50 protein-coding genes and 2 pseudogenes (1 of these 52 cut by a window edge) are annotated in these 56,475 nt (G+C 73.3%); 26 read left to right on the top strand and 26 right to left on the bottom strand.

Translation table 11 applies throughout. The features are described 5' to 3' along the window. From ACH4RG_RS32325 to ACH4RG_RS32315, 3 genes are all read left to right on the top strand, one after another. Nucleotides 1-519, top strand: partial view of an ABC transporter substrate-binding protein gene (locus ACH4RG_RS32325; protein WP_397923287.1) — the 3' end only. 1,062 nt of this gene lie to the left of the window's left edge; 519 of the gene's 1,581 nt are visible here — the last part of the coding sequence; its start codon lies off the left edge, out of view; the stop codon is at nt 517-519. A 91-nt stretch (nt 520-610) separates the two neighbouring features. After that, a complete protein-coding gene (locus ACH4RG_RS32320) occupies nt 611-1,294 on the top strand; it encodes a uracil-DNA glycosylase (protein WP_397923289.1) in 684 nt (227 codons plus the stop codon). Between the two features lie 124 nt (nt 1,295-1,418). After that, nucleotides 1,419-1,958, top strand: a complete 540-nt coding sequence (locus ACH4RG_RS32315; protein WP_397923291.1) for a hypothetical protein — start codon at nt 1,419-1,421, stop codon at nt 1,956-1,958. A gap of 21 nt (nt 1,959-1,979) precedes the next feature. Here ACH4RG_RS32315 and ACH4RG_RS32310 read toward each other — a convergent pair whose 3' ends face one another. Further along, nucleotides 1,980-2,456: a hypothetical protein gene (locus ACH4RG_RS32310; protein ID WP_397923293.1), complete on the bottom strand. Its 477-nt coding sequence runs from the start codon at nt 2,454-2,456 to the stop codon at nt 1,980-1,982. Between the two features lie 114 nt (nt 2,457-2,570). Continuing rightward, nucleotides 2,571-3,092: a DinB family protein gene (locus ACH4RG_RS32305; RefSeq protein WP_397923295.1), complete on the bottom strand. Its 522-nt coding sequence runs from the start codon at nt 3,090-3,092 to the stop codon at nt 2,571-2,573. A gap of 133 nt (nt 3,093-3,225) precedes the next feature. Between ACH4RG_RS32305 and ACH4RG_RS32300 the strand changes: the two genes are divergently transcribed. After that, nucleotides 3,226-4,131 carry a Gfo/Idh/MocA family protein gene (locus tag ACH4RG_RS32300; RefSeq protein ID WP_397923297.1) on the top strand — a complete coding sequence of 302 codons (906 nt, stop codon included), beginning with the start codon at nt 3,226-3,228 and terminating at the stop codon, nt 4,129-4,131. Here the strand turns inward: ACH4RG_RS32300 and lnt are convergent. The 4 genes from lnt to ACH4RG_RS32280 all read right to left on the bottom strand — a co-directional run bounded on the left by lnt (nt 4,055) and on the right by ACH4RG_RS32280 (nt 8,606). Continuing rightward, a complete protein-coding gene (gene lnt / locus ACH4RG_RS32295; protein WP_398540631.1) occupies nt 4,055-5,788 on the bottom strand; it encodes an apolipoprotein N-acyltransferase in 1,734 nt (577 codons plus the stop codon). The two genes, ACH4RG_RS32300 and lnt, sit on opposite strands and share 77 nt — an antisense overlap. 181 nt (nt 5,789-5,969) lie before the next feature. After that, a complete protein-coding gene (locus ACH4RG_RS32290) occupies nt 5,970-6,482 on the bottom strand; it encodes a nuclear transport factor 2 family protein (RefSeq protein WP_397923301.1) in 513 nt (170 codons plus the stop codon). Between the two features lie 106 nt (nt 6,483-6,588). Further along, entirely contained in the window at nt 6,589-7,458 is an 870-nt protein-coding gene (locus tag ACH4RG_RS32285) for a universal stress protein (RefSeq protein ID WP_397923303.1), read from the bottom strand. 80 nt (nt 7,459-7,538) lie between these two features. Beyond that, entirely contained in the window at nt 7,539-8,606 is a 1,068-nt protein-coding gene (locus ACH4RG_RS32280) for a hypothetical protein (protein ID WP_397932492.1), read from the bottom strand. A 235-nt stretch (nt 8,607-8,841) separates the two neighbouring features. On the opposite strand from ACH4RG_RS32280, the gene ACH4RG_RS32275 reads away from it, so the two are divergent. Together ACH4RG_RS32275 and ACH4RG_RS32270 are read left to right on the top strand one after the other, a co-directional pair. Beyond that, nucleotides 8,842-9,510, top strand: coding sequence for a hypothetical protein (locus ACH4RG_RS32275; RefSeq protein ID WP_397923307.1), 669 nt, complete (start codon nt 8,842-8,844; stop codon nt 9,508-9,510). Nucleotides 9,511-9,776: 266 nt separating this feature from the next. Next, entirely contained in the window at nt 9,777-10,400 is a 624-nt protein-coding gene (locus tag ACH4RG_RS32270; protein ID WP_397923308.1) for a sigma-70 family RNA polymerase sigma factor, read from the top strand. A gap of 24 nt (nt 10,401-10,424) precedes the next feature. On the opposite strand, the gene ACH4RG_RS32265 is transcribed toward ACH4RG_RS32270, so the two are convergent. Genes ACH4RG_RS32265 through ACH4RG_RS32250 form a run of 4 tightly spaced genes read right to left on the bottom strand, consistent with a single transcriptional unit; the run spans nt 10,425 to nt 14,818 of the window. Then, nucleotides 10,425-11,720 (bottom strand): MFS transporter, encoded by a 1,296-nt coding sequence (locus ACH4RG_RS32265; protein WP_397923310.1) that lies wholly within the window; start codon nt 11,718-11,720, stop codon nt 10,425-10,427. A gap of 10 nt (nt 11,721-11,730) precedes the next feature. Beyond that, nucleotides 11,731-12,954 carry an ATP-grasp domain-containing protein gene (locus ACH4RG_RS32260; RefSeq protein ID WP_398540630.1) on the bottom strand — a complete coding sequence of 408 codons (1,224 nt, stop codon included), beginning with the start codon at nt 12,952-12,954 and terminating at the stop codon, nt 11,731-11,733. After that, complete coding sequence (locus tag ACH4RG_RS32255) at nt 12,951-14,081, bottom strand: pyridoxal-phosphate dependent enzyme (protein WP_398540629.1); 1,131 nt, start codon at nt 14,079-14,081, stop codon at nt 12,951-12,953. Before ACH4RG_RS32255 ends, ACH4RG_RS32260 begins: the two co-directional genes overlap by 4 nt. Next, entirely contained in the window at nt 14,078-14,818 is a 741-nt protein-coding gene (locus tag ACH4RG_RS32250; protein ID WP_397923316.1) for a class I SAM-dependent methyltransferase, read from the bottom strand. The genes ACH4RG_RS32255 and ACH4RG_RS32250 overlap by 4 nt, the downstream gene beginning before the upstream one ends. A 352-nt stretch (nt 14,819-15,170) precedes the next feature. On the opposite strand from ACH4RG_RS32250, the gene ACH4RG_RS32245 reads away from it, so the two are divergent. From ACH4RG_RS32245 to ACH4RG_RS32215, 7 genes are all read left to right on the top strand, one after another. Beyond that, the gene (locus tag ACH4RG_RS32245; protein WP_398540628.1) at nt 15,171-19,538 is read left to right on the top strand and encodes a molybdopterin-dependent oxidoreductase; all 4,368 of its coding nucleotides are present in this window, start codon (nt 15,171-15,173) and stop codon (nt 19,536-19,538) included. Nucleotides 19,539-19,556: 18 nt separating this feature from the next. Beyond that, nucleotides 19,557-20,123, top strand: a complete 567-nt coding sequence (locus ACH4RG_RS32240) for an AAA family ATPase (protein WP_397923318.1) — start codon at nt 19,557-19,559, stop codon at nt 20,121-20,123. A 167-nt stretch (nt 20,124-20,290) separates the two neighbouring features. After that, nucleotides 20,291-21,463, top strand: a complete 1,173-nt coding sequence (locus tag ACH4RG_RS32235) for a PP2C family protein-serine/threonine phosphatase (protein WP_397932497.1) — start codon at nt 20,291-20,293, stop codon at nt 21,461-21,463. Nucleotides 21,464-21,802: 339 nt separating this feature from the next. After that, nucleotides 21,803-23,386, top strand: coding sequence for a PP2C family protein-serine/threonine phosphatase (locus ACH4RG_RS32230; RefSeq protein WP_398540627.1), 1,584 nt, complete (start codon nt 21,803-21,805; stop codon nt 23,384-23,386). Beyond that, nucleotides 23,383-24,477, top strand: coding sequence for a B12-binding domain-containing protein (locus ACH4RG_RS32225; RefSeq protein ID WP_397932501.1), 1,095 nt, complete (start codon nt 23,383-23,385; stop codon nt 24,475-24,477). Before ACH4RG_RS32230 ends, ACH4RG_RS32225 begins: the two co-directional genes overlap by 4 nt. After that, nucleotides 24,474-24,872 (top strand): STAS domain-containing protein, encoded by a 399-nt coding sequence (locus ACH4RG_RS32220; RefSeq protein ID WP_397923326.1) that lies wholly within the window; start codon nt 24,474-24,476, stop codon nt 24,870-24,872. Before ACH4RG_RS32225 ends, ACH4RG_RS32220 begins: the two co-directional genes overlap by 4 nt. Nucleotides 24,873-24,922: 50 nt before the next feature. After that, entirely contained in the window at nt 24,923-25,429 is a 507-nt protein-coding gene (locus ACH4RG_RS32215) for a MarR family winged helix-turn-helix transcriptional regulator (protein WP_397923328.1), read from the top strand. Nucleotides 25,430-25,621: 192 nt separating this feature from the next. On the opposite strand, the gene ACH4RG_RS32210 is transcribed toward ACH4RG_RS32215, so the two are convergent. Continuing rightward, a complete protein-coding gene (locus tag ACH4RG_RS32210) occupies nt 25,622-26,503 on the bottom strand; it encodes an undecaprenyl-diphosphate phosphatase (RefSeq protein WP_329153036.1) in 882 nt (293 codons plus the stop codon). 178 nt (nt 26,504-26,681) lie between these two features. Beyond that, nucleotides 26,682-27,404: a TVP38/TMEM64 family protein gene (locus tag ACH4RG_RS32205; RefSeq protein ID WP_397923332.1), complete on the bottom strand. Its 723-nt coding sequence runs from the start codon at nt 27,402-27,404 to the stop codon at nt 26,682-26,684. 40 nt (nt 27,405-27,444) lie between these two features. Here ACH4RG_RS32205 and ACH4RG_RS32200 point away from each other — a divergent pair, with 40 nt between their 5' ends. The 4 genes from ACH4RG_RS32200 to ACH4RG_RS32185 all read left to right on the top strand — a co-directional run bounded on the left by ACH4RG_RS32200 (nt 27,445) and on the right by ACH4RG_RS32185 (nt 30,580). Beyond that, on the top strand, nt 27,445-28,167 hold the full coding sequence (locus ACH4RG_RS32200) for a DNA alkylation repair protein (RefSeq protein ID WP_398540626.1): 723 nt from the start codon (nt 27,445-27,447) through the stop codon (nt 28,165-28,167). 67 nt (nt 28,168-28,234) lie between these two features. Then, entirely contained in the window at nt 28,235-28,390 is a 156-nt protein-coding gene (locus tag ACH4RG_RS32195) for a hypothetical protein (RefSeq protein ID WP_397932505.1), read from the top strand. Between the two features lie 97 nt (nt 28,391-28,487). Then, a complete protein-coding gene (tuf, locus tag ACH4RG_RS32190) occupies nt 28,488-29,663 on the top strand; it encodes an elongation factor Tu (protein WP_397932507.1) in 1,176 nt (391 codons plus the stop codon). 71 nt (nt 29,664-29,734) lie between these two features. Next, nucleotides 29,735-30,580, top strand: coding sequence for a spermidine synthase (locus ACH4RG_RS32185; protein ID WP_397932508.1), 846 nt, complete (start codon nt 29,735-29,737; stop codon nt 30,578-30,580). Between the two features lie 45 nt (nt 30,581-30,625). Here ACH4RG_RS32185 and ACH4RG_RS32180 read toward each other — a convergent pair whose 3' ends face one another. After that, the gene (locus ACH4RG_RS32180) at nt 30,626-31,717 is read right to left on the bottom strand and encodes a hypothetical protein (RefSeq protein WP_397923342.1); all 1,092 of its coding nucleotides are present in this window, start codon (nt 31,715-31,717) and stop codon (nt 30,626-30,628) included. Between the two features lie 121 nt (nt 31,718-31,838). On the opposite strand from ACH4RG_RS32180, the gene ACH4RG_RS32175 reads away from it, so the two are divergent. Next, complete coding sequence (locus ACH4RG_RS32175) at nt 31,839-32,276, top strand: DUF4442 domain-containing protein (RefSeq protein ID WP_397923783.1); 438 nt, start codon at nt 31,839-31,841, stop codon at nt 32,274-32,276. A gap of 84 nt (nt 32,277-32,360) precedes the next feature. Here ACH4RG_RS32175 and ACH4RG_RS32170 read toward each other — a convergent pair whose 3' ends face one another. Then, on the bottom strand, nt 32,361-32,891 hold the full coding sequence (locus ACH4RG_RS32170; protein ID WP_397923344.1) for a gamma carbonic anhydrase family protein: 531 nt from the start codon (nt 32,889-32,891) through the stop codon (nt 32,361-32,363). Nucleotides 32,892-33,069: 178 nt separating this feature from the next. Between ACH4RG_RS32170 and ACH4RG_RS32165 the strand changes: the two genes are divergently transcribed. The 3 genes from ACH4RG_RS32165 (at nt 33,070) to ACH4RG_RS32155 (ending at nt 35,137) form a co-directional block, all read left to right on the top strand. Then, nucleotides 33,070-33,819 (top strand): acyltransferase, encoded by a 750-nt coding sequence (locus ACH4RG_RS32165; protein ID WP_397923346.1) that lies wholly within the window; start codon nt 33,070-33,072, stop codon nt 33,817-33,819. A 146-nt stretch (nt 33,820-33,965) separates the two neighbouring features. Continuing rightward, nucleotides 33,966-34,538, top strand: a complete 573-nt coding sequence (locus ACH4RG_RS32160) for a helix-turn-helix domain-containing protein (RefSeq protein WP_397932512.1) — start codon at nt 33,966-33,968, stop codon at nt 34,536-34,538. A 44-nt stretch (nt 34,539-34,582) separates the two neighbouring features. Then, nucleotides 34,583-35,137: a YbaK/EbsC family protein gene (locus tag ACH4RG_RS32155; protein ID WP_397923350.1), complete on the top strand. Its 555-nt coding sequence runs from the start codon at nt 34,583-34,585 to the stop codon at nt 35,135-35,137. Nucleotides 35,138-35,156: 19 nt separating this feature from the next. Here ACH4RG_RS32155 and ACH4RG_RS32150 read toward each other — a convergent pair whose 3' ends face one another. Together ACH4RG_RS32150 and ACH4RG_RS32145 are read right to left on the bottom strand one after the other, a co-directional pair. Beyond that, nucleotides 35,157-35,987 (bottom strand): aminoglycoside N(3)-acetyltransferase, encoded by an 831-nt coding sequence (locus ACH4RG_RS32150; RefSeq protein WP_397923352.1) that lies wholly within the window; start codon nt 35,985-35,987, stop codon nt 35,157-35,159. Nucleotides 35,988-36,137: 150 nt separating this feature from the next. After that, nucleotides 36,138-36,584, bottom strand: a complete 447-nt coding sequence (locus ACH4RG_RS32145; RefSeq protein ID WP_398163329.1) for a CoA-binding protein — start codon at nt 36,582-36,584, stop codon at nt 36,138-36,140. A 75-nt stretch (nt 36,585-36,659) separates the two neighbouring features. Between ACH4RG_RS32145 and ACH4RG_RS32140 the strand changes: the two genes are divergently transcribed. Then, nucleotides 36,660-37,286, top strand: coding sequence for a YigZ family protein (locus ACH4RG_RS32140; RefSeq protein ID WP_397923356.1), 627 nt, complete (start codon nt 36,660-36,662; stop codon nt 37,284-37,286). A gap of 65 nt (nt 37,287-37,351) precedes the next feature. On the opposite strand, the gene ACH4RG_RS32135 is transcribed toward ACH4RG_RS32140, so the two are convergent. Continuing rightward, nucleotides 37,352-37,633, bottom strand: a complete 282-nt coding sequence (locus ACH4RG_RS32135; protein WP_397923358.1) for a hypothetical protein — start codon at nt 37,631-37,633, stop codon at nt 37,352-37,354. On the opposite strand from ACH4RG_RS32135, the gene ACH4RG_RS32130 reads away from it, so the two are divergent. Together ACH4RG_RS32130 and ACH4RG_RS32125 are read left to right on the top strand one after the other, a co-directional pair. Then, a complete protein-coding gene (locus ACH4RG_RS32130; protein ID WP_397923360.1) occupies nt 37,619-38,788 on the top strand; it encodes an exonuclease SbcCD subunit D in 1,170 nt (389 codons plus the stop codon). The two genes, ACH4RG_RS32135 and ACH4RG_RS32130, sit on opposite strands and share 15 nt — an antisense overlap. Next, complete coding sequence (locus tag ACH4RG_RS32125; protein WP_398540625.1) at nt 38,785-41,793, top strand: AAA family ATPase; 3,009 nt, start codon at nt 38,785-38,787, stop codon at nt 41,791-41,793. Before ACH4RG_RS32130 ends, ACH4RG_RS32125 begins: the two co-directional genes overlap by 4 nt. 72 nt (nt 41,794-41,865) lie before the next feature. Here the strand turns inward: ACH4RG_RS32125 and ACH4RG_RS32120 are convergent. The 3 genes and pseudogenes from ACH4RG_RS32120 to ACH4RG_RS32110 form a co-directional block, all read right to left on the bottom strand. Continuing rightward, nucleotides 41,866-41,937 (bottom strand): annotated as a pseudogene (locus tag ACH4RG_RS32120) (Lrp/AsnC family transcriptional regulator); the annotation flags it as partial. Between the two features lie 282 nt (nt 41,938-42,219). Then, complete coding sequence (locus tag ACH4RG_RS32115) at nt 42,220-43,908, bottom strand: DUF885 domain-containing protein (RefSeq protein WP_398540624.1); 1,689 nt, start codon at nt 43,906-43,908, stop codon at nt 42,220-42,222. A 102-nt stretch (nt 43,909-44,010) separates the two neighbouring features. Next, nucleotides 44,011-44,490 carry an Lrp/AsnC family transcriptional regulator gene (locus tag ACH4RG_RS32110; RefSeq protein WP_397923366.1) on the bottom strand — a complete coding sequence of 160 codons (480 nt, stop codon included), beginning with the start codon at nt 44,488-44,490 and terminating at the stop codon, nt 44,011-44,013. A gap of 59 nt (nt 44,491-44,549) precedes the next feature. On the opposite strand from ACH4RG_RS32110, the gene ACH4RG_RS32105 reads away from it, so the two are divergent. Beyond that, complete coding sequence (locus tag ACH4RG_RS32105; protein WP_397923368.1) at nt 44,550-45,779, top strand: trans-sulfuration enzyme family protein; 1,230 nt, start codon at nt 44,550-44,552, stop codon at nt 45,777-45,779. Here ACH4RG_RS32105 and ACH4RG_RS32100 read toward each other — a convergent pair. The 5 genes from ACH4RG_RS32100 to ACH4RG_RS32080 all read right to left on the bottom strand — a co-directional run bounded on the left by ACH4RG_RS32100 (nt 45,697) and on the right by ACH4RG_RS32080 (nt 54,585). Then, nucleotides 45,697-47,139 carry a GNAT family N-acetyltransferase gene (locus tag ACH4RG_RS32100; protein ID WP_398540649.1) on the bottom strand — a complete coding sequence of 481 codons (1,443 nt, stop codon included), beginning with the start codon at nt 47,137-47,139 and terminating at the stop codon, nt 45,697-45,699. The genes ACH4RG_RS32105 and ACH4RG_RS32100 overlap by 83 nt on opposite strands. A 107-nt stretch (nt 47,140-47,246) precedes the next feature. Continuing rightward, nucleotides 47,247-49,979: a DUF6493 family protein gene (locus ACH4RG_RS32095; protein WP_398540623.1), complete on the bottom strand. Its 2,733-nt coding sequence runs from the start codon at nt 49,977-49,979 to the stop codon at nt 47,247-47,249. Then, entirely contained in the window at nt 49,976-51,355 is a 1,380-nt protein-coding gene (locus ACH4RG_RS32090; protein WP_397923372.1) for an SWIM zinc finger family protein, read from the bottom strand. Before ACH4RG_RS32090 ends, ACH4RG_RS32095 begins: the two co-directional genes overlap by 4 nt. A gap of 51 nt (nt 51,356-51,406) precedes the next feature. Then, complete coding sequence (locus ACH4RG_RS32085) at nt 51,407-52,999, bottom strand: alkaline phosphatase D family protein (protein ID WP_397923374.1); 1,593 nt, start codon at nt 52,997-52,999, stop codon at nt 51,407-51,409. 128 nt (nt 53,000-53,127) lie between these two features. Continuing rightward, nucleotides 53,128-54,585: a PLP-dependent aminotransferase family protein gene (locus ACH4RG_RS32080; protein WP_398163334.1), complete on the bottom strand. Its 1,458-nt coding sequence runs from the start codon at nt 54,583-54,585 to the stop codon at nt 53,128-53,130. Nucleotides 54,586-54,632: 47 nt separating this feature from the next. On the opposite strand from ACH4RG_RS32080, the pseudogene ACH4RG_RS32075 reads away from it, so the two are divergent. Further along, nucleotides 54,633-55,475, top strand: a pseudogene (locus ACH4RG_RS32075) (DMT family transporter); the annotation flags it as partial. A 75-nt stretch (nt 55,476-55,550) separates the two neighbouring features. Here the strand turns inward: ACH4RG_RS32075 and ACH4RG_RS32070 are convergent. Continuing rightward, nucleotides 55,551-56,381 (bottom strand): alpha/beta fold hydrolase, encoded by an 831-nt coding sequence (locus ACH4RG_RS32070; protein ID WP_398163335.1) that lies wholly within the window; start codon nt 56,379-56,381, stop codon nt 55,551-55,553. Nucleotides 56,382-56,475 lie beyond the last annotated feature (94 nt).

Below are 56,475 nucleotides of genomic sequence, written 5' to 3'. Positions count from 1 at the left end.
AAGGCCGGTATCACCGAGCCCGTGAAGATGAAGTTCTGGTACACCACCGACCGGTACGGATCCTCCACGGAGCCCGAGTTCGAGGAGCTCAAGCGGCAGCTGGAGGCCTCCGGGCTGTTCGAGATCACGCTGCAGGGCGAGCCCTGGACGACCTTCCAGGAAGGCTTCAACAAGGGCGAGTACCCGGTCTTCGGCCGCGGCTGGTTCCCGGACTTCCCGGACCCCGACAACTTCGTCGCGCCCTTCGTGGGCAAGGAGAGCGTCACCGGCACCCCGTACATCAACAAGGAGATCACCCAGCAGCTGATCCCCGCCTCGCGGCAGGAGAGCGACCGGGGCGCGGTCAGCAAGCAGTTCGAGCGGGCCCAGGAGATCCTCGTCGAGGACGTCCGTCTGCTGCCCCTGTGGCAGGGCAAGCTGTACGTCGCCGCGGGCGAGGACATCGGCGGCGGCGAGCGCGCACTCGACCCGCAGACCGTGATGCAGCTGTGGGAGCTGTACCGCAAGGCCAGCTGGTAGACGCTGTACGGAGGGGCTTCCGGGACCCGCTGTCAGTGGTGACCGGTAGGTTCTGGGATCAAGAACCTGTTGCTCACCGGAGGTTGTGGACGTGACCGATATCGACCTGCTGCCCGAGTCCTGGCGCGCTGTCCTCGGCGAAGAACTCCAGAAGCCGTACGTCAAGGAACTGGCGGACTTCGTCGAGGAGGAGCGGGCCAGGGGCCCGGTGTACCCGCCGCGCGAGCAGGTCTTCGCCGCACTGGACGCCACTCCGTACGAGAAGGTGAAGGTCCTCGTCCTCGGCCAGGACCCGTATCACGGCGAGGGCCAGGGACACGGGCTCTGCTTCTCCGTGCGCCCCGGTGTCAGGACGCCGCCGTCCCTGCGCAACATCTACAAGGAGATGCAGCAGGAGCTCGGCCTGCCGATCCCGGACAACGGCTATCTGATGCCCTGGGCCGAGCAGGGCGTCCTCCTGCTCAACGCCGTGCTCACCGTCCGGGCCGGCGAGGCCAACTCCCACAAGAACAAGGGCTGGGAGAAGATCACCGACGCGGTGATCCGCGCCGTCGCCGACCGGCCCGACCCGGCGGTCTTCGTGCTCTGGGGCAACTACGCGCAGAAGAAGCTGCCCCTGATCGACGAGGAACGCCACGTGGTGGTGAAGGGAGCGCACCCCTCGCCGCTCTCCGCCAAGAAGTTCTTCGGCTCCCGCCCCTTCACGCGGATAAACGAGGCGGTGGCCGCCCAGGGGCACCAGCCGATCGACTGGCGGATCCCCGATCTCGGCTGACGGACCCTGGCTGACAGACCCCGACCGACGGGCCTTGACGCCCGTGTCTGACCGGTTGTGCGGAACCCCGGCGTTAGCGTCGGACCGACGGCAACCGGCTGGACCGGCGACGGAGGAGACCGCAGTGGTGGAGCAGCAGGAGGCGTCCGACGACGCCGTCATGACCAGGATCGGCCAGGCGATCATGCTGCTCCACGGAGGTGACCGGGAGGAGGCCCGCAACCGCTTCGGCGCGCTCTGGTCGGAGCTCGGAGCGGACGGCGACGCCCTGCACCGCTGCACCCTCGCGCACTACATGGCCGACACCCAGGACGACCCCGGCGACGAGCTGGCCTGGGATCTGCGCGCCCTGACGGCCGCCGAGGGACTGAGAACCGCCGAGGGGCCGGGCGACGGGACGGACGGCGGGGACGGACCGGGCGGCGGCGAGGGGTGTGGCGGGGCCCGGCCGGCGGAACACCGCGACACCCCGGCCGTCCGGGCGTTCTACCCGTCGCTGCACCTCAACCTCGCGGCGGACTACCTCAAGCTCCAGCGCCCCGACTCGGCGCGTATCCACCTCCAGCGGGCCCGCGCCGCGGCCGAGTCGCTCGCGGACGACGGGTACGGCGGCGGGGTCCGCGCCGCCATCGACCGCCTGGAGCTCCGCATGCGGGAGCAGTGACCCCGCGCGGAGGCGGGAGCGTCAGCGGCCGTACGTCTCCGAGCAGCTGCGGGACTCCGGACTGCCCGCGGGCCAGCCGCCGTACCCCCGGCCGAGCGCGCAGACGTCCACTCCACCGCCGGGGACGCGCGGCAGGGCGGGCACGTCGACGGACGGGGCGCCCGGGACCCGCCGCGGTGTCCGGGGCTCCGGCGGGTCCGGGCGCTCCCGAGGGCGGGAGCCCCCCGCCGGTGCGGTGCGCAGGGCCCGCGGTGGGGAGCCGGTGGCCGGGGTAGCGGGGGAGGACGGCAGGGCCGTCGAGGGGCTCGGATCCGGCACTGCCTCCAACGCCTCACGGGCGGGCGGCTGCACGATCTGCGGGGCCACGTCCTGGGCCGGCCCGGTGGTGGTGCCCGGATACGGCGGAGGAACGGCCCGGGGCTCCACCGAGACGCAGCCGGAGACGGCCGTGACCGTCAGCCCGACCAGGAGTTTCGCGGCGATACTGGTTCTCTGCACGGGACAACTCTGCGGTTCCCCGGGGGCATCCGGGGGCTCGGTGCACGGGGAATGGCCCGCACGAGTGACCCGGTCAGCACGGTGCCCGGACCGGGCTCGCCGGGGACGCGGCCGTCAGTCGCCGGTGGCGCCGTCCACACGCTCGCGCACCAGGTCGGCGTGGCCGTTGTGCCGCGCGTACTCCTCGATCATGTGGGTGTAGATCCAGCGCAGGTTGAAAGGCTTGCCCGCCGAGCCGACGCCCTGGGAGAAGTCGTCCAGGTCATACGCGGCGGCGTTCTTCCGGGCCGCCGCGACCTCCGCCCGCCAGGCGGCGTCCGCCTCGGCCCAGGTGTCCGAATCCGTCACATGCCACTCACCGTCGGGGTTTTCCTCGGTGCAGTAGAGGTCCGACAGCTCCTCGCCCGCCAGCACCACACGGAACCAGCCGCGCTCCACCTCGGCCATGTGCCGAAGGAGCCCGAGCAACGTGAAGGCGGACGGCGGCACCGAGGCCTCGCGCACCTGGGCGTCGGTCAGCCCCGCGCACTTCATGGCCATGGTGGCGCGGTGGTAGTCGAGCCAGCCCTCCAGCATGGGGCGTTCGGCGGCGTCGAGAGCGGGTTCGGAGCGTTCCGGAGAAGTCATGCGGGCCATAGTGGCTCATGATCATGGTCCTGGCCAGGGAATTCGCGAGCTTGCCGACAGGAGGGGAAAGGACGGCGGCGACGTATGCTGCCCGGGCGCGAACAGCCGCGCACCGCGGCGCGACACGGCTACAGGAGACCTTATGAAGATCGGTTGCATCGGGCTCGGCGACATCGCGCGGAAGGCGTACCTGCCGGTGCTCAGCGCCGTACCGGGGGTCGAACTGCATCTGCAGACCCGCACCCCCGCCACGCTCCACGCGGTCGGCGACACCCACCGCGTCCCGGCCGACGGACGTCACACGACCCTCGACTCCCTCCTCGCCGCCGGACTGGACGCGGCGTTCGTGCACGCCCCGACCGCCGTGCACCCGCAGATCGTGGAACGGCTCCTCGAAGCCGGTGTCGCCACCTATGTCGACAAGCCGATCGCCTATGAGTACGCCGACTCCGAGCGGCTGGTGACCCTCGCCGAGGAACGCGGCGTCAGCCTCGCCGTCGGCTTCAACCGCCGCCTCGCCCCGGGCTACGCGCAGTGCGCGGAGCACCCGCGCGAGCTGATCCTCATGCAGAAGAACCGGGTCGGACTGCCCGAGGACCCCCGGACGATGGTCCTCGACGACTTCATCCACGTCGTCGACACCCTGCGCTTCCTGGTCCCGGGCACCGTCGACCACACCACCGTGCGGGCCCGGATCGTGGACGGCCTGATGCATCACGTGGTGCTCCAGCTGTCCGGCGACGGGTTCACCGCGATCGGCATGATGAACCGGCTGAACGGGTCGACCGAGGAGATCCTCGAAGTCTCCGGCCAGGACTCCAAGCGACAGGTCCTCAACCTCGCCGACATCGTCGACCACAAGGGGCAGCCCAGCGTGCGGCGGCGCGGCGACTGGGTCCCCGTGGCCCGGCAGCGCGGCATCGAAGCCTGCGTGCACGCCTTCCTCGACGCCGTGCGCCGGGGCGAAACGCTCAGTGCCCGGGATGCCCTGGCGACCCATGAGCTGTGCGAGCGGGTGGTCCGGGAGGCCCTGGAGCAGGCCTCCTGAGCGCCCGCAGCCCTTCGACGGCGCACAGCACGGCCAGCGCCGCCAGCGCCCCGTACACCGGCCAGTCACCGAGCCGGCCGTAGAGCGTGCTCCCGCGCGCCAGCGGCAGGTCGAACACCTCCGCCGCGCTCGCGTCCGTGCCGAGTGAGCGGCCCACCCGCTCGCCCCGGGGCCCGAACGCCGCGCTGATCCCGGTGAGCGTCGCGTGGACCATCGGGCGGCCGTTCTCGGCGGCCCGCAGCGCCCCCAGCGAGGCGTGCTGGGCCGGGGCCCAGCTGTCCTGGAACGTCGAGGTGGCGGACTGGGCGACGATCACCCGCGCCCCGTCGCGCACCAGCCCGCGGCTCATGTCGGGGAACGCCGTCTCGAAGCAGACCAGGGGGCCGATCCGCAGCCCCCGCGCCCCGTCCGGCAGGGGCATCACCTCCTGGCGGTCGCCGCGCAGCCGGTCCTCGCCCGCCGCCTTGCCCACGGAGGTCGCCCATCCCAGCAGGGAGCGGGCCGGAACGTACTCGCCGAAAGGGACCAGACGCATCTTGTCGTAGCGGTCCCCGGTCGGACCGTCCGGGCCCACGAGCACCGCCGACTTGAAGATCCCCGACCGCCCCGAGCCGTTTGTCCGCCGGGCGTCCACATTGACCAGCAGATCCGCGCCGACCAGGCGGGACAGGTCGGCCAGCCGCCGCGCGGTCTCCGGACGCTCCCAGGCACCCGCCCCGATGCTGCTCTCGCCCCATACGACCAGGTCCACGTTCCGGCCCCGCAGCGAACGGGTCAGCTCCTCGCCCCGGTCGAAGCGGCGCGCGACGCTTCCCGGTCCCGCCACGACGCCCGGCTGCACGACGGCGATCCTGACCGTTCCGGTGTTCGTGGGCCGCGGCGCCCAGGCCCCCATCGCCGTGACGGACAGGGCGCACACCACCAGCAGGACCCCGGCGGCCGTACGGGCCGCGCGGTCGGCGACCAGCAGGGCCGCGCCGGTGTTCACCGCGAGCACCAGCAGACTCACCAGCCACACCCCGCCCACCGAGGCGACGCGCAGGGCGGGGGCGACCTCCCACTGACTCGCGCCGAGGAGCCCCCAGGGCCCGCCGAGCCCCTCCCAGGACCGGACCAACTCGATCATCAGCCACCCGGAGGGCACGACGACCACGGCGGCGACGGCACGCGACACGGAAGGGGACCCGCCGAGCAGCCGGCACACCAGCAGCCCCCAGGGCGCCCAGAGCAGCCCCAGCAGGGCGGCCAGCAGCACGATGAAGACGTGGAGGCTGGGGATCAGCCAGTGGTGCACCGCGATCACGAAGCCGATGCCGCCGATCCAGCCGTCCAACGCGGCCCTGCGGGGCGAGGGCGCGGTGCGGATCAGCAGAAGCCAGGGGACCAGCGCCCCATAGGCGAACCACCAGAGCCCGGGCGTGGGAAGGGCGAGCGCGGGCAGCGCACCGGCGAGCAGCGCCGCCGCGCCCCGGGCCCAGGGGGACGAGACCACCCCCGCCGGCGGAGCCCCGCCCGCCGGCCCCGGGCCGTCGCCCGAGGCGCCGGCACCGGAGGCACCGCCCGCGCCGGTACCGCCTTCGGCAACCGCGCCCGTACCGGACGTGTCTCCGGCGGCCGCGTCACGGCCGACCGGAAGACGCCCGCCCCGGATTCGCATGCCGTGCCCTCCTCGGTCGTGCGTGCGTGCGTGCGCGGGCGGTCGCCGTCGCCGCGTCAACCCCTGGATACCCAGTGTGGGGGAGGTGATCCCCGCCGGACACAGGACGCGGGCCGAGCGGGGCACGGCGGACGGTCCCGGCGCCCTTCGGGCGGCGGCGACAGCCGTGCGACGGCGGGGCCTACGCGCCAGGCGCCCGACGCCATTTCTCCTGGACGGTGACCGTACGGATCAGCCAGCCCGGTTCGGCGCGGTGCAGCTCGAAGGTGTAGCGGCCGCCGGTCACGAAGTCGGGCGTGGCGACCCCGGACTGCCCGGATTCCGCCCGGCCCGGCGCGGCCGCCTCCGGCCCGTCCGCCGTCTTCGGGGCCAGGCACATCGGATTGATGTAGTCGGCCCGTACCTCGGCCCGGTCGCCCGTGTAGCCGCCCAGGTCCTCCAGGTCGATCCGGCGGTTGACGATCAGGTGCTGGCGTACGGGGAAGAGGCGCATCGTCTCCTCCAGCCACCGGGCGATCTCGTCGGCCGGGCCCTCCAAGCCCCCGGCGCCCCGGTAGTCGGCGCGGCCGTCCGGGGTGAACAGGGCGCCGTAGTCCGACCAGGCCCCGTCGTCGACGGCCACCGCGTACCCGGTGATCACCGCATCGATGGCAAGCCGGTCCAGCACGGTCGCGAGTGCCACACGCTGTGTCATCGGGCAAGTCTCGGTCACGCCGCCCGCCAGGCCAAGGGGCCCGCGCCGACGGGCCGGGTCCGGCGACCCGTCGGGACCACGGAGAACGGCTCGGCCCGGAATCGTCTCAACAGGGCACGACGGCGACCGGTCCCAGCGCGTGCGTGACCGCCGTCTGCGCCACCGGGGACAGGCCGAGACCGAGCGACTCGCCGCCCTTGCGACGCCCGATCACCGTCAGGGCCGCCGTCGCCGACGCGGTGACCAGGGTGCGCGAGGCCGAACCGTTGACCGGCTCCCGGACGATCTCCACCTGCGGGTACTTCTCGTGCCATCCCGAAGTCAGCTCGGCCAGGGTCCTCGCGGCCGAGCCCGCCGCCTCCTCCCGGTCCAGGACGGGGCCGCCCGCGAGCATCGAGGAGAACATCGTCCAGCCGTGCACGATCCGCAGCCGGGCGCCCGGGCGGGAAGCCGCGGTGGCGAAGGCGAACTCCAGGACCGCCTCGCTGCTCTCGTCGGCTGCCACCCCCGCCACGATGTCGGTGAAGGGCCCCGCGTCCCCGGGACGGCTCTCGTCCCCCTCCGGGCGGTCCTCCTGCACGACCACGACGGGACAGCTCGCCATCGAAGCTGTGGCGAGACTGTTGGAACCGACCATCAGCGAGCGGAAGCCGCCGAGCCCGCGCGAGCCGACCACGATCATCGACGCGTCCCGGCCGAGCGAGATCAGGGCCGCCGACGGGAAGTCCAGCGGGGCCAGCGTCGAGGGCCGCAGCGCCGGAGCGATGAGCGCGCTTCGGCGCACGGACTCGGCCAGAAGAGCCTCCGCCTCGCGCCGTCCGGTCTCCTCGTCGACCTGCCGGGTGAGCGGGCGGACGTGGACGATCAGCAGGGGCAGCCCCCGCCGCACGGCTTCCTGGGTGGCCCAGTCGAGCGCCTGCCGACTGTGCGTGGAGCCGTCGACTGCGGCGATCACGGGAAGATCGTTGGTGGTCATGCCTCCGAGCGTACGTCGCCGGGCGGACGGCTCTCACCCGTGGTGGCGGACGGCGTGCACGCGCGGTGGCGGACGGCCTCTCAGTCGTGGTCGTGGGTGGAGGTGGTGTCCTTCGGGGGCGTGCTGCGCCCGCCGTCGCTGCCGCTGGCCACGACGGCGACGAGAGCCGCCAGGACCGCCACCACGGCGAGCCGGCCACCCACGCGCAGGGCCCACCCGGTGCGGGCCCCGGTGGTCGCTCCCGGCCGGCCGGGCAGCTTCTCGGAGCGGCGGGCGGGCCGCGTCAGGCGCAGGAGCAGCAGCGCGGCGATCGGGAGCTGGAGCAGCCAGACACTCGTGCGGAACCAGCCGTCGTACCAGACGTTGGTCCCGTACAGCAGGGTGTGCCAGACGCTGAGGACGTAGACGACGATCACGCAGCGGTGCAGTACCCGCCAGGTCTTCTGCCCGATGCGGTGGCGTACGTAGAAGATCAGGCCGAGGGGGATCGCGAGGTACAGGGCCGCCTGGCCGATGGGGACGGCGACCCGGCCGGTCCCCGAGTCGTAGCCGCCGGGGACGAGGGCCTCCACGAAGGCGGTGGCGACCGCGGAGTTCCAGGACGCGGTGTCGTGCCGGACCAGTTCGGCCCCGAACAGCAGGGCGTGGGCCGCCATCAGGGCGATGGTGTTGAGGCTCGTGGTGCGGTGCAGGCGTTCCAGCCGGGGGCCCGACAGCGGCAGGCGGCCCGGGCGCGGCCCGGACAGCATCAGCCCGAGGATGACGGTCCCCCAGGCCCAGAGCAGGGCGGACCAGCCGAACGCCTGGCTGAGGAAGTACATCCAGAAGCCGCCCGCGTCGGCCATGAACGGCATCACGGTGACCGTGGACGAGGTCTTGTTGCGGATGCGTATGTAGAGCAGGACGAAGATCGCCGCGGTGATGAGGAGCGCCACCAGGCCGTCGGGCCATGAGGCCCGCAGGTCGGAGCGGAGCGTCGGCCGTCTCGACTCTCCCGGCCTTCGGGGGGCGGGGACCTGGCCGCCGTCCGGTGCGGTGCTTCCGGTGGCCGCGACCGCGGTCCCTGGTCGGGCTTCGGTGGCCGGCGCGGTGCTTCCGGGCGTCTCGGCGGCCGCTGCCGGTTCAGGGGTGGGGGGCGGGTTCGTCATGCGGCCTCTTCGGGGCGGGGATCGGGCGGTGGGGGCGGATGCGGCGGCCCCGGGCCACGAGGCGTACACAGGCGCGTTGTTGGAGCAGTCGGACGCTCGGAGGGGAAAGTTCCCACCCCCTGTGTGTGACATGGATCACGCGTGGTTGCTGGTGGGGCAAACGCGGCGAACTCCCGTTGTTTCGGCATCTGGTGCTCTTCTCCCCGGGGCGGGTGCGACTGGCACGATGGCTGCCATGGGAGCCGGAACCGCACTCCGACTCGGACGCACCGCGCTGTTCGCGGTGGTGTGCGTCGCCGTGTCCGGACTCGGCCACGCGCTGATGTCCGGCGCGCCCCTGCCCCTGCTCGTCCAGGCCGCCGCGCTGCTGCCGGTGTGCGGGGCGGGGTGGTGGCTCGCCGCGCGGGAGCGGAGCGCTCCGGTGACCGTGACGGCCCACGTCCTGGGCCAGTTGGGGCTGCACGCCCTCTTCGCCCGCGCCGGATCCTGGCTGCCGTCCGGCTTCGGCGCGCACCACTCGGGCGGCGGGCGTGCGCCGGACGCGATGAACCACTCCGCTCACGAGGTCCCGATCGGCGGCCCTTCGGACCTGATGGGGCTTCTGGCCGCCTTCGACGGGGCGGTGTTCACCCTCGGCATGGCCGCCGCCCACGCGGTGGCCGGGCTGATCTGCGGCTGGTGGCTGTGGCGCGGCGAGGTCGCCCTCGCCCGGCTGGGCCGCTGTCTGGTGCTGTTCGTCCGGGCACCGCTGCGGACGGCCCGGCGCCTGTGGTCCGCGACACCGCCCGTGCCCGCACCGCCCGTCCGACGACCCGTCCGCCGTCGGCCCCACCGGCCCCGGGGCCTTCTCGCCCCGCACGCCATCTCCCGGCGCGGGCCACCGCACTCCCTCCCCTTCCTCTGACCTCCATCCGCCCTCCGGCCGCTGTGCGCCGGAGGAGGTACGGGTGTGCGCCGCGCACACCCGTGACAGGCATGCCGGTCCACCGGGCCGCCCCCGACGGGGCCCGGGACCGGTCGCCGGAGCCGGGCGACCGCTGCCGCGGCTCCGCAAGGACGCGAAGGACTGCTGTGACACTTCCTGCTCCCGGGGTACCGGCCCCCGCACCACCGGCCGTCGCAAGGCCCGCTGCCGCCGCGGCGGCGCCCAACCGGCCGCAGGTCATCCGGGTGTCCACCACCCGCCCGACCCGCCCCCGGGTACCGGCCACCCGACAGAACGACGGGCAGATCACCGACTGGGCGCTCGCCGCGGGCGGCGGGGACCGGGAGGCCGCCGACCGCTTCGTCCGGGCGACCTACGAGGACGTCCGCAGATTCGTCGCCTATCTCAGCTCCGACGTCCCCGGGGCCGACGACCTGGCTCAGGAGACCTACCTCCGGGCGATGAGCGGACTGGCCCGGTTCGCGGGGCGTTCCTGCGCCCGGACCTGGCTGATGTCGATCGCGCGACGCGTCGTCATCGACCGGCACCGCGCCGCCGCCGTACGCCCCAGGACCGCCGACACCGCGGACTGGCAGACCGCGGCGGAACGCGCCCAGCCCCCTCATCCCGCCGGATTCGAGGAGTCCGTCGCGGTGCTGGACGCCCTGCGCCGACTGGACCCGGCACGCCGTCAGGCCTTCGTCCTCACCCAACTGCTGGGCGCGTCCTACGAGGAGGCAGCCGCCGCCGCCGGCTGCCCGATCGGCACGGTACGTTCCCGCGTGGCCCGCGCCCGCCGCGAACTCGCCGGGCAGTGGCGCGGGGCGCCGGCCCCGGAGCACCAACGCCCGCTCCCCGCACCGGTCTGACCGGCCCGCTCCGGACGGAGTCTTCTAGCCGACGCCCGCCCGCGGCCCCTCGGGGTCCCGGGCGGTGCGCCGTCGACGGAGCAGGAACACCGGCAGCAACAGACACTGGAGGCAGACCGCCGCCCAGAACCCCCGCGCGGAACCCGCCGACTCCGCCGCCCCGTACAACTGCCCGCCCACCACCCCGCTGGCGAACGCGCCGACGCCCGCCGCCAGCCGCTGACGCCCGAACACACTCGCCGGGGCCGCCGACGAACGGGCCAGCGCCTCCAGGTCGTTCTTGAGGAAGAGCACGATCTCCCCGAGACACAGCAGCGCCCCGCCCACCGCGATCCCCGCGTGCCCGCCGGCCCCGATCGCCGCCATGCCCGCAGCCATCGCGCCGAACCCCCACCGCAGGGCGGCCGGGTAGCTCAGTGCGGCGACCCGCTCCGCCAGCAACGGCTGGCCGACGACCAGGAGGGCCGCGTACCCCGTCAGGACGGCCCCGTAGAAGGCCGCCGACGTCCGGGGGACCGCGTACAGCGCCAGATAGTGCTGGAAGAACATGAACGCGTACACGCTCAGCACGGTCACCACGAACGGGGAAAGCCCGGGGCGCGGTGCACCGGACTCCGGCACCCGGCCGGCGGCGGGCGCCGCGGAGGACCCGTCGGACGAGCCGCCAACGGGCCGGTCCGCCGCGCCCGCCGGCAGCAGCGCGTGCCCGGCCCCCACGAGCGCGAACAGCACGGTGACGCAGGAGAACAGCACCCCGGGGGAGCCCATGACGAGCGGCGCGGCGGCCGGAGGGCCCAGTGCCATCCCCGCGTTGAACGCCGAACCGCTCGCCGACAGCAGCCGGGGCCGCCGCGCCTCGGGCGCCCCCTCCACCAGGTACGCCTTGTTCGCCGGGAGATACAGCGCGGCGCCCGCCGACACCAGCAGCAGCGCCCCGACCGCCAGGACCGGACTGGTCAGCCCGGGGACGAACGCGGCGAACCCCGCCGTACGCAGCCCCAGCGCCAGCAGCATCGCGCGCCGCAGCCCGATCCGCCCGGTCACCGGCCCCGCCACCACACCGCCGGCGAACTGGATCAGCGAGGCGACGGCCAGCACGAAGCCGACCGTGCCGAGACCGAGGCCGAGCCGCTGGTGCAGCAGCACCGACATGTAGGGCAGGACGGCGAAGCTGCCCAGGGTGATCAGGAACGAGCCCCCCAGCAGGAACCGCTGCGGGCCGGTGAGCGGCGGGCGCCCCCTCCGCCCGGGGGCGGCCCGGCCCGGCCGCCCCCGGCCGGCGCCGGCTCCCGCGACCCCGTCCGTCCGGCCGAGGCTCACCTTCCCGGGCTCACGGCGCCCCGGCGACGACCGGGCGGACCCGCACGGCCGCGCTCCACGCCCGGTGCTGGGCCAGCTCCGCCGTCCGCGCCTCGGCCAGCACCATGCCCGTACAGCCCCGCTGATCGCCGACGTGGAGCACGCTCTCGCCCGGCTCGCGGACCGGGAACCACTCCACGGCCCCCGGGAACGCCCCGAGTTCGTCGAGGCCGTGCCAGCCCTTCAGCACCCCGGGTCGCTCCGCGTACACCAGGACGAAGCCGTACGCGGGCCCTGTGGCGTCGAGCGGGGCGTCCAGCAGCGCCGGGCGGCGGCCGAGCGCCTCGTCCATCATGGCCGTGTAGACGTTGGTCCGCAGCGTCCGGCACAGCACCTCACCGACCAGCGCGCCGCCGATCCTGCGGTTGATCTCCACCAGTTCGGGCCCGTCGGCCGTCAGGACGAACTCCACATGGGCGAAGCCGCGGGCGTGCCCCGCCGCAGCCAGGACCCGGCCCACCCACGCCTCGATCCCGGCCCGCTCCCCCTGGTCCAGCGCCACCGGGAACGCCGCCGCCTCCTCCCGTACCACCGCCGCCCGGGACGTCTGGCGGCTCAGCACCCCGAGCAGCCGGGTGGTCCCGTCCCAGCTGAGCGTCTCCGCGCTGTACAGCGGACCGGCGAGGAACGCCTCGGCGAAGAGCTCGCCGGTCAGAGGCTGTCGCGTCGCCTCCGCCAGCGCCCGGTGCAGGGCCTCCTCGTCGTGCACGATCCAGACCGAGCGCGAGGAGGTGCCCGCCGAGTCCTTCAGGACCGCGGGCAGCCCCACGGCCCGCAGCACCTCCCCGGCGCCTTCGGGACCCGGCGGGATGGATACGGCCGCACTCCGGCTCAGCCCATGCGCGTGCAGCGTCTCCCGGACCCTGCGCTTGTCCCGCAGCAGCCGTACGGCCCCGGGAGCCGCGCCCGGGAGCCCCAGTTCGGCGGCCAGTTCGGCGGCCGGCAGGCTCCAGGTGTCCGTCGTGTTGATCAGCCCGGCCAGGCCGGGCACGGCGGCCAGGGCCCGGCGGGTGGCTTCCGCATCCTTCGTGTCGACGTCCACGACGTCCAGCGCGTCCGGCGGCAGCACCGCCAGCTCGTGCCGGTAGACCGAACGGTCGCCGGTCAGCAGGCACAGCCGGTGCCCCGCTCCGGCGGCGGCCTCCGCCATCCTGCCCAGGCCGAACGACAGGGATTCCAGCGCGGCGATCGTCATGGCAGCAGCTCCACGGTCGGTACGGGGGAGGGGGCGTCGCCCTCGACGGTCCTGGCGGCCTCCGGCGCGGCGCGCCCGGCCCACTCCATCACCGACCACGGCGGCCGCAGCTCGGCCGGCGACGCGATGGTCCGGGGCCGCAGCCCGGCCGGGTCCAGGGCCTCGGCATGCCGGGTGAACACCCGTTCCGCGTAACGGTGTCCGGTGTCGGCGCCCAGCACCAGATGCAGCCGCCCGGGATCACGGGCGGCCTCCCAGGACCCCGCCAGATGGGCCGCCCCGGTGGACAGGCCCGCGAACACCGCGTGCTCCCGCAGCAGTCCGACCGCACCCGCCATCGCATGGCGGAAGTCCAGCCAGTGGACGGTGTCGTACAGCTCGTGGCGGACGTTCCCGAACGGTATCGAGCTGCCGATGCCCGCGATGATCGCCTCCGGGTCCTCGAACCGCTCGCTCCCGAACGTCACGCTGCCGAACGGCTGGATGCCCACCAGCCGCACCGAACGCCCCGACTCCCGGAGCGCGCGGGCCAGTCCACCGGTCGAGGCGCCCGTGCCCACCGCGCCGACCACGGTCAGCGGACCCGCGGGCAGTGCCCCGGTGAGCAGCTCCGCGAACTCCCGGTACCCCTCGTGGTGGACCTGGTCGTGGTACTGCCGCATCCAGTGGAAGTCCGGCCGCTCCGCCAGCAGCCGGCGCACATGGCGCACCCGCAGCTCCTGGTCCAGGCGCAGGCTCCGCGAGGGCGGCATCGCGTCGACCGTCGCTCCGAGGATCTCCAACTGCGCCCGCATGGTGGCGTCCACGGTGGTGGAGGCGACGATGTGGCAGCGCAGCCCGTAGCGGTGGCAGGCCATGGCGAGCGCCAGCGCGTAGATCCCGCTGGAGCTGTCGACCAGGGTCTGCCCGGGGACGACCCGGCCCCGGCGCAGCAGCGAGCGGACCGCGCCGAGCGCCGCGTACACCTTCATCGTCTCGAAGCGGGCGAGGACGATGTCGCCGGTCAGCCGGATCAGGTCGGGGGTCTTCACCGCGTCGGTGATGTGCTCGTGGACCGTCGCGACGGTCGGGCGCGCGGGCGTGTCCGGCCCGGCGGTGCGCGGAGCGGCGTCCGCCCCGGCCCTCACTTGCGCCGCCCGCGCACGATCAGCCGGTCCGAGCGCTGGTCGTAGCCGGACGCGTCGAACCCGCCGAAGCACTCCACGTCGGTGAAGCCCGCGCTCTCGAAGAGGGCGTGCAGCTCGGCCGCCGAGTAGAGCCAGGAGGTGATGGACGCCGTCCGCGCGGTCGTGCCGCGCACCAGCGTCCAGTCCGTGCGCAGCCGCCGCCAGCTGTCGAGCACGGTGTCACGCTGGACCACGTAGGCGCCGTCGGGCAGGTCGACCGCCTTCGGCCGCCCGATCCAGCCCGCCAGCACCTCCTTGCCCATCACGTCCACCAGGAGCTGCCCGCCCGGCGCGAGGCTCTCGTGGGCGTTGCGCAGCACCCGGAGGTTGTCGTCGGCCTCGTCGAAGTAGCCGAACGACGTGAAGACGTTCAGCACCACGTCGAAGGCGCCCGGCTGCCGGTACGCGAGCATGTCGGCGCGCTCCAGCCGGACCTCGGCGCCCGCCGCGTCGCAGGCGGCGCGTGCGCTCTCCAGCATGGAGGGCGACAGGTCGACCCCCGTCACCTCGTACCCGCGCTCCGCCAGCGGCACCACGAAGAGACCCGGCCCGCAGCACAGGTCCAGGACTCTCGTGCCCGGTGGGAAGTCCAGCAAGGGAGAGGAGGCGACCAGGGCGGCGGCGGACTCGGCCCGCGCCGCCGGGAACATCGTCGGGGCGAAATCGGACCAGAGCGCGTCGTCCTCGTACCAGTGCATGCCTCGCGGCCTCCTCCCGGGCCCGGGGCCCGTGGGTGTCCTGCTGCCGTCGCCCCGGCGGCCGTGTCACGTCACCGGCCGCCGCTTCCGCCACCGGGCGGGCCTCCCGCACCCGGCGTCTCTCCAGTAGTCGGCGGTCCCGGCCGGGAAGTTCCCCGCGATCACCGGGCGGCGCCGGGGCCACCTCCCGGCACCGCCCGGGCCTCACCGGCGGCCCCCGGGCCGTGTGCAGGCGACGTAACCGTCGTCGTTCGCCCGGTGTCATCCCCGGGTAACGGGCGCTTCCTAGATTCGGGGACGACCGCAGCCCGCCCCCGCGTCCCTCCGGGAACGCCCGCCCCGAAGGGCCCCCATGACCGTGCCGACCCCGCCGCCGGACGCTCCCGCCACCGACCGGGTGCGCACGGTCTGCTCGTACTGCGGTGTCGGCTGCGGGATCGTCCTCGACATCGCCGCAGGACCCGACGGCCGCCGCACCGTCGTGAAGGCGTCGGGGGACAAGGAGCACCCGTCGAACGCCGGCCGGCTGTGCACCAAGGGGGCCACCGGCGCGGACCTCCTCGCCGCCCCCGGACGGCTGACCACCGCCCTGGCCCGCCCCGACCGGGGCGAGCAGGCCGCCGCGCTCGGCCGGGACGCCGCCATCGCGGAGACGGCGCGCCGGCTGCGGTCCGTGCTGGACACCCACGGCCCCGACGCGGTGGCCCTCTACGTCTCCGGCCAGATGACGCTGGAGGCGCAGTACCTCGCCAACAAGCTGGCCAAGGGCTTCATCGGGACCAACACCATCGAGTCCAACTCCCGGCTCTGCATGGCGAGCGCGGGCAGCGGCTACAAGCTGTCCCTCGGCGCTGACGGACCGCCCGGCTCCTACGAGGACTTCGCCCACGCCGACGTCTTCCTCGTCACCGGCGCCAACATGGCCGACTGCCACCCGATCCTCTTCCTGCGGATGATGGAGCGCGTCAAGGCGGGCGCGAAGCTGATCGTCGTCGACCCCCGGCGCAACGCCACCGCCGCCAGGGCCGACCTGTACCTGCGGATCCGGCCCGGCACCGACCTGGCCCTCCTCAACGGGCTGCTGCACCTCCTCGTCGAGAACGGACACACCGACCCCGGGTTCATCGCCGATCACACCGAGGGCTGGGAGCGGATGCCCGCCTTCCTCCGCGACTACCCGCCCGCCGCCGTGGCGGAGATCACCGGCATCCCCGAGGACGACATCCGGCGGGCCGCCCGCTGGATCGGCGAGGCGGGCGACTGGATGAGCTGCTGGACGATGGGCCTCAACCAGTCGACCCACGGCACCTGGAACACCAACGCGATCGTCAACCTGCACCTGGCGACCGGAGCGATCTGCCGTCCCGGCAGCGGTCCCTTCTCGCTCACCGGCCAGCCCAACGCCATGGGCGGGCGTGAGATGGGCTACATGGGCCCAGGGCTCCCCGGCCAGCGATCGGTCCTGGTCGACGAGGAACGCGCCTTCACGGAGGAGCTGTGGGGCATCCCACCCGGCACCCTGCGCGCGGACGGCTCGGGCAGCGGCACGATCGACATGTTCCGGCGCATGGCCGAGGGAGAGATCAAGGCCTGCTGGATCATCTGCACCAACCCGGTCGCCTCGGTCGCCAACCGCCGGACCGTCGTCGCGGGCCTGGAGGCCGCCGAATTCGTCGTCACCCAGGACGTGTTCGCCGACACCGAGACCAACGCGTACGCCGATGTCGTCCTGCCCGCCGCCCTCTGGGCCGAGTCCGAGGGCGTGATGATCAACTCGGAGCGCACCCTCACCCTCTCCCGCCGCGCCACCGACCCGCCGGGGGAGGCCTGGCCGGACTGGCGGCTCATCGCCGCGGTGGCCTGCGCCATGGGGTACGAGGACGCCTTCGGTTACACGAGCGCCGAGGAGGTCTTCGCCGAGATCACCCGGGCGTCCAACCCGCGCACCGGCTACGACCTGCGCGGAGTGACGTACGAGCGGCTGCGCGGGACGCCCGTGCAGTGGCCCAGCGCCGAAGTCGACGGCCCGGCCCGCAATCCCGTGCGCTACCTCAACGACGGCGTCAGCCAGGAGCTGACCGTGCGGCCCGACGGGAGCGTGCCGAGGCTCGCCTTCCCCACACCGAGCGGCCGCGCCGTCTTCCACGCCCGCCCGCATCTGCCGCCGGCCGAGATGCCCGACGAGGACTTCCCGTTCGTCCTCAACACGGGGCGGCTCCAGCACCAGTGGCACACCCTCACCAAGACCGCGAAGATCACCAAGCTGAACCGGCTGGACCCGGGACCGTTCGTGGAGATCCACCCCGACGACGCGGCGGCCCTGGGCCTCGGCGAGGACGACGGCGTCGAGGTCGCCTCGCGGCGCGGCCGCGCGGTGCTCCCGGCCCGGGTCACCGACCGGGTACGGGCGGGGGAATGCTTCGCCCCGTTCCACTGGAACGACCTGTTCGGCGAGTACCTCGCTGTGAACGCCGTGACCAACGACGCGGTCGACCCGATCTCGTTCCAGCCCGAGCTGAAGGTGTGCGCGGTCCGGCTGGCGAAGGTCGCCGCGCCCGCGCCGCGGCGCGAACCGACCGCGGGGGAACGGTCCTCGCCCACCGGTGCCCCCGGTCTCGTGGACGCCTCGGGCGGATCCGTGGGCAGGTCGGGGCCGGTGGGAACGCCGGAACTCGGAGGTTCGTCGGTCTTCGTGGGCTCGTCGGGCCCGGTGGACGCCTCGGGCCTGGTGGGCGCGCTCGGGCCGGTGGACACCGCCCCACCCGTCCTCACGGAGACGGAACGCCGCTATCTGGCCGGATTCCTCGTGGGCCTGGGCACCCGGCCGGAGGGCACCCCGGTGCTTCCTGCGGGCGCTCCGTTCGCCCCGGACCACGCGCTGTGGGTCAACGGAGTGCTGGCCGGCACGTACTCCCGGCTCGCCAGGGCGCCGGAGCCCGCCCCTGCGGCGCCGGAGCCCGCCCCTGCGGCGCCGGCGGGCGCCCCGAAGGAACCGGGCCGGCCGGTCGTCGTGCTGTGGGCCTCGCAGACGGGCAACGCCGAGGAGGCCGCCGCGACGGCCGCCCGGACCCTGGCCGCCGAGGGGTACCGCGCCACGCTCATCGGCATGGACGACGGGACGCCCGACGCCCTGCCGAACCCGGCCGACCTCCTCGTCGTCACCAGCACCTTCGGCGACGGCGACGCCCCCGACAACGGCTCCGGCTTCTGGGAGGCGCTGAACGCCCCCGGGGCCCCGGGCCTGGCGGGCGTCCGCTACGCCGTACTCGCGCTCGGCGACTCCAGCTACGACGACTTCTGCGGCCACGGCCGCCGTCTGGACGAACGCCTCGGCGAACTGGGCGCGGAGCGGCTGGTCCCGCGCACCGACTGCGAACCGGAGTACGAACAGCCCTTCGGCCAGTGGCTCAAGGAGGTCCGGGCCGCGCTGGAGGCGACGACGACACCGGAAGGCACGGCGGAGCCGACGGCGGACGCACCGCCCGCCGCACCGCCCGCCGCACCGCCCGCCGCACCGCCCGCCGTACCGCCCGCCGTACCGCCCGTCTCCGCCGCAGCGGCGACGGGGTCGCCGGTCGGGACGGCCCCCGCCCGTCCCTCCAGGGCCGCGCCCGTCACCGCCCTCCTCACCGGGAACCGCCTCCTGAGCCTGCCCGGCGCGACGAAGGAGGTCCGTGCCTTCACGATCGACACGCGGAGCGCGGACACCCCCCTGACGTACACGGCCGGGGACGCTCTGGGCGTACAACCCCTCAACTCGCCGGATCTGGTGGCCGAATGGCTCGCCGTCACCGCGCTCGACCCCGCCGCCGAGGTGGACGTCCCCGGGCACGGTCCGGTCGCCCTGGAGACGGCCCTGCACCGCCACCTGGACATCGCCCGCATCACCCCGGACCTCCTGCGCCTGGTCGCCGACCACACGGGGGACCGGTCCCTGAAGAAGCTGCTGCGCCCCGACAACAAGGGCGAGAGGGACCGGTGGGTCTGGGGGAGGCAGGCCGTCGACGTCCTCGCCGAACACCCGGTACGGGCCACGGCCGCCGCCTGGGCCGAGGTGCTCGGGCCGCTGAGGCCCCGGCTGTACTCCATCGCCTCCAGCCCGCTCGTGGACCCCCACCGGATGCGGCTGACCGTCTCCGTGATCCGCTACGAGAGCCACAGCGGCCGGATGCGCAAGGGCGTCGCCTCCACGTTCCTCGCCGACGCCGCACCGGACAGCCCCCTGTCGGTGTTCGTCCAGCGCAACGAGCGCTTCCGCCCGCCCGCCGACCCGGCCACCCCGATGATCATGGTCGGACCCGGTACCGGAGTCGCCCCGTTCCTGGGTTTCCTGGAGGAACGCCGGGCGCTCGGCCACCCCGGCCCCAACTGGCTGTTCTTCGGCGAGCAGCACCGCGCCACGGACTTCCACTACCGCGACGAACTCGACGCGCTGAGCCGCTCGGGCACCCTGACCCGGCTGGACACCGCCTTCTCCCGCGACCAGCGGGCCAAGGTCTACGTCCAGGACCGGATGCGCGAGCACGGAGCCCAGCTCTGGTCCTGGCTCCGCGACGGCGCCCACCTCTATGTCTGCGGCGACGCCTCCCGCATGGCCAAGGACGTCGACCGGGCCCTGCGCGACATCGCCGTCGCCCACGGGGGACTCGAACCCGACGCGGCGGCCGCGCAGGTCAAGCAGCTAGCCTCGGACCGCAGATACGTGCGTGACGTGTACTGAACGAGGGAGCGCGGTCCCATGGGGTGGACAGAACTACCGGTGGACACCGGATCACCGGCGGTGGGAGCCGTCCTGCTGATCGGCATCCCCGGCAGCGGCAAGAGTTCGGTGGCCGCGGCTCTCGCCGCCCGCTTCGCCGCCTCCGCCCACATCGAGGTGGACGCCCTCCAGGGACTCATCGTCTCCGGCGGCCGGTGGCCCTCGCCCGACCGGGACGAGGAGGCGGACCGGCAGATCTTCCTCCGGGCCCGCAACGCCTGCCTGCTGGCGGACAGTTTCGTCGCCGCGGGCTTCCTCCCGGTCATCGACGACGTCGTCGTACGCCGTGCCCACCTCGACTTCTACCGTGCCACGCTCACCGGCGTACCACTCCACTGCGTGGCTCTGGCACCCGGCGCCGCGAAGGCCATGGAGCGCAACCTCGCCCGGGACAAGACGCTGACGACGGACTGGTCCCCACTGGACGACGTCATGCGCGCCGAACTGGCCGGGGAGACGATCTGGATCGACAGCGCGGAGCTGACCGTGGGCGAGACGGTCGACGCGGTCCTGTCCGCCACCGGCCTGACGCCGCAGGGGCCCTGATACTCCGGCGGCCGACGGCCCCCGGGGGGAACGGGCGGCGCCGTTGCCGCCGGTGGGCCGTCCCGAGGCATGTGAAACTCCCGTCGGGGCATTCGTACCCATTCCGGCTGGTCGCTGTCGACAGCCGATCCGAAGGAGAAGTGCGCGAGAAAGTAGGTCCGGTACCGATGGAAAGACCCAGCGCGGTCGAGCGTTCCCTGCGCGAGGCCGCGCCCCATGAGATTCTCGATGTGATCCGCTCGGAGATCGAGCGCAGCCACGGTGCCCGGGCGGTGGAACTGCTTCTCGCGGACTACGCCATGACGAGGCTGCAGCCCGTCGGGGTGCTTCCGCACACGCGTCCACCGGTGTCGGTGCATGACAGCGATCCGGGCCGTGCCTTCGGCGCCCAGCAGCCGCACTGTTCGTACGACCACTCCGCTTCCACCGTGACGGCTCACCTCCCGGTCAGCGTCCGGGGAGACCGCTTGGGCGTCCTGAGCGTCACCCTGCGGGTGGAAGGAGGCGCCGATCTGGCCGCTGACGTGCTGGAGGAGCTGCGGGATTGCGCCGATGCCCTCGCGCACGAGGTGGTCGTCGCGGAGCGGGACACCGACCTCTTCCTGCAGGCGCGGCGGGCAGAACGTCTGACGCTCGCCGCCGAGATGCAGTGGCAGCTACTGCCAGGGCGGTCATGTGCCCGGCCGGAGTACAGCCTGGGTGCCCAGCTGGAGCCCGCCTACGCCATCTTCGGCGACAGCTTCGACTGGTCGGCGTCGGCCGATGACCTTTATGTGACGGTCAGCAACGGCATGGGCGAAGGGATCGACGCCGCCTTGCTGACGAACCTCTGCGTCAACGCGCTGCGCAACGCCCGCCGCGCGGGCCTGAGCCTGAGCGACCAGGCCCATCTGGCCGATCAAGCGGTGTACGGGCAGCATGGAGGGAGCCGGTATCTGTCGACCCTGCTCTTCCGCTTCCACCTCCCGACCGGGGACGTCGAGGTCATCGACGCCGGTTCACCGCGGGTCTGGCGGGTGCGCGGTGGTGTGGTCGAGCCGATCGAGCTGGAGGAGCAGATGCCTCTGGGTATGTTCGAGGACACTGCCTACTGTCCGCAGCACTTCCGGGTCGAACCCGGAGATCGTTTGCTGTTCATCAGTGATGGCGTCTACGACGCGCTCTCCCCGGGCGGTGAGAGGTACAGCCGTCGCGCACTCGCCGCGTCGATCAGCAGTACCCGTCTGCTGCCTGCTCCGCAGGTGCCCAGAGTGATGCTGCAGGAACTGCTGGGGCACCGCGGATCCGGCCCCGCCGCGGACGACTCCCTCGTGATGTGCCTGGACTGGCACGGCCGTTAGGGCGGCTGCGGTCGTGAGGTCCTGTCGTCGAGCATCCGTCGTCGACCCAAGGGCGGCGCTGCGGCGTCGGGTGTGAGTTCGACGACAGGGCCTGGCCCTTCGGATGCGGGGTATGTGGTTGTCGGGTGAAGACCGTGCGACCTTCCCCGCAGTGGGGCCCGCGGAGAGGGGGGCGGGTTGTCAGACGGCGGCAGGGTGAGGGATGGTTGCCTTCAGGCAATCGTCTAGTTGATGAGGTGAGGGATCCGCCCAGCGGGTCCTCGATATTTGGCTTCCACCCAAGCGAGAACCCTTGCGGACACGCGGTCGGACTCCCCGTGGGGCCGGCCCCCGAATCCGGTGCTGGTCGCCGACGCCCGAGGCGTGGTGGTGCGGCGCAATGACGCGGTCGGCCCCCTGCTGCCTGCCGCAGTCCCCGGGGCGTCCCTGGTGGATGTGGCTCCGGCATGGCTCTGTGCCGCACACTCCAGGCTCGCCTCCGTCGGCCCGCACGCCGTCCCGGAGACCGGACCGACGGTGCGCGGCGACATCGACGGGCGCCACTTCGAGGCGCACCCCACGTTGCGGCGCGACGGCTCGGTGGCCTGGTGGCTGGTGGATGACACCGCCCATCAGCTCGTCAGGGAAGCTCTGCGCAGGGAGCGCGAGCGCAGCGCGTTCCTCGCGAAGGCGTCCAACGTTCTGCTCGCCTCCCTCAATCTCGGACGCTGCATGGACGTGACCGCGCGCATGGCCGCCGAGAACCTTGCCGACGCGGCACTCGTGATCGCTCCGGCGCGTGGTCAGCGCCTCCCGGTGGTGACCTGTGTGCGCGGCGGTGTCCCCGCGACGACCTCGATGACGGGGGACCTCGACGGCGTGCCGGGGCTGGCGGAGGCGCTGCGCGGGTTCCCCCCGGTGCCCTCGCGCTGGATCGACCCGGCCACGGCCCCGGAGTGGATGATGCCCGAGGGGCTCGGGCCGGTCGGCTCGATCGTGATCACCCCGCTGCCCGGGCACGGCATCCCGGCCGGAGCGCTCATCCTCCTGCGCGCGACCGAGACCGCCGCCTTCAGTGACGAGGAGGAGGTCTTCGCCCGGTTGTTCGCCGCCCGTGCGGGATCGGCGATGTCGGTCGCCCGGCTGTACGCGGAGCAGAGCACGATCAGCGACATGCTGATGCGTGAACTCCTGCCCCCGGTCCTGCACCAGATCTCCGGCGTGGATTTCGCCGGCGGCTACCGGCCCTCGGCGGACCACGAGCGTATCGGCGGTGACTTCTACGACGTCCACCCGGCGACCGTCGAGGGCGAAGGCGCCCTGGTCTCCCTCGGGGACGTGTGCGGCAAGGGCCTGGAGGCCGCCGTGCTGACCGGCAAGATCCGCAACACGCTGCACGCCCTGTTGCCACTGGCCGACGACCATCAGCGGATGCTCGGCCTGCTGAACACGGCGTTGCTCAGCTCCCACCACACCCGCTTCGCGACCCTGGTCCTGGCCTCCGCCGTACGCCGCGGCAGTGCGGTGGACCTCAAGCTCACCAGCGGCGGCCACCCCACCCCTCTGATCATCCGCGCGGGCGGCGCCGTCGAGGAAGCCGACACCCACGGCACCCTGATCGGGGCCATCCCGCACATCTCCGCCAGCACCGCCGCCGTGTCGCTGGCCCCCGGGGAGTCCTGCGTCCTGTACACCGACGGCATCACCGAGGCCAAGGGCGGCCCGATGGGTGACGACCTGTTCGGCGACGAGCGCCTCAAGCGCGCGCTCGCCGGATGTGCGGGTATGCCGGCCGAGGGGATCGTGGAACACGTGCAGATGCTGGCCGCCCAGTGGCTGGGCAACCGGCCCCACGACGACATGGCCGTCGTCGTGATCTCCGCGCCTCGCACCCACCACCTCAGTGCGGTGAACGGCCATACCCGAGGCAGGTTCACCGCATGAGAACGAGCACCCCGCTCCGCCTCGCCCAGGCCGAACACGTGGAGCGGTCGGCCGAGCTCCTGTGGGACGCCGTCTCGACCGCGGACGAGCACGCGGCCGCAGAGCTCGTGCTGCGCGTACTCGACGACGGGGCCGACCCCGAGAGCGTCCTGCTGGACGTGGTCGCCCGGGTGCAGGGACGCGTCGGTGAGGAATGGGCGGCCAACAGGCTCAGCGTCGCCCAGGAGCACGCGGCGACCGCCATCAACGAACGGGTCGTCGCGGCGGTGAGCGGGCACCCCGCCGCCCGCGTCGCCGCCACCCGGGGCCGGATCACCGTGGCCTGCGTGGACGGTGAGTGGCACGGGCTGCCGGCCCGCCTGCTGGCCGAAGTCCTGAGGCTGCGCGGCTGGCGAGTGGACTATCTCGGCGCCCAGGTCCCCACCCCGCACCTGATCGTTCATCTCCACAACACCCGGGCGGACGCGGTCGCGCTCTCCAGCTCCATCGCCACCCGGCTCCCCACCGCGCACGCGGCGATCACCGCCTGCCAGGCCGTCGGCGTCCCCGTCCTCGTCGGCGGCGCCGCCTTCGGGCCCCGGGGCCGATACGCGAAGCCGCTGGGCGCCGACGCCTGGGCCCCCGACGCGCGCGCCGCCGCCGACCTCCTCGCCGAGGAGCCGCTTACCAGGCCGGAGACCGACCACCAGCAGTTCGACGACCTGCCGCACCTGGCCGACCAGGAGTACACCGTGGTCTCCCGCAGCGGCGCCTCGCTCGTTCGTCACGTTCTCACCGCACTGGAAGACGCCTTTCCCGCGATGCGTGCCTACAGTGATCTGCAGCGCGAGCGCACCGCGGAAGACCTCGCGCACATCGTCGAGTTCCTCGCCACCGCCCTCTACCTCGACGACGAGGAACTCTTCACCCGGTTCATCGTTTGGACCGCGCAGGTCCTGGTGGCCCGGGGCGTCCCCGCGTCGAGTCTGCCGCCGGCCCTGGATCTCCTGGCCCGCGAACTCAAGGACTTCCCCCGGGCCTCCCGCATCCTCCGGGCCGGGACACGCACCCTTGCCACCGCCCATCCCACCACCGCCGGGAACACCGCATGACCACACACCCCGACCACCTGCAGCTGACCACCGTCGACGCCAGGGACCGCGTCCGCATCGAGCTCCATGGGGACCTCGACTACGACAACGCCGACCTCCTCGTGCAGGAGGCCCTCGCCCAGCTCACCGCACGGCCCACACTGACCGACCTGCACCTGGGATGCGCGGGCCTCCGCACCGTCGACTCCATGGGGCTCTGCGCCCTGCTGATGATCAGCCGCCGCACCACCGAGGCAGGGGTGCGGATGCACCTGGACGACCGGCCGGCGAGACTGGACCGGCTCCTGGCCCTCACCGGTACCCTTGACCACCTCACGGCCCCGCCCCCGACCGGATCGGTCGCCGAGGGAAGCCCCCTGGGGGCCCGGCCCACCGGACCGGACGACACCATCTGAGCCACTGCCCGGCCCTTCACCAGGCAGAAGCACACACCCGACGGGTAATCATGACCGCAGCAGAGGCCGCTTCCAACATGGCCTGGCAGGAGGCCACCCACTCCGCGAGCTCCATCGTCGAACTCCTCGACGTGATGTGGGACCACGCCAGAAACGCGACCACAGGCATGACAGCACCCGGCTCCACCTCCCAGCTCCGCCTGATGTACGTCGTCGACCGTGGAGAGGGCGTACGTATGCGCACCGTGTGTCAACGCCTGGCCTCCGCGCCTCCGACCGTGACCCGCATGTGCGACCGTCTCCAAGCCATCGGCTTCCTCGAACGCCTGCCGTGCCCGGACAACGGCCGCGAGATCATCCTCCGGCTCACTCCCACCGGCAGAGAGCACCTGCAACGCATCCGCGAACAACGCGACGCCATGCTCCACCGGGCCATCGCCGGCATGTCCCCCGGCGAACGCGGCGCTCTGGCCCGGGGCCTGGCGGGACTGCAGACCCAGTTCGCCTCTGCCGACGGCGAGGAACACCACACACCCGGCAGCCACTCGGCAGCCTGAACAGCGGGTGGCCCGTCCGTCACGCGCCGTCGTGCGCGTGAACCGCGCGTCACCGAGCGCGGTAGCCGAACGACCGGCTCGGCCCCGGCGTTGTCAGACCCCCGCCGTACGGTGGGGCCATCTATCCGCGCTGCTGGCTGCTGCGCTGCTGGATCGCCCCGCCCGGCTGCTCCCGGGCGGGGCGCACAACGCCTACGGGGTGGTGCCCGCCGACTCACCCGCGTGCGGGCTGAGCACTCCGGCCCAGATCAGGATGAAGAGGACGATGCCGAGGAGGATGCGGTAGATGACGAACGGCATGAAGCTCTTGGTCGTGATGAACTTCATGAACCACGCGATGACGGCGTATCCGACGAAGAACGCCACCAGCGTCGCGAAGATCGTCGGGCCCCAGGAGATGTGCCCCTCGCCCACGTCCTTGAGCTCGTAGGCACCCGAGGCGAGCACCGCGGGGATCGCCAGGAGGAACGAGTAGCGGGCGGCCGACTCGCGGGTGTAGCCCATCAGCAGACCACCGCTGATCGTCGCGCCCGACCGGGAGACCCCGGGGACCAGCGCCATCGCCTGGCAGAACCCGAAGATCAGACCGTCCCTGACCCCCAGTTCCTTGAGCGTCTTGCGCTCCTTCACCACCCGGTGCTTCCCGCCCGACTCGTCGCGCGCGGCCAGCCGGTCGGCGATGCCCAGCACGATGCCCATGCCGATCAGCGTCGTCGCGATCAGCCGGAGGTCGCGGAACGGCCCCTCGATCTGGTCCTTGAGCGTGATGCCCAGTACGCCGATGGGGATCGAGCCGACGATGACCAGCCAGCCCATCTGGGCATCGTGGTCACCGCGCATCGAACGGTCCGTCAGCGAGCGGAACCACGCCGACAGGATGCGTGCGATGTCCTTGCGGAAGTAGATGAGCACCGCCGCCTCCGTGCCGATCTGGCTGATGGCGGTGAAGGCGGCCCCCGGGTCGTGCCAGCCGGCGAACGCGGCGGTCAGCCGCAGATGGGCGCTGGAGGAGATCGGCAGGAACTCGGTCAGTCCCTGAACGAGTCCCAGGACGAATGATTCGAACCAGCTCATGGGGCTTCGGCCATCCCGGAGGTGATCGTGCATCGGCCACGGACGACTGGGCCCGTCGGCTGCGTGCGGAGTACGGAGTGCGGTCAAGGACAACAAGGACATCGAGGTCGCGGGCAGCGTATCGCCCGAAGGTAAACGTCAGGCCTACTGCACCGGTCGTCCACGTGCCGCCGTACGTTCAGTCCTTCGGCGTGTCCCGGCCGAGCCGGTGACGCTTGCGCCAGGCGACCAGCGCCCCGCCGAGGGCGGACAGGACGATGAAGCCCGTGGCGGCCAGGAAGACCGGCGAGGTCGGCGACGCGGCCTCGCTGCCGGCTATCACGTACGCCGCCGTGTTCGGGATCGACCCCAGCCCGGTGGCCAGGAGGAACGGCGGAGCGCTCATCCGCGAGGTCGCCGCGCAGTAGTTGGCGGCGGCGAAGGGGATCCCGGGGAACAGGCGCAGCGCCAGGACGGACCGGAAGCCGTGCCGGCTCAGCACCCCGTCCGCGGCGGTCAGCAGCCTCCCGCGCAACAGGGTCCGCAGCGCGTCCTGGCCCAGCACCCGCCCCAGCATGAACGACACGCCCGCGCCCAGTACCGTGCCCGCCAGCGCCGCCGCCAGACCCGCCTGCGCGCCGAACAACGCGCCCGCGGTGATGTTGAGCAGCGGGCGCGGCACGAACGCCACCGTCAGCGCCCCGTAGCCCAGCCCGAAGAGCATCGCGGCCGTGCCCCCGGTCAGCTGGGGAGGCCGGCCCGACGCCAGCAGCCGCTGCGGTTCGAACAGCAGCATCGTCGACGCGGCCCCCAGCAGGACCACCACGAGCAGCGCAAACCGGGACCACGGCGACAGCAGCGCCCTGGAGAGGCGCAGGGCGGGACCGGCGGCGGGCCGGGCGGCGGGGACGGGGTCGAACATTCGGGGAGAGTAACCGAAAACGCTGTGTGATCGCCGTAATGTGCCTCGCGTGAACCCCGTCGCCGACGCCCGCACCCCGCCGGACAGCACCCTCGCCGACACCGTCCTGGAGCGGCTCGTCGCCGTCTACGCCCCGGCCGCCGACCCCGTACGGGCCGAGGGAGCCGCCGCGTACATGAAGCACGTCGCCCCCTTCCTCGGGATCCCCGCCCCCGAGCGCCGGGCGCTGTCGCGGGCCGTGCTGGCGGGTGCCGGGCGGCCGGACGAGACGGACTGCACGGCGGTCGCGCTGCGCTGCTGGCGGCTGCCGGAGCGGGAGTACCAGTACTTCGCCGCCGACTACCTGCGCCGGTACGTGGGCCGCTGCACCTCGGGCTTCCTGCCCGTCCTGCACCACCTCGTGACCACCGTCCCCTGGTGGGACACGGTCGACGTGCTGGCCGCGCATGTCGCGGGACCTCTGGTCGCCGCCGACCCGGCGCTCGCCCGGGAAATGGACCGGTGGATCGACGATCCCAGCCTCTGGGCGGCCAGGACCGCCCTCCTCCACCAGCTGCGCTACGGGGGAGCCACCGACACCGACCGTCTTTTCGGCTACTGCCTGCGCCGCGCGGACCATCCCGACTTCTTCCTCCGCAAGGCGATCGGCTGGGCCCTGCGGGAGTACGCCAAGACCGACCCCACCGCCGTACGCGACTTCGTCCGGGGAGCCGGGACCCGCCTGTCGCCGCTCTCCGCGCGCGAGGCGCTCAGAAACCTCTGAGGCAGAACCTCCGAGGCGTCGGGAAAACCATTCGACGGCGACGCCCCGCCCGGCCATGATCAGGGGCATGTTCCGGTACGCCTTCCCCGCAGTGCCGTCCGCAGTCGCGGACGCGCCGAAGGCTGCCGCGAACGACGCGGCCCTCGCGGCCGCGTTCTCCACGGAAGCGGCAGCGGCAGCGTGCACCGCCGCCGCAGCGCCCATCGGCGGCGCCCGAAGCTGACCCTCCCCCGACAGTCCGGCGGACCCCGCAAGGGGAGGGTCGGCGGGGCCCTGGGGTCTTCTCTACTCCGCTTCGAGTTCTTCCTAAGGAACGAGCCATGTCCAAGACGGCTTACGTACGCACCAAGCCGCACCTCAACATCGGCACCATGGGCCACGTCGACCACGGCAAGACCACGCTCACCGCCGCCATCACCAAGGTCCTCAGCGAGCGCGGCGGCAGCGGTACCTCCTACGTGTCCTTCGACCGGATCGACCGGGCCCCCGAGGAGGCCCAGCGCGGCATCACCATCAACATCGCGCACGTCGAGTACGAGACCGACACCCGCCACTACGCGCACGTCGACATGCCCGGACACGCCGACTACATCAAGAACATGGTGACCGGAGCGGCGCAGCTCGACGGGGCGATCCTCGTCGTCTCCGCGCTCGACGGGATCATGCCGCAGACCGCCGAGCACGTCCTGCTGGCCCGTCAAGTGGGCGTCGACCACATCGTCGTCGCCCTCAACAAGGCCGACGCGGGCGACCCCGAGCTGACCGACCTGGTCGAGCTGGAGGTCCGCGAGCTGCTCTCCGCGCACGGGTACGGCGGCGACACCGTCCCCGTGGTCCGGGTCTCCGGGCTCAAGGCGCTGGAGGGCGACCCGCGGTGGACGGCGGCGATCGAAGGGCTGCTGGACGCCGTCGACACGTACGTGCCGATTCCGGTGCGCTACACCGACGCGCCGTTCCTGCTGTCCGTCGAGAACGTCCTGACCATCACCGGCCGGGGCACCGTCGTCACCGGCGCCGTCGAGCGCGGCACCGTCCGCGTCGGCGACCGGGTCGCGGTGCTCGGCGCGGACGTCGAGACGGTCGTCACCGGTCTGGAGACCTTCGGCAAGCCGATGGAGTCCGCCGAGGCCGGGGACAACGTCGCGCTGCTGCTGCGCGGGGTGGAGCGCGACCGCGTCCGCCGCGGCCATGTCGTGGCCGCGCCCGGCAGCGTCGTGCCGAGCCGCCGGTTCACCGCCCAGGTGTACGTCCTGTCGACGAAGGAGGGCGGCCGGTCGACCCCGGTGACCACCGGCTACCGGCCGCAGTTCTACATCCGTACGGCGGACGTCGTCGGCGATGTCGACCTCGGGGAGTTCGCGGTCGCGCGTCCCGGCGACACGGTCACGATGACCGTGGAACTGGGCCGCGACGTGCCACTGGAGTCCGGTCTCGGCTTCGCGATCCGCGAGGGCGGCCGCACGGTCGGCGCGGGCACGGTCACCGCGCTGCTCTGAGCACCCCCGCTGCCCGTCGCCCCCCGTCCCGGGGGTGGCGGGCAGCGGGGCGCGGTAGCGACAATGGAGGCGTGAACGAGCCGATACCCGTCATCCGCGAGGTCGACTGCGGCACCGCCCGGCTGCTGCCCGACGTGGACCGCGACCGGGCCTGGCTGCTGACGGTCGACGACGCGCCCCAGTCCTACGTCGACCTCGACGACCCCTCCCACCTGGAGTTCGAGTACGTGCGCCGGCTCGCCCACGTCGTGGACGGCGCGGCCGGGCCGGGCGAGCCCCTGGACGTGCTGCACCTGGGCGGCGGGGCGCTGACCCTGCCCCGCTATGTGGCGGCGACCCGCCCCGGATCGCGCCAGGACGTCGTCGACGCGGACCACGAGCTGCTGCGGCTGGTCCGGGAGCATCTGCCGCTGCCCGACGGCAGTGGCGTCTCCCTGCACGCGGCCGACGCCCGGGAGCGGCTGGAGGCAGTGGTCCCCGCCTCCGCCGACCTCCTGATCGCGGACGTCTTCGGCGGCTCCCGTGTTCCCGCGCACCTCACGTCCGTCGAGTACGCGCGGGCCGCGGGCCGGGCGCTGCGCGAGGACGGGATCTACGCCGCCAACCTGGCCGACAGCGCGCCGTTCGCCTTCCTCCGCTCGCAGCTGGCGAACTTGGCAGAGGTCTTCCCGGCACTGGCGCTGATCGGGGAACCGGCCGTGCTGCGAGGGCGGCGCTTCGGCAACGTCGTCGTGCTCGCCTCGTACGCGCCCCTCGACGTGGCCCCGCTCGTCCGCGCCTGCGCCGCCGACGCCTTCCCCGCACGGGTCACCCACGGCCCCGCGCTGACCCGGTTCATCGGCGGGGCCCGTCCGGTTCCGGACGTGGGCGCGGTCGCCTCGCCCGAACCGCCCGACGGAGCCTTCAGCGTCGGCTGAGGCTCCGTCGGGCGGTTCGGTGGCGGGAACGGGCGGGGCGGGTGGTCAGCCGGTGGGCTGACCGGAGAGGCGGACCGTGCTCAGGATCTTCTGGATGGTGGTGTCCGGAAGCTCGTCCTTGACACCGGTGGCGGCGTAGAGGACCCAGGTCGAGTAGTCGCCCTTGGAGTTCTTGAAGGAGAAGGCGATCGACTTCCCGTCGCTGTCGCACTTCTCCTTGTTGGCGAGGCCCAGTGCCGTGGCCTGCACGACGCTGCCGGAGAGACCCGACTCCGTGGTGAACGCCTTGGGTTTACTGGTCTTGACCTTGGACTTGGGATCCAGCTGGGCGTAGGCGGCCCACACCCAGTTGGCAGCCTCGATCCTCGCGGCCTCGTCGGTGCTCTTGGCGCCCTGGGCGCCCTTCGTCCCGACGCCGGCCAGCCCGGTGTCCTCCTCGCTGCCGTCCCCGTCGGAGTCGTCGACGCACCACTTGCTCTTGTAGTAAGCGGGTGCAGTGAAGCCGGCGACCGGCTTGCCGGTGGGCTCCTTGGCGTCCTCGAAGCCGGAGAACATTCCCGAGCTCGCGACCTCCCAGTCACCGGGCACGTCGAACTGCGTGCCCCACTTGGGGTTGGTGACGACCTTCCAGCCCGGAACGACCGGTTTCGGGTCGCTGTCGGAGCCCCGCGGGTTCTCCGCCGGCGGCGCGGAGCCGGTTTCCGGCTCGCTGGGCTCGGCGCTCGGCGACGCGGACTTCTTGTCGTCGGCGACGGTCTTGCCGTCGTCGTCCTTGCCGAGCACGAGGAAACCGGTGACGCCCGCCGCGACCACGACGGCGGTCGCCGCGACGATCGCCACGATCGTCGTCTTCTTCTTGTCGTCGCCGGGCTTCGGCCCGCCGGGCGGACCCGGGACGGCGTACTGCGGCACCGTCGGCTGCTGGTAGGGATTGGGCTGCTGGTACCCGGGCTGCCCGGCGGGCGGGCCCTGCGGGTATCCGTAGCCCGGCTCCGTGGGCTGCCCCGGCTGGCCCTGCGGCGGATATCCCGGTTGCTGATAGGGATTCGGCTGCTGGTACCCCGGCTGCTGGTACGGGTTCTGATTCTGGTCCTGCGGGTTCTGCTCGCCCCCGGGCGGCTGCGTTCCTGGCCACATGGCCAGTAACCATAGATGGGCCGGGCGACCACTTCTACGGCCGCCCTGTCCCAGAGCCGTCACAAGGGGATGGCCAAACAGTGCTACTGATGAGTAACCTTCGGGCATGAGCGCTGAACAGATGACCGTGGGCGAGATGCTCGTCGCGACGGTGCCGATGGCCCGCACCCTCAACCTCGACTTCCTGGAGACGACCCCGGAGCGGGCCGTCGTCCGGCTGCCCGACCAGGCGGACTACCACAACCACCTCGGCGGGCCCCACGCCGGAGCGATGTTCACGCTCGCCGAGTCCGCCAGCGGCGCGATCGTCATCGCCGCCTTCGGCGACCAGATGTCGCGCGCCGTGCCGCTCGCCGTGAAGGCCGAGATCGGATACAAGAAGCTCGCCAAGGGCGAGGTCACGGCGACCGCGACCCTCGGCCGCCCCATAGCCGACGTCGTCGCCGAGCTGGACGCCGGACAGCGGCCGGAGTTCCCCGTCGCCATCGAGATCCGGCGTGCCGACGGCGCGGTCACCGGCGAGATGACCGTCGTGTGGACCCTGCGCCCCAGCAGCTGAGAAACGCCGTACGCACCCGGGCCGCCGCCCCTGCCCGAACGGGAGGGACGGCGGCCCGGGTGTGCTGCGGCCGGGGTCCGGGCGTCAGCCCCCGTGCGCCGCGCGGTGGGCCTTCGCCAGCTCCACGTACCCGGCCGCGTTGAAGCGGATGCCCTCCAGCTCCTCGGCCGTCAGCGGCCGCTTCACCTTCGCGGGCACCCCCGCGACGAGCGAGCCCGGGGGCACCCGCATGCCCTGCGGCACCAGGGCCTGCGCCGCGACCAGCGAGCCCGCCCCGATGTGCGCGCCGTTGAGCACCGTGGCGCCCATTCCCACCAGCACGTCGTCCTCGATCACACAGCCGTGCAGCACCGCGTTGTGACCGACCGAGACCCGAGCGCCCACGGTGAGCGGGAACCCGGGGTCGGTGTGCACGCTGCAGTTGTCCTGGATGTTGCTGTCGGGGCCGAGCGTGATGGGACCGCAGTCGGCCCGCAGCACGGCCTGGTACCAGACGCTGGAGCCGGGGGCGAGCGTCACCTCGCCGATCACCACGGAGGTCGGGGCCACGAACGCGTCCACGTCGATGTCCGGTTCCTGGCCGCCCATGCCCGTGATCAACGCCTGCTCCGCCATCGCCTGCTCCTTCGCGCCGGTGTGGTGCTCCCGGGCCTTCCCCGCGCAATCGCTCGCATCCGCCGGACCGGCCCGACCCACACGGTAGGGGACGACTCCCCGCGCACCGCGCCCGGTGGGGCGAACATCACAGGTCACCGCACGTATCGCCCACCGCGCCGCCGACTACCGTGAGCGCGTGCCGAAGAACCGAAACGCGTTCTCCTTCCTCGCCCACCGGCCGCGCCGTGCCGCCTCCCGCGCGGTCCACCTCGGCTGGGCCTGGGCACAACGGGCGGGCGCGGTCACCGCCGAGCACCCCGGGCGGCTGCGGTTCCGCGCGATCGGCACGGGGACCCGGCTCGCCTTCCCGCAGGGGACCGTGTTCGGGGCGCCGTGGATCGAGCTCGGCGCGCACTGCGTCATCGGCGAGCAGGTCACGCTCACGGCCGGGATGATGCCGGACCTGGACCTCGGCCCCGACACCGTCCTCACCCTGGGCGACGGCGTGGTGCTGGGGCGCGGCAGCCATGTGATCGCGGACACCACGGTGACGATCGGCCCGGACACGTACTGCGGACCGTACGTCTACATCACCTCGACCAACCACAGCTACGACGACCCGCACGAGCCCGTGGGCAGACAGTGGCCCCGGATGGAACCGGTGGCGATCGGGCCCGGCTGCTGGATAGGCACCGGCGCGGTGATCCTGCCCGGCGCCCGGCTCGGCCGGAACGTTGTGGTCGCCGCGGGCGCGGTCGTACGGGGCGAGGTCCCCGACCACGCGGTGGTCGCGGGGGCCCCCGCCCGCGTCGTCCGCAGCTGGGACCCGGAGAAGGGCTGGCAGCCGCCCCTGCGCACACCGCCGCCCGTGCCGATCCCCGAAGGCGTCACGCCCGAACAGCTGCTGGCCCTCGCGGAGCTGGACGAGGCGCGCGAAACGCCGTAGGACGGCGGTGGCGGTACAGCCCGCCGGACGCGGGAGCGCACCGTAGCGCAGTGCAATATTCTTGACCCCGGCATGCGCCGTACGCGACCCGGTACGCCGCACTCCGCCATCTACCCGCACTTCGCCATCCACCGCAGGGACGGTACGTGTCCGACCTCGACCAGCTCACCCAGTCGCTGGCCCGCAACCTCAGACGCTGGCGGGGGGAGCGCGGCTTCACCCTCGACGCCCTCGCGGCCCGCGCCGGAGTCAGCCGCGGGATGATCATCCAGATCGAGCAGGCGCGGACGAACCCGAGCGTCGGCACCACCGTCAAACTGGCCGACGCGCTCGGCGTCAGCATCACCACCCTCCTCGACCACGAGCAGGGAGCCCAGGTCCGGCTGGTCCCGGAGAGCCGGGCGGTCCGCATGTGGTCCACCGAGGCGGGCAGCTCCACCACGCTGCTCGTCGGCACCGAGGCCCGCGGCCCGCTCGAACTGTGGACCTGCCGGCTGACGGCGGGGGAGGGCACCACGTCCGACCCGCACCCCGAGGGCACCGTGGAACTCCTCCATGTGACCGAGGGCGAACTGACCCTCGTCGTCGACGGCCGCACCCATCGCGTCCCCGCCGGGACCTCCGCCACCTTCGAGGCGCACGTACCGCACGGCTACCGCAACGAGGGCTCCGAACCGGCCGTGTTCACCATGGTCGTCGCCATCCCGCCCGTCCGCTGAGACGCCCGGACGCTCCCGCCGCCGCCCCTGTTAGCGTGAGCGCCATGCGCGCACCCATCGGCACCTTCGAGGACGCCGCTCCCGCCGCGGAACGGCTCGACCTGCTCCCCGCCCCCGTCGTCACCGCCCTGACCGTCGGCTGGGAAGGGTTCACCGCCGAGCAGGTCGTCCACGTCGACAGCGACCCGGCCGTCGCGGACACCGCGGTCTTCGCCGAGCACTACGGCCTGGAACTGCTGGACGCCTCGGCCAACTGCGTCGTCGTGGCGGGCAAGCGCGGCCAGGAGGTCACCCTCGCCGCCTGCGTGGTGCTCTCCCGCACCCGGGTCGACGTCAACGGGGCGGTCCGCAGACACCTCGGCGCCCGCAAGGCCTCGTTCGCGTCGATGGACACGGCGGTCGGCGAGAGCGGCATGGAGTACGGCGGCATCACCCCGATCGGCCTGCCCGCCGCCTGGCCCCTCCTGCTGGACCCCGCCGTGGTGGACGAGGAGTGGGTCCTGATCGGCAGCGGCAGCCGACGCGGCAAGCTCATCGTCCCCGGCAAGGCGCTGGCCGCCCTGCCGGGCGCCGTCCTCGTCGAGGGCCTCGGCGTCTGAGCCGCCCTTCGCGGGCGCCTCAACTGCCCATCGCGCGGCCGGATCGGCGCTCCGTGAGCCAGTCCGTGGCGAAGTCGACGGCGGGGCGCAGCCGGACGAGTCGGCAGTCGGCCGCGCCCACGCGTCCCGCGCGTACGGCACCGTCCGCCGCGACCTCCTCGAACGCCGCGCCCAGGGCGGCGAAGTCCCCGTCGTCCAGGGCGACATCCTCGTACTCCCACCACCGGCGCACCCCCCGCGACGTCACCACACAGCGGTAGCTCCGGCGCGGCGGACCGGGCATCCGGTACTCGCCCAGGTGGAACGCCGTACACGTGGCGTAGCCGGTGCCGAGCAGCAGAATCCGGGCATCCGCCTCGTACAGCCGGGCCAGCGGCGAGTCCTCCCCGAGATGGCAGTCGGCCCGGTGCCCGGCGAGCAGCCGCGCCGCTTCCGGACCGAGCGCGGCGAACGAGGTCTGCGGATGCGCGCTGCGCCCGGCCCCCGGGGCCGTCCGCACGGTCTCGGCCAGCGTGCCCATCGACGGCGCGGGGGTCAGCGACGGGTCGTACGGCTCCATCGAGGCCCGCACGGCGTCGACGGCGCCCGCGTCCAGGCCTCGTACCCGCGCGCGGTAGTGCGGGGAGGTGTCGGAGTTCTCCGGGGTGAAGGCGGGGACCACCAGGGTCCCCCCGGACCCCACGGCCCGGCGCAGCGCGCCCAGCACCTCCCGCGCGCCGCCCGCCACCGGTCCGAGCGACCGCAGCGAGGCGTGCACCAGGAGCACATCGCCGGGCCGAACGCCCAGCGCGGTCAGAGCGGCTGTCGTCCGGGCTCCGTCGAGCACGTCTGCGTCGAGTACGTCGTCCACGGCGGGGATTCTTCCCGTCCCGGGGCGTCCCGCACACCCGGTCCGCACAGGCGTCCCGCACACCCGGTCCGCACAGGCGTCCCGCACACCCGGTCCGCACAGGCGTCCCGCACACCCGGTCCGCACAGGCGTCCCGCATACCCGGTCCGCTCAGGCGGGCCCGGCCAGCTTCGGGATCTCGATAGCCGGGCACCGGTCCATGACCATGTCCAGCCCCGCCGCGCGCGTCCGCTCGTAGGCGTCCGGGTCCACGACGCCGAGCTGGAACCACACCGCCTTCGCACCCACCGCCGCCGCCTCGTCCGCGACCCCGCCCGCCAGCTCGCTGTTGACGAACACGTCCACCACGTCGACCGGGAAGGGGATGTCCGCGAGCGAGGCGTACCCCTGCTCCCCGTGCACCGTCTCGGCCTTCGGGTGCACGGGCACCACGCGCTTGCCGAACCGCTGGAGGACCTCCGCCACACCGAAGGCCGCCCGGGAACGGTTGGCCGACAGGCCCACCACCGCCCAGGTCTCGCCCGTGTCCTGGAGAATCCGCCTGATCGTCGCGGGGTCCGCGTACGAGTCCGCCGTGCTGCTGCCGTCTGCGTTCATGCCGGGACAACCGACGGCCCCCGCCCGCTCATTCCCGCCGGCGCCCGTCCTCCCGGTGGCGCATAGGGTGGACGGATGCAGGAGCAGTACCGGACCGTCGCCCGCGCGGGTGTGCACGAGAGCGAGATCAACCGATCCCGTTTCCTCTGCTCCCTCGCCCCCGCCGCCACCGAACAGGAAGCGCAGGACTTCGTCGCCCGCGTCCGCAAGGAGCACCCGACCGCCTCCCACAACTGCTTCGCGTACGTGATCGGCGCCGACGCCTCCGTACAGAAGGCGAGCGACGACGGTGAACCCGGCGGGACCGCGGGTGTCCCGATGCTCCAGATGCTCATGCGGCGGGAGGTGAGGTACGCCGTGGCGGTCGTCACCCGCTACTACGGCGGGGTCAAACTGGGCGCCGGCGGGCTGATCCGGGCGTACGGGGGAGTGGTCGGCGAGGCCCTCGACGCGCTCGGCACCATCACCCGGCAGCGCTTCCGGCTCGCCACGATCCGGGTCGACCACCAACGGGCCGGAAAGCTGGAGAACGACCTGCGGGCCACCGGGCGGGACGTCCGCGAGGTGCGGTACGCCGAGGCCGTCACCATCGACATCGGGCTGCCGGACGGCGCCGTCGGTGCGTTCACCGCCTGGCTCGCCGACGCGACCGCGGGGACCGCCGTGCTGGAGCTGGGCGGCGAGGCGTACGGCGACGTATGACGGCGACCCGAGACGGCGCCGGCGTGCGAACGCGCGCGGTGAGGGCAATCCCACGACCACCGGAATCATGATCGATGCGGGCTCGGCGGCCCGGCGGCGATAGCGTGGTCGGTGCCGAGCGGGATCACGGGCCGCCGGTGTGCGGCCCACGGGTGGAGGACGACGACGATGCAGGCCGGAACCGGCACGATGACGATGCGGCCCGCGACGGGCGGGACGGCGGGGCAGGCCGGAATCGGCGGAACGGCGACGCGGGCCGCGACCGGCGGAACGGCGATGCAGGCCGCGACCGGCGGAACGATGACGCGGACCGGATCCGCCGGAGTGATGGCGTGAGGATCCTGCACACCTCGGACTGGCACCTGGGCCGGTCCTTCCACCGCGTCTCCCTCCTCGACGCCCAGGCCGCCTACCTCGACCACCTCGTGGCGACCGTCCGGGAACGCGAGGTGGACGTCGTCCTCGTCGCGGGCGACGTCTACGACCGGGCCGTGCCGCCGCTCACCGCCGTCGAACTGTTCGACCGCGCGCTGCACCGGCTCGCCGCCGCCGGCGTCCCCACGGTCATGATCTCCGGCAACCACGACTCGGCCCGCCGGCTCGGCGTCGGCGCCGGGCTCTTCGAGCGGGCCGGGATCCACCTGCGGACCGACCCGGAGAACTGCGCCACCCCGGTCGTGCTCGCCGACGACCACGGCGACGTGGCGTTCTACGGGCTGCCCTACCTGGAACCCGCCCTGGTCAAGGACGTCCTCCGGGCCGCCAAGGCCGGCCATGAGGCGGCCCTCACCGCTGCCATGGACCAGGTCCGCGCCGACCTCGCCACCCGCCCGGGAGGCACCCGCTCCGTCGTCCTCGCACATGCCTTCGTGGCGGGCGGGCAGCCCAGCGACAGCGAACGCGACATCACCGTCGGCGGGGTCGCGGCGGTCCCGGCCGGGGTCTTCGACGGCGTCGACTACGTGGCCCTCGGCCATCTCCACGGCTCCCAGCGGGTCACGAGCCGCGTCCGCTACTCCGGCTCCCCGCTCGCCTACTCCTTCTCCGAGGCCGACCACCGCAAGACGATGTGGCTCATCGACCTCGACGGCGACGGGGACATCACGGCCGAGGAACGGATCGACTGCCCCGTGGAGCGGCCCCTCGCCCGGCTCCGCGGCCGGATCGACACCCTCCTGGAGGACCCTGCCCTGGAACGCCACGAGCACGCCTGGGTCGAGGCCACCCTCACCGACCCGGTGCGCCCGGCCGAACCCATGGCCCGCCTCGCCCGGCGCTTCCCCCACACCCTCAGCCTCGTCTTCGACCCCGAGCGGCCGCCGGACGACCCGGGCGCGTCCTACGCCCAGCGCCTCCAGGGCCGCGACGACCACCAGATCGCCGAGGACTTCGTCGCCCACGTCCGCGGCGGCAGCGGTCCCAGCGACCTCGAACGCACCGTGCTGCGGGCCGCGTTCGACGACGTACGGGTGGACGGGACCGTGCGCGAGGTGTCCCGGTGAGACTGCACCGCCTGAGCGTCACCGCCTTCGGGCCGTTCGGCGCCACCCAGGAAGTCGACTTCGACGCCCTCTCCTCCGCCGGGCTCTTCCTGCTGCACGGACCCACCGGCGCCGGGAAGACCTCCGTCCTGGACGCCGTCTGCTTCGCCCTGTACGGGGCCGTCCCCGGCGCCCGGCAGAGCCCCGGCGCCTCCCTGCGCAGCGACCACGCCCCGGCGGACCTGCCCACCGAGGTCCGGCTGGAGCTGACCGTCGGCGGCCGGCGTCTCGAAGTCACCCGCAGCCCCGCCCAGCCCCGCCCGAAGAAGCGCGGCGACGGCTTCACCGTGGAGAAGGCCCAGAGCCGGCTGCGCGGTTACGACCCCGAGCGCGGCTGGCAGGCGCTCAGCAAGTCGCACCAGGAGATCGGCGAGGAGCTGACCCAGCTCATCGGCATGAGCCGGGACCAGTTCTGCCAGGTGGTCCTGTTGCCGCAGGGAGATTTCGCCCGCTTCCTGCGCTCGGACGCCGAGGCCCGCGGCAAGCTCCTCGGCCGGCTCTTCGACACCCGCCGCTTCGCCGCCGTCGAGGAACGCCTCGCCGAACTGCGCCGGGGCGCCGAGGCCAGGGTCACCGCCGCCGACGAGCGGATCCTCGCCCTCGCCCAGCGCATCGCCCAGGCGGCCGGACCCGTCGGCGCCGAGGCCACCCCGATCGCCGCCCGGCCCGGCGAACCCGGTCTCGCCGAAGCCGTCCTGGAGTGGGCCGCCATCGCCCGGTCCACGGCCCGCGAGCGGCTCGGCATCGCCCACTGCGTGCTGGCCGGGGCCGAGGGCCGGCAGCGCGCGGCACGCCACGCCCTGGACACCGAGCGCGAACGCGCCCGTCTCCAGCAGCGGTACGAGGAGACCGTGCGCCGCGCCGCGGCCCTGGAGGAGCGACGGCCCGAACACGACGGTTGCCAGGAGCAGTTGGAACGTGCCCGCAGGGCGGACCGGGTCGCCCCGGCGCTGGAGCTGCGCGAGGAGGCGGAGCGGGCGTACCTGGCCGCGAGCGAAGGTCTCGACCGGGCCCGGTCGTTGCTGACTCCGGAGCTCTCCGACGCGGGCGTCGACCGACTGACCGAGCTGGAAAGGAAGTTCCAGCAGGAACTGTACGCACTCGACGCGGCGCGACAGGCCGAGGAGCGCAGTGCGCGGATCGACGGGGAGCGCGTCCGGCTGAACCGGGAGGCCCAGGCGGACGACGAGCTGATCCGCGAGGCGGACGCGTGGCTTGCCGACTGGGACACCACCCGTGCGGCCCTCAAGGGTCGCGTCGACGCCTCGCAGGAGGCCGCCACCCGCGCCGAGCAGCTCGCCGGACTCCTCGCCCCGGCCCGCCGCCGCCTGGACGCGGCGGGCCGCCGTGACGCGCTCGCCACCGACGTACAGCAGGCCGAGGAGCGGCTCACCGTCGCACGTGAACAGGAGCTGGACGCCCGCACATCCTGGCTCGACCTGCGCGAACGCCGACTGCGGGGCATCGCGGCCGAGCTGGCCGCAGGTCTCGTCACGGGCGAGCCCTGCACGGTCTGCGGGTCGGCCGAACACCCGGCCCCCGCCAGCCCCGGCGACGGCCATGTCGACCGGGCGACGGAGGAGAGGGCGCTGGCCGCCCAGCGGTCCGCCGAGGAGACCCGAGCCCGTGCGCAACAGCGGCTCGGACTCGTACGCGAACGGCACGCGGCAGCGGAGACGGAGGCTCTGGGAGACGATGCCTCCGCATCCTCCACCGTGGCCGAACTCGGTGCGCTGGTAGACCGGTTGGCCGACGAACACGCCGAGGCCCACCGGCTCGCCGCCGCGACGAACCCGGCGCGCGAGGCCCTCGCCACCGCCGAGCGCGAGCACGCCGATCGGCTGGAACAGCGGCAGGAAGCACACAGCCGGATCTCCGCTCGCACCGCCGCGCGCGAGGCCCTCGATGCCGAACAGGCCCGCTTGGAGGAGCAGATCGCCGCCGCCCGGGGTGAGTCGCCGTCCGTCGCGGCGCACGCGGAGCGGTTGACCCGCCGCGTGGCACGCCTCGCGGAGGCCGCCGAGGCCGTACGCGTCGAACAGGAGACGGCCCGGCGGCGCAAGGAGGCCGACGGCCGGCTCTCCGAGGCGGCGTTCCGGGCCGGCTTCGACACCCCGGAGGCCGCCGCCGCGACCGTCCTCGACGCCGCCGCCCAACGCGACCTCCAGCACCGCATCGACGCCTGGCAGGCCGAGGCCGCCGCGGTCGCCGACCGCCGCGCCGAACGCGACGCCCGCGAGGCCGCCGAGCAGCCCCCCGCGCAGCCGTCGGCAGCTCAGGGCGAGTTCGAGACGGCGGAGTGGCTGGTACGTGAGGCGTCCTCCGCACTCGCCGCCGCAGACGAGCGCTGCGGGGAGCTGGCCCGGCTCTCCCGTGAGGCCGCCGACGAGGTGCGGCGGCTGGGCCCGGTGCGCCTGGAGTACGAGCGGATCGCCCGGCTCGCGGGTCTGGCGGCGGGCACCTCGGCCGACAACGAGCGCAAGATGCGGCTGGAGGCGTACGTCCTGGCCGCCCGCCTCGAACAGGTGGCCGCCGCCGCCACCGCACGGCTCCAGCGGATGTCCTCGGGCCGCTACACCCTGATCCACTCCGACGCCCGCACCGGTGGACGCCGAGCAGGGCTCGGACTGCACGTGGTCGATGCCTGGACCGGCAGCGAACGGGACACCGCGACGCTCTCCGGCGGGGAGACGTTCTTCGCCTCGCTGGCGCTCGCGCTGGGCCTCGCCGACGTCGTGACCGAGGAGACCGGTGGCGTGCGCCTGGACACCCTCTTCATCGACGAGGGGTTCGGCAGTCTCGACGACCAGACCCTGGACGAGGTGCTCGACGTGCTGGACTCCCTGCGGGAGCGGGACCGCAGCGTCGGCATCGTCAGCCATGTGGCCGACCTGCGCCGCCGGATCCCGGTCCGGCTGGAGGTGGTGAAGGAGCGCCGGGGCTCCTCCGTCCACCACCGCCTGTGATTCGGCCCGGCCACGCGGACGCCCACCGCCTGTGATTCGGCCCGGCCACGCGGACGCCTCTCCGGGGCAGAGCCCGATCGCTCGGCGGGGGAGCGGCGAGGAGTACACGACGCTGGTGGTGACGGAGCCCAGCGCGCCGATCCGCCTTCGAGACCCCGGAGGGCGTCGGGCGGCGTGTCGCCGACCCGCTCACCGCGCCGGCCGACGCCGCCGACTGCGGCTGCTGAGGCCGGGGTCCGGGCGGCCGTCGGCACGGTTCGACGGCCGCCCCGCTCCCGGGCCGGGTGCGGCGCTCCCGGAGCCGGGGCGCGTCAGCAGCTGAGCGGCGTGCGTCCGGCGAACTCGTCGTACCGGCCGGGGAGGCTATGTGCCCGCCGGTAGCCGGCGGCGCCCCGGACCCGGATGTCCTCGAGCAGGTGCCCTCGGTCAGAGCCGCGACAGCTCGTCCACCAGATCGTCCAGGCCCAGCGACCCCTGGGAGAGCGCCGCCATGTGCCAGGCCTTGAGGTCGAAGCCGTCGCCGTGCGCGGCGCGCGCGTTCTCCCGGCCGAGCAGCCAGGCGCGCTCCCCGAGCTTGTAGCCGATGGCCTGGCCCGGCATCGACAGATAGCGGGTCAGCTCGCTCTCCACGAAGTCGGCGGGACGGCCGCTGTGGTTGCCGAAGAACTCCTGGGCCAGATCGAGTGTCCAGCGCTCGCCCGGGTGGAAGGGGGAGTCCGCCGGAATCTCCAGCTCCAGGTGCATGCCGATGTCGACGATCACCCGGCAGGCGCGCATCATCTGCGCGTCCAGATAGCCGAGCCGCCGTTCCGCGTCGGGCAGGAAGCCCAGTTCGTCCATCAGCCGCTCCGCGTACAGGGCCCAGCCCTCGGCGTTCGCGCTGACCATGCCGATCGACGCCTGGTACCGGGAGAGGCTGTCGGCGACGTGCGTCCACTGAGCGATCTGCAGGTGGTGGCCGGGAACGCCCTCGTGGTACCAGGTCGAGACCAGGTCGTACACCGGGAAACGGGTCTCGCCCATGGTGGGCAGCCAGGTGCGCCCCGGGCGGGAGAAGTCCTCGGAGGGGCCGGTGTAGTACGGTGCGGCGGCCCCGCCGGGCGGCGCGATGCGGGACTCCACCTTCCGGACCCGTTCGGCGAGGTCGAAGTGCGTGCCGTCCAGCGCCTCGATCGCCTCGTCCATCAGACCCTGGAGCCACTCGCGGACCTCGTCCACGCCCTCGATGTGCTTGCCGTGCACGTCGAGGTGGGCGAGCGCCTCCCAGGGGCCGGCCCCTGGGAGGATCTTCCCGGCCTCGGTCCTCATCTCGGCGAGCAGCCGGTGGTACTCCGACCAGCCGTACGCGTACGCCTCGTCGAGGTCCAGGTCGGTGCCGTTGTACAGCCGCGACCAGAGGGCGTAACGCTCCCGGCCCACCGGGTCCGGGGCTCCCTCGATGCCCGGGGCGTACACGTCGCGCACCCAGTCACGCAGGGAGAGGACCGAGGCAGTCGCCAGCCGTGCGGCCTCGTCCAGCTCCTCCCGCAGCGACGCGGGGCCGGGGGCGACGAACTCCGCGAAGAACGCGGTTCCCTCGCCCTCCCCGCCCCACTCCGTGAGCTGACCGACGAACGTGGCGGTCGCGCGGGGACCGCCGTACAGCTTGCGCTCCAGGCCGAGCGCGAGCGAGGCGCGGTACCCCTCGTGCGCGGCGGGCACCGCGCGCAGCCGATCCACGACCGCCGCCCAGTCCTCGTCCGTCGCGGTCGGCGTGAGGGTGAAGACTTCGGTGATGCTGTGGGCCGGCGACTGCAGGTTGGAGACCGTTCGCAGCCCCTCCTCGGCGTCGTGCACGGCGAGTTCCGCCGTCAGGCGTTCCCGCAGGAGGCGTCCGCAGCGTCGTTCGGATTCGCTGTCGGCACCGGGACGCCGCTCGGCGGCGTCCAGCTCCCGCAGCGTCGCGCGGATGAGGTCGGCGACCGCGGCCTGACCGGCAGGTGAGAAGTCGGGCAGCCGACGCGAGCTTTCGGACACACCCAGATAGGTGCCCGTGATGGGGTCGAGTTCGATGATGGCGTCGACGTAGGCGTCGGCGACCTGACGGGGCAGCGCGCTGCTCGAAGTGTCTGACATGCGGACATCCTCGTACGGCGGTACGCGTCCCGTCATCATCATTCACCTCCGGACGTCCGAAAGTCGATCACCGCCGGTGCGTCTCCGGCACGTTTCCGGTACTCAGCTCCCGGCCGGAGGCAGCAGTGGCCCGCAGTCCCACTGCTGGAAGATCAGCCGGGTGTCCACCCGGGCCACCTCCCGCCGCGAGGTGAACTCGTCCAGCACCAGCCGCTGCAGATCAGCCGCGTCGGCCACCGCGACCTGTACCAGATAGTCGTCGGGGCCGGTGAGGTGGAAGAGCGCACGCGACTCCGGCAGGGACCTGACACGGTCGACGAACGGCCCGATGAGCTCCCGACGGTGCGGCCGGACCTGCACCAGGAGCAGCGCCTGGAGACCCCGGCCGAGCTTCGTCGGATCGAGGCGCAGCTGGTCCCCGAGGATCACCCCGGAGCGGCGCAGCCGGGCCACCCGGTCGAGGCAGGTCGAAGCGGCCACGCCGACCTCGGTCGCGAGCTCCCGGTACGTGGTCCGTGCATCGTTCTGCAACAGCCGCAGAATCTGCAGATCCACCGGATCGAGAGCGACGGAATCGGACATGTGGCGAACGTAGCACGGGGCATTGCCGCTACGAACCGGTAACTGTTCAGAGTGACGGCATGGACAACGAAGTCTCGATGACGCCCCCTGCCCCCACCCCGTCCAGGGCTCTCGCCACCGAAGCCGTGCACGCCGGACGCGACGACCTCGCCTCCCTCGGTCTGCACGCCCCGCCGATCGACCTGTCCACCACCTACCCCTCCTACGACTCGCGCGGCGAGGCGATGCGGATCGACGCCTTCGCCACCACCGGGGCCCGGCCCGACGGCCCGCCCGTCTACGCCCGGCTGGACAACCCCACCACGGGCCGCTTCGAGACGGCGCTCGCCCGGCTGGAGGGCGCCGAGAGCGCGGTCGCCTTCGCCAGCGGGATGGCGGCGCTGACCGCGGTCCTGCTCGCCCGCGCGAGTCAGGGGCTGCGCCATGTCGTCGCGGTCCGCCCGCTCTACGGCTGTAGCGACCATCTGCTCGGCGCGGGGCTGCTGGGCACCGAGGTGACCTGGACCGACCCGGCGGGCATCGCCGACGCCCTCCGCCCGGACACCGGGCTCGTGATGGTCGAGACGCCGGCCAACCCGACGCTGGCCGAGATCGACATCCGGGCCGTCGCCCACGCCTGTGGAACCGTCCCGCTGCTGGTCGACAACACCTTCGCCACCCCCGTCCTGCAACGTCCCGTCGAACACGGCGCGCGGATCGTCCTGCACAGCGCCACCAAGTACCTCGGCGGCCACGGCGATGTCATGGGCGGTGTCGTCGCCTGCGACGAGGAGTTCGCCGCCACGCTCCGCCAAGTCCGCTTCGCCACCGGCGGAGTGCTGCACCCGCTGGCCGGCTACCTCCTGCTGCGCGGCCTGTCCACGCTCCCGGTGCGCGTACGGGCGGCCTCGACGAGCGCGGCCGAACTAGTCCGCAGGCTCACCGCCGACCCGCGCATCGCCCGGGTGCACTACCCTCGGATCGGCGGCGCGATGGTCTCCTTCGAGGTGTACGGGGACCCGCACCGGGTGATCTCCGGGGTGCGGCTCATCACTCCCGCCGTCAGCCTCGGCAGCGTGGACTCGCTGATCCAGCACCCGGCCTCCATCAGCCACCGCATCGTGGAGGAGGGAGACCGGCGGGCGTCCGGCGTCGGCGACCGGCTGCTGCGGATGTCGGTCGGCCTGGAGGACGTCGAGGACCTGTGGGCCGACCTGTGCCAGGCGCTCAGCGACGGGTCCCTTCCGTCGGCGCGGCCGGAAGTGCGGACCCTCCAGTCGTCAGCCGGTCAGCCGTCAGCCGGGCGGTGATGACCAGCGTGCCCTCCTCGATCTGGTAGTCGAGGGGCAGCTCCAGCGCGCGCATCGCCGCCACCATGCCGGTGTTGTGGGACTGCGTGACGGCGTACACGCTGTCGCAGCCCGCCTCCACGGCGAGGGCCACCAGGCGGCCGAGCAACTCGGAGCCGATGCCCCGGCGCTGCCAGCCGTCCTCGACGAGGAGGGCGACCTCGGTCTCGTCGCCGTCCCAGAGGAGGTGGCCCAGCGCCACCAGCCTGCCCGATGCCGTCTGCACCGCCAGGGTGCGGCCGAAGCGGGGGGACAGCAGGTGGTCGAGATAGCGGTCCGCGTCCCCGACCGGACCGTGGTAGCGCAGGCCCAGGGTGCGCTGGGAGCAGCGGTCGTGCATGGCGCGGGCTGCGGAGAGATCGCCGTGGTCCGCGCGGCGCACGGTGATCTCGTTGCCCTCGGGCAGCGTGAGGACGTCCTCGCTGCGCGGCACCCGCGGGCCGAGCCGGGCGTCCAGCTCGACCAGGGCACGCGCCCGCGCGAACTCGGTGGGCGTGAAGGGCAGATAGGGCCGCTCGACGGAGATGACCCCGCCGGACGGGTCCCGCAGCCGCATGACCGTCTCTTCCAGCACGCCCTCGACCGGGGCGCTCTCCTCGGCCGGGCGGCCGGTGACGGAGACGGCGGGCAGCGAGTGGATGGTGCACCGGCCGAGCAACTGGCGCAGAGCGAGCGGCAGCTCGGCCGCGTCGAGCGCCGTCCGGGTGGCCAGCGACAGCACCCGGGTCGGGATGTCGACCAGATCGTGGGCCTCCGCCCGCTCGATCCACGTGGACGTGCCGCCGGCGGCCGCGATCTCCCGGGACAGCTCGTGCGCCTGGAGCGAGGCCGGGGCCCGCAGCAGGAACTCGTCGACGGCCCCCCGCGCCAGCGGGTGGGTCCCCAGGGAGAGGATGTCCACCTGGAGCCCGGCGAGGGCCACGCACAGCGCGGCCAGACTCCCCGGGGCGTCGCGCACGGTCGTCCGCATCCGCCACAGGGTGGTCTCCTCGGCACCGGCGATCCCGCCCACACCGCTGGGCCCGGCCCCGCCCGCCGCCCCGTCCCGTGCCCCGCGCACCGCCGCGTCCGCTCCGCCCGGCGCGGATTCCCCCTCACCGGACGGGGGAGCGTGGCTGTGCCGTCGCGCCCACCAGGTGTGGAACGCCGCCGTGGCCACCAGCACCACCGCCGACGCCGCGAGCAGGAAGGGCCCGTCCGGCTGGTGCCCGATCAGGTTGGCCATGGCGTCGGCCACGGCCACGGCGGTGAACAGGGCAGCCAGTTCGATCAGGTCCCGCCGCCAGTGGTGCGGACGACGGGCGCTCTTCGCGGAGGTCACATCAGTCATGTCCTCACTGTGAACGAACGGTGTTGCCTGATCACGAACGCCTTGTGACCGATGGGTTACGTGTTGATCTGGTCGCCTATCGTCGTTTTCGGCCAGATTCAGCCCGCTGCCCCGACGGGGAACGTCGCGAACAGCCGGGCGGCCTGACGGGCCGTCTGGGAGGAGCCCTTGCGTCCCGCCATGGCCGCGAGCCCCGCTATCGGCGGGATCCCGCCCGTACCGCAGCGTTCGGCGCACTCGGCCGCCACGGACAGCAGGTCGCCGAGGCCACGAGGCGTCTTCTCGTACGCCAGGAGACCGGGCAGCATCGCGGCCAGCACGGTCAGCACCGTCCGATACGCGCCGGTGGCGGCCGCCGTGCCGAGCGCGTCGGCCGTGCGGTTCACCTTCACCAGGTCCCGGTCGACCAGGATCGCCAGCTCCCTCCCGAGCGACGCACCGTCCAGCCGGCCTCCCGCGGCCAGCACGAGCAGGGCGTCCACCGCCGACGTCCGATCCTCCGGGTGCCGTGCGCCGAGTCCGTAGGCCAGCGCGAGATGTGTCGCACCGCCCACCTCGCCCGCACTCTCCGCCAGGGACGGCAGGAACCCGGCGGCTCCCCGCTGCCCCTGGTCGGCGGCGAACAGCAGGTTCGGCATCAACCAGGCGGCGAGCGTCTCCGGATCCTCGGGCAGGGTGGCCGTCCAGTGCGAGCACCGGTCGGGTCCCCAGTGGTAGCACTCCCGGGCCCGGGGGAGCTGTGCCAGGCCCAGCCAGTGGAAGGCCTCCGGGAACTCGTGCCGGATCACAGGCCGCTCCCGGGTCGCCAACAGCACCTGACGGGCCTCGGTCGTCGTCCGCTGCCACCAATTGCCCGCAAAGGCGCGGGAGACGGCGGTCGCCGGATGCCGGAGCACCGGGGCCACCGGCTCGTCGGCACGGATCCAGGCGGCCAGCCGGTCGCCCTCGCCGGTACCCAGCGCCTCGGCCGCCGCAGCGACGTCCGCCCCCTCGCCGCCGCCCCGGCGGACCCGTAGCAGCGCCTGGCCGAAGTCGGCGGGGCCGGGACGGGCGCCCAGCTCCCGATACGTGCGCAGCCGTTCGACGAGCTCGGCCGCCTCGATCGCCCCGGTGTGCCAGGTCGGCGTGGCCAGCAGGAACGGCGCCTCCCCGATATCCATGGCCTCCGCCGCCTCCCACGCCCGGTCGAGCAGCACCCCGTTCAGCGCGGCGTGGGCACAGGCGTCCGGCTTTGGGACGGTCGTCTTCGCCCGCCACGCCGTCCTGTCCCGGTCGGACACCAGGCCCAGCAGCGAGGCCACCACGACGGAGAGCCCGTGCGAGGTCGAGATGGACCGAGGATCGATCATGTAGGGCGACAGGCCTTGCTCGACGAAGTGGACACCGGCCAGCGCCTCCCGCAGGGACTCCGTCAGCTCCTCCCGGTCGGTCCGGGCCAGCCGGACGAGGCCGTCGAGCGCCCGCTCGAAGCCGGTGACCCCGGCCGAGGGGTCCATGGTGGCCGACGACGGGATCCAGTGTTCCGACGCGTGCGCCTTCACCCGGGCGGCCACCTCCTCGACGAGCTCGGCCACCGTCCCCGGCGCGGGTTGCTGACGCCGCAGCACCGGCACGGGCGGCAGGAACTCCTGGTACGCCTCGGGCGCTTCCTCCTCCGCGGGACCGCCGAACAGGGCGGTGACCGTCTCCCGGTGCAAGGGGCCCAACCGCGCGGCGGCGGAGGCCAACTGCTCCCGCACCCGCGGGTCTGCGACAGCGGCGAGATATCGGGCGACCAGCTTCAGAGACCGCTCCTGAATGTCGATGCCCTCATGGCCGAACGCCTCGGCGACCGCCGGAAGAAGCTCCTCCGCCGCCGAGGCGTCCCGGCGCAGCGCCTTGCCCAGCAGGGTCAGCTGGGCCCGTACCAGCTTCTTCTCCTGCCGGAAGAGCACGGCGCCCGACACGTCCGCCAGCTCCCGGGTGGGCACCACCCCCCGCGCGTCGAGCCGTACGAGCACCTGCTGGGCGTGCGAGGCGACCGGCGTGATCCCGTCCGTCGCCATCGCCGCCCAGTCCCGCAGATGGCGGTCCTCCTCTTCCTCCGTTGTCCCCAGTCGCAGGAGAACGGCCAGGAAGAACCGCTGATCGACGGATCTGCCACCGCGCATCAGACGGACCACGCATCGCTCCACCAGGTGCGCCCGGTCCAGCACCCCGTCCTCGACCAGTGCGCACAGCGCTCCGGGCCAGTTGTCCCGTGCGTCCGGCGCGTCGTAGAAGTCGACCTGCGGTGGCAGCTCCGGCATTTCGAACAACCGGGGCGCCAGCACGGCGGAGTGCGGATCCTCCCGCAGGATGTCGGTCAGCGGCCGCCGGGTCCGGCCGCGCCAGCGAGCCGCGCTGACCAGCTCCGTCCACCCCACGACCAGGTTGTCCGAGGCGGGGAGAGGGACCTGGGCCATCCGCGTCAGCTCGCAGACGAAGGTGTACTCCGCGTCGGAGAGGGCCGCGCGCCCCGCGAACCGGTGGGCGAGATCGCCCAGCCACGCCGGATCGCGGTCCTTCAGCGAAGCGAGGATCAGCGGATACGGAGAGCGGGCCCAGTCGCGCAGATCACGGCCCCCGATCCAGGCGGCGCACCCCGCCGCCCCGGCGTGACAGCCCGCGCCGGCCACCAGCAGCGCCTTGCGGACCCTGTCCCGCCGCTGCCAGTCCCAGCCCCGCACCTCCTTGCGCAACTCCTTCAACCCGGCGAGAGCGGCGCGGCGGCCGGGCAGGTCCAGACCGAGCACCAGCGGCGGTACGTCGTGATGACGCCCCGCCCGTACAGCGGTGAGCAGCTCGTTCATCGCGTGCCTCCGGCGACCGTCGCACCCCGGCGGACCATACGCACCGCGAGCGCGTGTTTGCAGGGCCCTCGCCGCCCCCGGTAGTCCGCCCACCACTGACAGGTGCAGCTGATCTCGGAACCGCTCTCGCGCACCTGGTAGCGCCGGTCCCCGGAGACGACCGTCGCCCGCGCACCGTCGAAGGACACCGCGCCCCCACCGGCCAGCCTGCGGGCGGCCACGAGACGTGGGTTGTGCCGCTCCGCCCGGTCCGCGTCGTACGGCAGCTCCCGGTGGAAGTACGCCGCGTCCGCCAGGTCGTAGCCGACCCGGCCCGCCGTGCCGAGCCGGGTCAGCGCGGCGCGCACCCGCTCCACGCCCAGCCCCGCCTGCTCGGCCAGCGAAGTCGCTTCGATCCGGGGCTCCCAGGCGAGCAGTACCGACACCAGCTCGGCATCGGCCGCCGCGTCATCCGTGGCCAGCGCCTCCAGGACGCCGCCCTCGCCCGAGAACCCCCGGGAGGAGTCCGGGGAGAGCGTCAGCGTGAGCCGCATCCCCGGCAGCACCACCTCCCAGGCACTCGCCGCCGCCGCGCCGTCGGCCACCGGCCCGTACACCCGCAGGGCCGTGGCGTCGCGCAACACCCGCTGCAACGCCACCAGCCGCTCCGGGCCCGGCAGGCACACCGCGCCCGGGACGGGGCGGGTCGTCGGGCGCAGGGACCCGCCCGACGCCACCACCCATCGGGCGCCGTGTGCCGCACGGCCCGAGGACGGGGAGCGGGGCAGCGAACGCAGGAACGCCACCGCCCGCGCCGCCGTCAGCTCGGCCCGCAGATCGAACCCGGCCGAGGCGACCTGAGCCTCGGCGAAACCGCGCAACCACCGGTCGGGCAGCGGCACCTTCTTCTCCACCACCGGACCGTCGAGCGTGGTCACCGCCATCTCCTCCGGACCCACGCGCAGATGCAGCGGATCATCCGCCGTGATCCGCGACAGCGCCTCCCGCAGCGGAGGGTTCACGTCCACGTTCGTCGTGCCGTGGCCGGTCTCCCTGCCGTCCAGGCCTTCCTGGAGCACGTCGAGGCGTGCGTACACCCCGCAGCAGCCGGAGAACGACTCGAAGCGCAGCCGGTCGCCGTTGCCCGTCACCACCGGGTCCAGGGAGGCGGGCGACGTGCGCTGGTAGTAGCGGGCCGCAGCCACGTCCGCGACCGCCAGCAGCCCGCGCGCCGCTATGCGTGGATCGGAGAGGAAACCCGCGAAGAACCGTGGGTGCGCCTCCGCCCCGCGCGGGGTGAGACCCCCCGCGGTCTCCAGACCGAGGGACGGCCCCACCTGCGATGACGTCAGGGAGGACGGGCGTGCGTAGGCCAAGGCCTGAACGGATCGGGTCATGAAAAAAGCGTAGGACCCACCACTGACAACGGGCCCCGCCCCAGCCTCGGTTCACTGCCCGACGTGGCCCGGCCGAAGTACCTTGGTGAACAGAACCGCTCCGCCCTCGGCCCGCAGCCGCACCGTCAGTTCCGCGCTGTCGCCGTCGATCTCCACCTCGCCGAAATACTGCGGGGACTCCATCGGCGAGACATTGGCCCGGTCGGGAGCCCGCACGAAGACCCGGTCCGGGCCGAACGTGCCGTCCAGCGTGTTGGCCGGGAAGCCGCCCGCGGCCAGCGGCCCCGACACGAACTCCCAGAACGGCGCGAAGTCCTTGAACGCCGCCCGCTCCGGCGCGTAGTGCTGGGCCGAGGTGTAGTGGACGTCGGCCGTCAGCCACACGGTGCCGGTGATCCTGCGGTGCTTGATGAACCGGAGCAGTTCGGCGATCTGGAGCTCCCGCCCGAGCGGGGCCCCGGGATCGCCCTGCGCCACCGCCTCGAAGTCCGTCGCGCCGTCCGGGACCACGAGGCCGAGCGGCATGTCGGCGGCGATCACCTTCCACTCCGCCCGGGAGGCGGCCAGCGAGCGCTTCAGCCACCGCGCCTGCTCGGCGCCGAGGATGCCCGTCGTGTCGTCGGCCTGCCGGCCCGGGGAGTTGGCGTTGCGGTGCGAACGCATGTCGAGCACGAACACGTCGAGCAGCGGCCCGTGGTGCACGACCCGGTACATCCGCGAACGCCGCTCGGAACCGTAGGAGGGCGCGAGCGGAACGTACTCGTGGAAGGCGCGCACGGAGCGTGCCGCGAGGATGTCCACGTTCTTCTCGGTGTACCGCGCGTCGTCGAGGATCTGGCCGGGATACCAGTTGTTGCGCACCTCGTGGTCGTCCCACTGCACGACGGACGGCACCTGCGCGTTGAAGCGGCGGACGTTCCGGTCGAGCAGGTTGTAGCGGAAGTTGCCCCGGTACTCGTCCAGCGTCTCGGCGACCTTCGCCTTCTCCTCGGTCATGACGTTGCGCCAGGTCCGGCCGTCCGGCAGCGTCACGCTCGGCTCCAGCGGGCCGTCGGCGTAGATGCTGTCGCCGCTGCACAGGAAGAAGTCCGGGTCCAGTCGGCGCATCTCCTCGTACACGCGGTAGCCGCCGATGTCCGGGTTGATGCCCCAGCCCTGCCCCGCGATGTCGCCCGACCACAGGAACCGAACCCCGGAGCGGCGCCGGGCCGGGGCGGTACGGAAGGTCCCGTACACCGGTTTGCCGGTACGGCGCGGATCGGCCGCATCGGCGAGCGTCACGCGGTAGTGCACCTGTTCGCCCGCGGGCAGACCGTACAGCGGTGTGGTGCCGGTGAAGTCCGTACCGGGGCCGATCGACGGCCCGTGCCACCTGCGGACCCGCCGGAACGACTCGGTCGCCGAGGTCTCCACCAGCATCCGGGCCGGCCGGTCCGAGCGCACCCACAGGAGAGCCGACGAGGCGGTGACGCCGCCCACCTGCACACCCCAGGACGCTTCGGGTCGCCCCGCCAGGTGCAGCGCGGGCGCCGCCGAAGCGGTCGCGGGGGCGAGGGCGACCGCCGCCGGGGCGATCAGCGAGCCGCGCAGGACGGTACGGCGGCCGGGCGAGGGAACACGTGGACGGTGCTGACGGTAGGACATCGAAGCGTCTCCAGGGAGATGGGCGGGCGGTGCGCCGTTCGCGAGAAGACCATGGACCGGCGCCGGTCTTGGCCCATGCCTAGTCCCCCGCGGCGGCGGGAGCCCCAACCCCGGGTGAACGGCGCCCGTCAGCCGGGACGGGCCGGCCGGAACCGCCACGCGGCCGCCAGCGCGGCGACCCCCCGGGCGATGTCGCCGGGGGCGAGGTGGGCGTAGCCCAGGACCAGGGGCAGGGTCCCGTCCTCGGAGTCGGCCGTTCCGCAGTCGCGCAGCGGCCGCAGAGCGATGCCCGCCCCGGCAGCCCGCTCCAGGAAGACGTCCTCGGGGCCGTACCGCGCGGGCAGCCGGGCGATGATGTGCAGGCCCGCGGCGATGCCGCTGACCGTCGCGCCCGGGAAGTGCTCGTCGAGCGCTGCCACCAGGGCGTCCCGGCGTTCCCGGTAGGCCCGCTGGCAGCGCCGCAACTGCCGGTCGTAGCCGCCGCGCGCGATGAAGTCGGCCAGGACGGCCTGGTCGATCACCGGGTTGCCCAGATCCATGGTCCGTTTGCGGGCGACGATCCGCCCGGTGAGCGCGGCGGGGGCGACCAGCCAGCCGAGCCGCAAACCGGGAGCCAGCGACTTGCTCACGGAACCGGTGTACACGACCCGCTCGGGATCCAGCCCCTGCAAGGCTCCCACCGGGGCCCGGTCGTACCGGAAGTCCCCGTCGTAGTCGTCCTCCATGATCACGGCGTCCGCGTCCCGCGCCCAGTCGAGCAGTTCGCCGCGGCGCTGCGCGGAGTATCCGATGCCGGTGGGGAACTGGTGTGCCGGCGTGGTCACCACCGCGCGCACCCCGGAGCGCTTCAGGGGTGCGAGGGCGAGGCCTTCGTCGTCGAGGGGCAGGGGGACCGTGCCCAGGCCGGTCGCAGCGAACAGCGAGGCGTGTTCCGGGCTGCCAGGGTCCTCCGTCCCGACCGAGGTCACGCCCTCGTCCCGGAGGACGAAGCCGAGCAGGGTCGTGGCCTGGGCCACCCCCGAGCAGACCACCAGCCGCTCCGGATCGGCCACCACGCCCCGGCGCCGGGCGAGCAGCCCGGCCAGGGCTTCACGCAGTTCCGGCAGCCCACGCGGATCGGGGTAGCCCAGCGCGCTGTGCGGCAGCCGGCCGAACACCGTCCGCTGGGCGGCGCTCCACGCACTGCGGGGGAAGAGGGACAGATCGGGGGTGCCCGGCCGGAAGTCCACCAGCGCGCCCGCCGTGTGCGGCGCTCGGTCGCGTACGGGACGCGCCGCCGCGCGTACGCCCTCGCTCACCCAGGTGCCGGCGCCCCGTCCGCTGCGCAGATAACTCTCCGCGGTGAGCTGCTCGTACGCCTCGGTGACCAACCCGCGCGACACTCCCAGATCGGCGGCGAGCTCACGGCTGGAGGGCAGCCTCGTGCCGGCCGCCAGGCGGCCGGAGCGGACCGCTTCCCGCAGCGCGGACCGGAGCGCGCGCCCTCGTCCACGCGCCGGCGCGGAGGCGGCGGGCAGCAGCAACTCCCACGCCGGAGAACGACGTTCCGCCGACGGACGATGCGCATTGGTCCCCGAAGACGTCATGGAAGTGGACCTTAAACCGGTCCGCCGCCGACCCTAGCGTCGACCCCATGAACGCAACCTCTCTGCGCGGGGCCCTCCTCGCGGCCCTCGCGTGTGTGCTGGTGGGGGCATCCTTCACGGCCAACAGTGTCCTCGGCGACTACCCGTTCGCGGGTGGCCAGGCGCTCCGCTACGGTCTCGCCGCGCTCCTGCTCGTCCCGTTCCTGCGCCGTGATCCCGACTCCGCGACGGCGCGGCTGCGTCGTCTCACCCGCCGGCGATGGGGGCGGATCGGCTTGCTCGCCGCCGTGGGCATGGTCGGGTTCAACCTGGCGGTCCTGGCGGCCGAACAGTCGGCGGAACCAGCTGTTCCGGGTGTCTTCGTGGGCTGTGCGCCCATCGTGGTGGGCGTGCTCGTCCCGCTGCTGGACGGTCGTCGCCCGTCGCGCGTCACGCTGTACGCGGCCGGGCTCGTCGCCGTCGGGGCGTTCACCGTTCAGGGCTGGGGGCGCACCGACCTGGCGGGCGTGCTCTTCTCGGTGGGCGCGCTCGCGGGCGAGGTCGGTTTCGCGGTCCTCGCCGTCCCTGTGCTGCGGCCGCTCGGCCCGAAGCTGCTCTCCGCGACGGTCTGCGGTGTCGCCGCCGTCGAGTCGGCGCTGCTCGGTCTGCTGATGGACGGCGCGTCGTTCCTGCGCGTCCCGACGGGCGGCGAGGCGGTGGCCCTGCTGTGGCAGGCCGTCGTCGTCACCGTGATCGGATTCGTCTGCTGGTACAGCGGGATACAGCGCATCGGAGCCGAACGCGCCACCCTCTTCTCCGGCCTGATCCCGGTCTCCGCCGCCCTGACCGCACCTCTCGTCGGAGCCGGGACGTACGGCATCGCGCAAGGAGTGGGAAGCCTCCTGGTCGGTGCCGGTGTGGCGTACGGCTCCGGCGTCCTCGGACGGCGCGAGGCGGTCGGTGCGGCGGCGGCCCGACGGGCCGGCTCAGCGGCTGGTGTCCAGGATGACGCGGGCCACGAGCGCCGGGTCGTCGCTCATCGGGACGTGCCCGCAGCCGGGCAGCCGCACGAGCCGGGCGCGGGGGATCACCCGCTTGGCGCGGACCCCCTGCCTGCGCGGCAGTATCCGGTCGCGGGTGCCCCAGGCGACGGAGACGGGGACGCCCTTCACGTCGTCTCCGAAGAGCAGGCCCCTGCCGGTCTCCAGCGTCTGGTGAAAGCCGGTCGCTCCGCGCAGGGCGAGCGTCTCGGCGACGACGGCCTCCGGTGAACGCCTGCCGGGCCGGGCGTAGATGGTGCTGGTGAGCGCCGCCCGGCCGGCCGCGCCGCGCGACAGGCGCTCGATCAGCCCCAGCGGCATGGCCAGCGCGCTCCGGCGCATGGTTCGCAGGGTGCCGAAGGCGTAGCGCCGTTCCGCCTCGGTCCAGAAGCCCGCCGGGGACAGCGCGGTCACCGACCGCACCAGCTCGGTGCGCCCCAGTTCCAGGGCGAGCAGGCCGCCCAGCGAGTTCCCTGCCACATGGGGGCGGTCCAGGCCGAGTTCGGCACAGAAGGCTCCGAGCACCCGGCCGACGGTCGCGAGATCGTAGGGGACGCCGTCCGGCAGCGCGGGCGAGGTGCCGAAGCCGGGCAGGTCCACGGCTATCACCTCGCGCTCGGCGGCCAGGATCCGTGCCACCGGGTCCCAGGCCCGCAGGTGGTGCCCGATGCCGTGCAGGAGCAGCAACGGTTCGCCCGCGCCGGTCCGTTCGTACGCGACCGAGACCGGGTGGGGGCCGTCGGCCGTTACGACGGTGAAGGAGGCCGTGGTGGTCATGCTGCTGCTCCCTGGGGTGGGTAGACATCTCGTCAACAACAATTACCGCCGGGTAGCTTGTAGTTCAAGGGGCTCGGCGATTCCCGCTGGACAG

It is taken from the genome of Streptomyces sp. NPDC021019 (genome assembly GCF_044333295.1).
Lineage (GTDB): Bacteria > Actinomycetota > Actinomycetes > Streptomycetales > Streptomycetaceae > Streptomyces.
The sequence above is the reverse complement of the archived record's forward strand: the minus strand, read 5'-3'. Positions and strand labels throughout refer to the sequence as shown.

Bases quoted from the DNA above. Each gene is read 5' to 3' on its own strand.
- ACH4RG_RS32305 (WP_397923295.1), bottom strand. From the start codon at position 3,092: ATGGCCCGCATGACTTCTCCGGAACGCTCCGAACCCGCTCTCGACGCC.
- ACH4RG_RS32300 (WP_397923297.1), top strand. From the start codon at position 3,226: ATGAAGATCGGTTGCATCGGGCTCGGCGACATCGCGCGGAAGGCGTAC.
- lnt (WP_398540631.1), bottom strand. From the start codon at position 5,788: ATGCGAATCCGGGGCGGGCGTCTTCCGGTCGGCCGTGACGCGGCCGCC.
- ACH4RG_RS32290 (WP_397923301.1), bottom strand. From the start codon at position 6,482: ATGACACAGCGTGTGGCACTCGCGACCGTGCTGGACCGGCTTGCCATC.
- ACH4RG_RS32285 (WP_397923303.1), bottom strand. From the start codon at position 7,458: ATGACCACCAACGATCTTCCCGTGATCGCCGCAGTCGACGGCTCCACG.
- ACH4RG_RS32280 (WP_397932492.1), bottom strand. From the start codon at position 8,606: ATGACGAACCCGCCCCCCACCCCTGAACCGGCAGCGGCCGCCGAGACG.
- ACH4RG_RS32275 (WP_397923307.1), top strand. From the start codon at position 8,842: ATGGGAGCCGGAACCGCACTCCGACTCGGACGCACCGCGCTGTTCGCG.
- ACH4RG_RS32260 (WP_398540630.1), bottom strand. From the start codon at position 12,954: ATGACGATCGCCGCGCTGGAATCCCTGTCGTTCGGCCTGGGCAGGATG.
- ACH4RG_RS32250 (WP_397923316.1), bottom strand. From the start codon at position 14,818: ATGCACTGGTACGAGGACGACGCGCTCTGGTCCGATTTCGCCCCGACG.
- ACH4RG_RS32245 (WP_398540628.1), top strand. From the start codon at position 15,171: ATGACCGTGCCGACCCCGCCGCCGGACGCTCCCGCCACCGACCGGGTG.
- ACH4RG_RS32240 (WP_397923318.1), top strand. From the start codon at position 19,557: ATGGGGTGGACAGAACTACCGGTGGACACCGGATCACCGGCGGTGGGA.
- ACH4RG_RS32235 (WP_397932497.1), top strand. From the start codon at position 20,291: ATGGAAAGACCCAGCGCGGTCGAGCGTTCCCTGCGCGAGGCCGCGCCC.
- ACH4RG_RS32225 (WP_397932501.1), top strand. From the start codon at position 23,383: ATGAGAACGAGCACCCCGCTCCGCCTCGCCCAGGCCGAACACGTGGAG.
- ACH4RG_RS32220 (WP_397923326.1), top strand. From the start codon at position 24,474: ATGACCACACACCCCGACCACCTGCAGCTGACCACCGTCGACGCCAGG.
- ACH4RG_RS32215 (WP_397923328.1), top strand. From the start codon at position 24,923: ATGACCGCAGCAGAGGCCGCTTCCAACATGGCCTGGCAGGAGGCCACC.
- ACH4RG_RS32210 (WP_329153036.1), bottom strand. From the start codon at position 26,503: ATGAGCTGGTTCGAATCATTCGTCCTGGGACTCGTTCAGGGACTGACC.
- ACH4RG_RS32205 (WP_397923332.1), bottom strand. From the start codon at position 27,404: ATGTTCGACCCCGTCCCCGCCGCCCGGCCCGCCGCCGGTCCCGCCCTG.
- ACH4RG_RS32195 (WP_397932505.1), top strand. From the start codon at position 28,235: ATGTTCCGGTACGCCTTCCCCGCAGTGCCGTCCGCAGTCGCGGACGCG.
- tuf (WP_397932507.1), top strand. From the start codon at position 28,488: ATGTCCAAGACGGCTTACGTACGCACCAAGCCGCACCTCAACATCGGC.
- ACH4RG_RS32180 (WP_397923342.1), bottom strand. From the start codon at position 31,717: ATGTGGCCAGGAACGCAGCCGCCCGGGGGCGAGCAGAACCCGCAGGAC.
- ACH4RG_RS32175 (WP_397923783.1), top strand. From the start codon at position 31,839: ATGACCGTGGGCGAGATGCTCGTCGCGACGGTGCCGATGGCCCGCACC.
- ACH4RG_RS32170 (WP_397923344.1), bottom strand. From the start codon at position 32,891: ATGGCGGAGCAGGCGTTGATCACGGGCATGGGCGGCCAGGAACCGGAC.
- ACH4RG_RS32155 (WP_397923350.1), top strand. From the start codon at position 34,583: ATGCGCGCACCCATCGGCACCTTCGAGGACGCCGCTCCCGCCGCGGAA.
- ACH4RG_RS32145 (WP_398163329.1), bottom strand. From the start codon at position 36,584: ATGAACGCAGACGGCAGCAGCACGGCGGACTCGTACGCGGACCCCGCG.
- ACH4RG_RS32140 (WP_397923356.1), top strand. From the start codon at position 36,660: ATGCAGGAGCAGTACCGGACCGTCGCCCGCGCGGGTGTGCACGAGAGC.
- ACH4RG_RS32115 (WP_398540624.1), bottom strand. From the start codon at position 43,908: ATGTCAGACACTTCGAGCAGCGCGCTGCCCCGTCAGGTCGCCGACGCC.
- ACH4RG_RS32110 (WP_397923366.1), bottom strand. From the start codon at position 44,490: ATGTCCGATTCCGTCGCTCTCGATCCGGTGGATCTGCAGATTCTGCGG.
- ACH4RG_RS32105 (WP_397923368.1), top strand. From the start codon at position 44,550: ATGGACAACGAAGTCTCGATGACGCCCCCTGCCCCCACCCCGTCCAGG.
- ACH4RG_RS32095 (WP_398540623.1), bottom strand. From the start codon at position 49,979: ATGAACGAGCTGCTCACCGCTGTACGGGCGGGGCGTCATCACGACGTA.
- ACH4RG_RS32090 (WP_397923372.1), bottom strand. From the start codon at position 51,355: ATGACCCGATCCGTTCAGGCCTTGGCCTACGCACGCCCGTCCTCCCTG.
- ACH4RG_RS32085 (WP_397923374.1), bottom strand. From the start codon at position 52,999: ATGTCCTACCGTCAGCACCGTCCACGTGTTCCCTCGCCCGGCCGCCGT.
- ACH4RG_RS32080 (WP_398163334.1), bottom strand. From the start codon at position 54,585: ATGACGTCTTCGGGGACCAATGCGCATCGTCCGTCGGCGGAACGTCGT.
- ACH4RG_RS32070 (WP_398163335.1), bottom strand. From the start codon at position 56,381: ATGACCACCACGGCCTCCTTCACCGTCGTAACGGCCGACGGCCCCCAC.